Origin of the sequence: Methylocystis rosea SV97, assembly GCF_000372845.1 — a bacterium.
GTDB classification, from domain to species: domain Bacteria; phylum Pseudomonadota; class Alphaproteobacteria; order Rhizobiales; family Beijerinckiaceae; genus Methylocystis; species Methylocystis rosea.
Genome location: NZ_KB889963.1, coordinates 2,377,800 through 2,435,470, shown reverse-complemented (window position 1 = coordinate 2,435,470; position 57,671 = coordinate 2,377,800). Strand labels below are relative to the sequence as shown.

The 57,671-nt window shown below is 62.9% G+C and carries 43 protein-coding genes, 1 tRNA gene and 1 pseudogene (2 of these 45 cut by a window edge); 13 read left to right on the top strand and 32 right to left on the bottom strand.

What is annotated here, in order from left to right:
* From A3OO_RS21675 to A3OO_RS0112700, 12 genes are all read right to left on the bottom strand, one after another.
* A protein-coding gene (locus A3OO_RS21675) for an NAD(P)/FAD-dependent oxidoreductase (RefSeq protein ID WP_018408228.1) crosses the window boundary here: on the bottom strand, positions 1 to 14 show its beginning. 1,123 nt of this gene lie to the left of the window's left edge; 14 of the gene's 1,137 nt are visible here — the first part of the coding sequence; it begins with the start codon at positions 12 to 14; its stop codon lies beyond the left edge, outside the window.
* Positions 15 to 148: 134 nt separating this feature from the next.
* Positions 149 to 802 (bottom strand): class I SAM-dependent methyltransferase, encoded by a 654-nt coding sequence (locus tag A3OO_RS0112750; RefSeq protein WP_018408227.1) that lies wholly within the window; start codon positions 800 to 802, stop codon positions 149 to 151.
* A 170-nt stretch (positions 803 to 972) separates the two neighbouring features.
* A complete protein-coding gene (locus A3OO_RS21670) occupies positions 973 to 2,091 on the bottom strand; it encodes an HlyD family secretion protein (protein ID WP_018408226.1) in 1,119 nt (372 codons plus the stop codon).
* Positions 2,091 to 2,819, bottom strand: coding sequence for an ABC transporter ATP-binding protein (locus A3OO_RS21665; RefSeq protein ID WP_018408225.1), 729 nt, complete (start codon positions 2,817 to 2,819; stop codon positions 2,091 to 2,093). Before A3OO_RS21665 ends, A3OO_RS21670 begins: the two co-directional genes overlap by 1 nt.
* Positions 2,816 to 4,024: an ABC transporter permease gene (locus A3OO_RS0112735; protein WP_018408224.1), complete on the bottom strand. Its 1,209-nt coding sequence runs from the start codon at positions 4,022 to 4,024 to the stop codon at positions 2,816 to 2,818. Before A3OO_RS0112735 ends, A3OO_RS21665 begins: the two co-directional genes overlap by 4 nt.
* A 139-nt stretch (positions 4,025 to 4,163) precedes the next feature.
* Entirely contained in the window at positions 4,164 to 4,688 is a 525-nt protein-coding gene (locus A3OO_RS0112730) for a hypothetical protein (RefSeq protein ID WP_018408223.1), read from the bottom strand.
* A 187-nt stretch (positions 4,689 to 4,875) separates the two neighbouring features.
* Positions 4,876 to 6,090 carry a glycosyltransferase gene (locus tag A3OO_RS0112725; RefSeq protein WP_018408222.1) on the bottom strand — a complete coding sequence of 405 codons (1,215 nt, stop codon included), beginning with the start codon at positions 6,088 to 6,090 and terminating at the stop codon, positions 4,876 to 4,878.
* 64 nt (positions 6,091 to 6,154) lie between these two features.
* Positions 6,155 to 6,958, bottom strand: coding sequence for an FkbM family methyltransferase (locus A3OO_RS0112720; RefSeq protein ID WP_018408221.1), 804 nt, complete (start codon positions 6,956 to 6,958; stop codon positions 6,155 to 6,157).
* Positions 6,959 to 6,995: 37 nt separating this feature from the next.
* On the bottom strand, positions 6,996 to 8,876 hold the full coding sequence (locus A3OO_RS0112715) for a 4'-phosphopantetheinyl transferase superfamily protein (protein WP_018408220.1): 1,881 nt from the start codon (positions 8,874 to 8,876) through the stop codon (positions 6,996 to 6,998).
* Entirely contained in the window at positions 8,873 to 10,081 is a 1,209-nt protein-coding gene (locus A3OO_RS0112710; protein ID WP_018408219.1) for a 3-oxoacyl-[acyl-carrier-protein] synthase III C-terminal domain-containing protein, read from the bottom strand. The genes A3OO_RS0112715 and A3OO_RS0112710 overlap by 4 nt, the downstream gene beginning before the upstream one ends.
* A gap of 51 nt (positions 10,082 to 10,132) precedes the next feature.
* Positions 10,133 to 17,584, bottom strand: a complete 7,452-nt coding sequence (locus A3OO_RS0112705) for a type I polyketide synthase (RefSeq protein ID WP_018408218.1) — start codon at positions 17,582 to 17,584, stop codon at positions 10,133 to 10,135.
* A 150-nt stretch (positions 17,585 to 17,734) separates the two neighbouring features.
* The gene (locus A3OO_RS0112700) at positions 17,735 to 18,550 is read right to left on the bottom strand and encodes a hypothetical protein (RefSeq protein WP_018408217.1); all 816 of its coding nucleotides are present in this window, start codon (positions 18,548 to 18,550) and stop codon (positions 17,735 to 17,737) included.
* Between the two features lie 385 nt (positions 18,551 to 18,935).
* Between A3OO_RS0112700 and A3OO_RS22665 the strand changes: the two genes are divergently transcribed.
* Positions 18,936 to 19,247, top strand: coding sequence for a hypothetical protein (locus A3OO_RS22665; RefSeq protein ID WP_156824819.1), 312 nt, complete (start codon positions 18,936 to 18,938; stop codon positions 19,245 to 19,247).
* A gap of 468 nt (positions 19,248 to 19,715) precedes the next feature.
* Here A3OO_RS22665 and A3OO_RS0112690 read toward each other — a convergent pair whose 3' ends face one another.
* Together A3OO_RS0112690 and A3OO_RS0112680 are read right to left on the bottom strand one after the other, a co-directional pair.
* The gene (locus A3OO_RS0112690; RefSeq protein ID WP_018408215.1) at positions 19,716 to 20,015 is read right to left on the bottom strand and encodes a hypothetical protein; all 300 of its coding nucleotides are present in this window, start codon (positions 20,013 to 20,015) and stop codon (positions 19,716 to 19,718) included.
* Between the two features lie 552 nt (positions 20,016 to 20,567).
* The gene (locus tag A3OO_RS0112680; RefSeq protein ID WP_018408213.1) at positions 20,568 to 21,440 is read right to left on the bottom strand and encodes an FkbM family methyltransferase; all 873 of its coding nucleotides are present in this window, start codon (positions 21,438 to 21,440) and stop codon (positions 20,568 to 20,570) included.
* Positions 21,441 to 21,957: 517 nt separating this feature from the next.
* Here A3OO_RS0112680 and A3OO_RS0112675 point away from each other — a divergent pair.
* From A3OO_RS0112675 to A3OO_RS22660, 3 genes are all read left to right on the top strand, one after another.
* Complete coding sequence (locus A3OO_RS0112675; RefSeq protein WP_018408212.1) at positions 21,958 to 22,908, top strand: class I SAM-dependent methyltransferase; 951 nt, start codon at positions 21,958 to 21,960, stop codon at positions 22,906 to 22,908.
* Entirely contained in the window at positions 22,853 to 23,239 is a 387-nt protein-coding gene (locus tag A3OO_RS0112670) for a Y-family DNA polymerase (RefSeq protein ID WP_083909761.1), read from the top strand. Before A3OO_RS0112675 ends, A3OO_RS0112670 begins: the two co-directional genes overlap by 56 nt.
* A gap of 106 nt (positions 23,240 to 23,345) precedes the next feature.
* Positions 23,346 to 23,726 (top strand): LysR substrate-binding domain-containing protein, encoded by a 381-nt coding sequence (locus tag A3OO_RS22660; RefSeq protein WP_083909760.1) that lies wholly within the window; start codon positions 23,346 to 23,348, stop codon positions 23,724 to 23,726.
* Positions 23,727 to 23,744: 18 nt separating this feature from the next.
* Here A3OO_RS22660 and guaA read toward each other — a convergent pair whose 3' ends face one another.
* Genes guaA through A3OO_RS21650 form a run of 3 tightly spaced genes read right to left on the bottom strand, consistent with a single transcriptional unit; the run spans position 23,745 to position 27,209 of the window.
* Positions 23,745 to 25,349, bottom strand: a complete 1,605-nt coding sequence (guaA, locus tag A3OO_RS0112660; protein WP_018408209.1) for a glutamine-hydrolyzing GMP synthase — start codon at positions 25,347 to 25,349, stop codon at positions 23,745 to 23,747.
* Between the two features lie 55 nt (positions 25,350 to 25,404).
* Positions 25,405 to 25,845 (bottom strand): endonuclease domain-containing protein, encoded by a 441-nt coding sequence (locus tag A3OO_RS0112655; RefSeq protein ID WP_018408208.1) that lies wholly within the window; start codon positions 25,843 to 25,845, stop codon positions 25,405 to 25,407.
* Positions 25,842 to 27,209: an RsmB/NOP family class I SAM-dependent RNA methyltransferase gene (locus A3OO_RS21650; RefSeq protein WP_245257213.1), complete on the bottom strand. Its 1,368-nt coding sequence runs from the start codon at positions 27,207 to 27,209 to the stop codon at positions 25,842 to 25,844. Before A3OO_RS21650 ends, A3OO_RS0112655 begins: the two co-directional genes overlap by 4 nt.
* A gap of 110 nt (positions 27,210 to 27,319) precedes the next feature.
* On the opposite strand from A3OO_RS21650, the gene A3OO_RS24015 reads away from it, so the two are divergent.
* Positions 27,320 to 27,469 carry a hypothetical protein gene (locus tag A3OO_RS24015; protein ID WP_018408206.1) on the top strand — a complete coding sequence of 50 codons (150 nt, stop codon included), beginning with the start codon at positions 27,320 to 27,322 and terminating at the stop codon, positions 27,467 to 27,469.
* An 8-nt stretch (positions 27,470 to 27,477) separates the two neighbouring features.
* Here A3OO_RS24015 and glpX read toward each other — a convergent pair whose 3' ends face one another.
* Both glpX and A3OO_RS0112635 read right to left on the bottom strand, forming a co-directional pair.
* The gene (gene glpX, locus A3OO_RS0112640; RefSeq protein WP_018408205.1) at positions 27,478 to 28,467 is read right to left on the bottom strand and encodes a class II fructose-bisphosphatase; all 990 of its coding nucleotides are present in this window, start codon (positions 28,465 to 28,467) and stop codon (positions 27,478 to 27,480) included.
* Positions 28,468 to 28,473: 6 nt separating this feature from the next.
* The gene (locus tag A3OO_RS0112635; protein WP_018408204.1) at positions 28,474 to 29,772 is read right to left on the bottom strand and encodes a homoserine dehydrogenase; all 1,299 of its coding nucleotides are present in this window, start codon (positions 29,770 to 29,772) and stop codon (positions 28,474 to 28,476) included.
* 183 nt (positions 29,773 to 29,955) lie between these two features.
* Here A3OO_RS0112635 and smbP point away from each other — a divergent pair, with 183 nt between their 5' ends.
* On the top strand, positions 29,956 to 30,318 hold the full coding sequence (gene smbP / locus A3OO_RS0112630) for a small metal-binding protein SmbP (RefSeq protein WP_026222943.1): 363 nt from the start codon (positions 29,956 to 29,958) through the stop codon (positions 30,316 to 30,318).
* Positions 30,319 to 30,445: 127 nt separating this feature from the next.
* Here the strand turns inward: smbP and A3OO_RS0112625 are convergent, their stop codons facing one another.
* From A3OO_RS0112625 to petA, 3 genes are read right to left on the bottom strand one after another with little or no spacing between them, the layout of a single operon-like run.
* Positions 30,446 to 31,402, bottom strand: a complete 957-nt coding sequence (locus A3OO_RS0112625; RefSeq protein WP_156824818.1) for a cytochrome c1 — start codon at positions 31,400 to 31,402, stop codon at positions 30,446 to 30,448.
* A complete protein-coding gene (locus tag A3OO_RS0112620; RefSeq protein ID WP_018408201.1) occupies positions 31,395 to 32,633 on the bottom strand; it encodes a cytochrome b in 1,239 nt (412 codons plus the stop codon). Before A3OO_RS0112620 ends, A3OO_RS0112625 begins: the two co-directional genes overlap by 8 nt.
* Before the next feature lie 55 nt (positions 32,634 to 32,688).
* On the bottom strand, positions 32,689 to 33,219 hold the full coding sequence (gene petA / locus A3OO_RS0112615) for a ubiquinol-cytochrome c reductase iron-sulfur subunit (RefSeq protein ID WP_018408200.1): 531 nt from the start codon (positions 33,217 to 33,219) through the stop codon (positions 32,689 to 32,691).
* A 280-nt stretch (positions 33,220 to 33,499) separates the two neighbouring features.
* Here petA and A3OO_RS0112610 point away from each other — a divergent pair, with 280 nt between their 5' ends.
* The 3 genes from A3OO_RS0112610 (at position 33,500) to hemF (ending at position 35,969) form a co-directional block, all read left to right on the top strand.
* Positions 33,500 to 33,976 carry a tRNA (cytidine(34)-2'-O)-methyltransferase gene (locus A3OO_RS0112610; RefSeq protein WP_026222942.1) on the top strand — a complete coding sequence of 159 codons (477 nt, stop codon included), beginning with the start codon at positions 33,500 to 33,502 and terminating at the stop codon, positions 33,974 to 33,976.
* Positions 33,977 to 34,073: 97 nt separating this feature from the next.
* Positions 34,074 to 34,742, top strand: coding sequence for an rRNA methylase (locus A3OO_RS0112605; RefSeq protein ID WP_018408198.1), 669 nt, complete (start codon positions 34,074 to 34,076; stop codon positions 34,740 to 34,742).
* A gap of 243 nt (positions 34,743 to 34,985) precedes the next feature.
* A complete protein-coding gene (gene hemF / locus A3OO_RS0112600; protein ID WP_026222941.1) occupies positions 34,986 to 35,969 on the top strand; it encodes an oxygen-dependent coproporphyrinogen oxidase in 984 nt (327 codons plus the stop codon).
* Here the strand turns inward: hemF and A3OO_RS21645 are convergent.
* The 3 genes and pseudogenes from A3OO_RS21645 to A3OO_RS0112585 form a co-directional block, all read right to left on the bottom strand.
* Positions 35,966 to 36,385: pseudogene (locus tag A3OO_RS21645) on the bottom strand (DUF2267 domain-containing protein). The gene hemF and the pseudogene A3OO_RS21645 overlap by 4 nt on opposite strands.
* Positions 36,386 to 36,595: 210 nt before the next feature.
* Positions 36,596 to 36,970, bottom strand: a complete 375-nt coding sequence (locus tag A3OO_RS0112590) for a GtrA family protein (protein ID WP_018408194.1) — start codon at positions 36,968 to 36,970, stop codon at positions 36,596 to 36,598.
* A gap of 2 nt (positions 36,971 to 36,972) precedes the next feature.
* Positions 36,973 to 37,275, bottom strand: coding sequence for a c-type cytochrome (locus tag A3OO_RS0112585; RefSeq protein ID WP_026222940.1), 303 nt, complete (start codon positions 37,273 to 37,275; stop codon positions 36,973 to 36,975).
* A 449-nt stretch (positions 37,276 to 37,724) separates the two neighbouring features.
* Here A3OO_RS0112585 and carB point away from each other — a divergent pair, with 449 nt between their 5' ends.
* From carB to A3OO_RS0112565, 4 genes are all read left to right on the top strand, one after another.
* The gene (gene carB, locus A3OO_RS0112580; protein ID WP_018408192.1) at positions 37,725 to 41,063 is read left to right on the top strand and encodes a carbamoyl-phosphate synthase large subunit; all 3,339 of its coding nucleotides are present in this window, start codon (positions 37,725 to 37,727) and stop codon (positions 41,061 to 41,063) included.
* A 157-nt stretch (positions 41,064 to 41,220) separates the two neighbouring features.
* Positions 41,221 to 41,697 (top strand): transcription elongation factor GreA, encoded by a 477-nt coding sequence (greA, locus tag A3OO_RS0112575; protein ID WP_083909759.1) that lies wholly within the window; start codon positions 41,221 to 41,223, stop codon positions 41,695 to 41,697.
* A gap of 91 nt (positions 41,698 to 41,788) precedes the next feature.
* Positions 41,789 to 42,811: a mitochondrial fission ELM1 family protein gene (locus A3OO_RS0112570; RefSeq protein ID WP_018408190.1), complete on the top strand. Its 1,023-nt coding sequence runs from the start codon at positions 41,789 to 41,791 to the stop codon at positions 42,809 to 42,811.
* A gap of 119 nt (positions 42,812 to 42,930) precedes the next feature.
* Positions 42,931 to 43,006: transfer RNA gene (locus tag A3OO_RS0112565), tRNA-Thr, on the top strand.
* 146 nt (positions 43,007 to 43,152) lie between these two features.
* On the opposite strand, the gene A3OO_RS0112560 is transcribed toward A3OO_RS0112565, so the two are convergent.
* The 7 genes from A3OO_RS0112560 to A3OO_RS0112510 form a co-directional block, all read right to left on the bottom strand.
* Entirely contained in the window at positions 43,153 to 43,935 is a 783-nt protein-coding gene (locus A3OO_RS0112560) for a hypothetical protein (RefSeq protein WP_018408189.1), read from the bottom strand.
* Between the two features lie 45 nt (positions 43,936 to 43,980).
* Positions 43,981 to 44,568 carry a hypothetical protein gene (locus A3OO_RS21640; RefSeq protein WP_342446759.1) on the bottom strand — a complete coding sequence of 196 codons (588 nt, stop codon included), beginning with the start codon at positions 44,566 to 44,568 and terminating at the stop codon, positions 43,981 to 43,983.
* A 129-nt stretch (positions 44,569 to 44,697) separates the two neighbouring features.
* Positions 44,698 to 52,497 (bottom strand): hypothetical protein, encoded by a 7,800-nt coding sequence (locus tag A3OO_RS23605; protein ID WP_018408187.1) that lies wholly within the window; start codon positions 52,495 to 52,497, stop codon positions 44,698 to 44,700.
* A gap of 941 nt (positions 52,498 to 53,438) precedes the next feature.
* A complete protein-coding gene (fabG, locus tag A3OO_RS0112530) occupies positions 53,439 to 54,224 on the bottom strand; it encodes a 3-oxoacyl-ACP reductase FabG (protein ID WP_018408185.1) in 786 nt (261 codons plus the stop codon).
* Between the two features lie 38 nt (positions 54,225 to 54,262).
* Positions 54,263 to 55,165: an outer membrane beta-barrel protein gene (locus A3OO_RS0112525; RefSeq protein WP_018408184.1), complete on the bottom strand. Its 903-nt coding sequence runs from the start codon at positions 55,163 to 55,165 to the stop codon at positions 54,263 to 54,265.
* Positions 55,166 to 55,486: 321 nt separating this feature from the next.
* Positions 55,487 to 56,260 carry a CDP-alcohol phosphatidyltransferase family protein gene (locus A3OO_RS21630; protein ID WP_198008804.1) on the bottom strand — a complete coding sequence of 258 codons (774 nt, stop codon included), beginning with the start codon at positions 56,258 to 56,260 and terminating at the stop codon, positions 55,487 to 55,489.
* Between the two features lie 242 nt (positions 56,261 to 56,502).
* Positions 56,503 to 57,671, bottom strand: partial view of an acetate/propionate family kinase gene (locus A3OO_RS0112510; protein ID WP_018408181.1) — the 3' portion only. It continues 19 nt past the right edge of the window; the window shows 1,169 of its 1,188 coding nt (coding positions 20-1,188); the start codon falls outside the window, past its right edge; it ends in the stop codon at positions 56,503 to 56,505.

The window sequence follows — 57,671 nt, the reverse complement described above, 5'->3', positions numbered from 1 at the left end:
CTTGCTTCCGTCACGATACGACTCCTCATTCTACCTCTTCGCGAAGCAATTCCGGAGTGACCGGTTTGTCCTTTGGGGGCTCCTCACCGTCTGTTGAAGCGATTGTTGCGTCGATGGGCCCAAGCCAGCCGCTCGCGAGAGCGACGGCTTACGAAGGCGTGTCGCCTGGGGCGGAATTCGACTGCCGCGCCGCGAAGCAGTGCGTAAATGGCCTTGCGGGGCTCTCGTCGAGAACCCAGTCATCCTGATCTGGCCACAGCTTCGATAGATCGCGGTTGTTGAAGCCGGCGCGCACGCTCGTCTTCGCATCCCATTGCGTGATGTCGTTGCAGCCGATGACCCAGACCAGGCTGCTCGCCATGAGCGAAAAGCGATCGCGACGGGGTTCGCATGCTACGAACAGCGTCGTGCGCGCCGCCGCCAATTCAAGCAAGCGGGCGAGGTCGGGGTTTTCAAAATGATGCAGAAACAGATTTGCTGAGATGATGTCCGTCGTCGCGGCGTCATGCGAAAGGTAATCGAAGACGTCTGCGACGACGCTCTCCACCCGCCATCCGATCGCTTCAAAGGCTTGGCGCGTCTCGTCCGATAGAATGTCCTGTTGGTCGAGCAGGCGCACCGTCACGCCTTGCCACTTCGGCGCCAGGCGATTTGCGACGCCGAGCATCAATGCACCGTCGCCGGAGCCGAGATCGAGAATAGTTTTCGGCGTCCTGTCGAAATGGCGGGAAAGCATCGTCGCCATAATCTTGGTCTGCAACATCCAGCTGTTGACGCGCTGCAGGTCGCGGCGCGACTGCATTGCTCGGGGATCGTCGCATGGAAGAGAATCCAAAAGTTCAGGATATACTGCGCGAGCGAGCTTAGCCATTTTGGCGCTCTCCTTCTGATAGCCCTGTTAGGATAATTCCGGCGCCCGCCTGGGCGTTATCTAGAATTAGCCAATCAATTCGCGCGACTCCTCGCGCTCCGTCAGTCGCGCGCTATGGCGAATCGCCCCGCGGATTTTTGCGCCTTCATTGGTTGGAGCCAACCTGTCTGCGCCGAGAGCGGGTGGACCAAAAAATAAGCGTCAACGCGCAGCCCGACGGGCAATTTCACGCCGGGGTCGAGATCTATAAGCACCTGCAGCGCCTTGGCGTCGACGCGATCGGTCGGCCGACCGGTCTGAACCATCTTGGAGCCCATTCTGGACGACACGCGGAAAACTCGTCCGCCGAATTTCTGATTTGGGAACGCGTCCGCAGTGACCTCGACGCGCTGCCCGGCGACGATTTTTCCGACGTCGGTCTCATCGACGTCCGCGCGCACGCGCAGACCGCGAACATTGCCGACGATGGCGATCGGCGTCGGCGGCACGTGCGTCACGGCTTCGCCGGCGACGCGAGAGCGACGCAGGATCGTACCCGCGATCGGCGACCGCACCAGCGTCTTTTCCAAAAGCGCTTCCGACAGAGCCACATCCGCCTCCGCGAGCCGCACCCGCGCGCGCGCCGCCGCGAGATCTTCCGCGCGCGGCGGAGCCTCGAGCATCGCGAGCCTTTCCGCGATCGCCGCGCGCCGCGCCTTGTTGACGTTCCAGTGGGACGTGGCCTGATCAAGCGCCGCTTGGGGCGAAACGCCGCTCTTAGTGAGCGGCAGCCGTCGCTCATGTTCGCGTCGCGCCAAATCGAGCGCTGCGTCTGCCTCCATCAGAGCATCCTTCGCCTCTCGGCGCTCCTCGGCGCGCGCGCCATTGGTGAGGCGCTCAAGTTCGGCCTGCCGCAGCGCAAGCGCGGCGCGCGCGGACTCCAGTCGAGCGACCTGCTCGGTATTATCGAGCGCCGCGATGATCTGACCGGCCGCCACCTCATCGTTCTCCTCGACCCGCATCTCGCGGATGACGCCTGTCGCTTGCGCGGAGATTTCTCGCTCCTCGCCTTCAGGCTCCACCATTCCCGGCGCGGCGGCGACATGCTGCGCAAGACTGGCGAGCGACGTTGTGGCGCGAGCGGTTGACTGCGTGCTCTCGATCGACTGAAAGAGAAAGAGGCCCAGCGCAGCCAGGCCGAGGAAAGTCAGAATTGCGACGACGCGTGACGACATTTTCATCACAAGGCTCCCATTGCGTGTAGGGGAGATGGACCACGCGGCGTCGCCAAACGCTCGGCGATTTGTCCATCTTCGAGATGTATCACCCGATCCCCGAATTGAAGAATGCGCGGATCATGGGTGACGATGACCACCGCTCGCTCCTGCTGATGCGCAAGCATCTGCAAAAGCTCAATGGCGCGAAGTCCGCTTTCTGCGTCCAGCGCGGCAGTCGGTTCGTCGGCCATCAGGATCTTGGGATCGCCGGCCAGAGCGCGCGCGATCGCGACGCGCTGTCTCTGGCCGCTACTCAATTGAGAGGGAAAGGAATCGAGCCGCTGACCTAAGCCCACCGATTTCAGGAGTTCGCGCGCGCGCTCCCGAGCAATCTGCCGGGACACTCCGAGAAGATCGAGCATCACCATCACGTTTTCCGTGGCGGTCAGCACGGGGAACAGATTGTAGGCTTGAAAAATGAAGCCAAAATATTTCAGCCGCAGCGCTGCGAGCTCCTCTTCGCCGAGCGCCTGCGTGTTTTTTCCATAAAGCATCACCACTCCGCTCGAAGGGCTGAGCAGCCGACCCAGAATATGGAGCAGCGTCGTCTTACCGCTGCCCGACGGTCCCACAAGCATCAGCAACTCGCCGGCGTAAACCTCAACGTCGATGTCCCGAAGCACGGTGACCGGCGTCGGTCCGGTGTCGAAGGAATGACTGACGCCAGAGGCGCTGATGACGGCGCGTTTCATCTGAACACCTTCACTGGATCAATTGATGTGATCTTGCTGATCGACACCAGCGAGGCGCCGACGCACATCAGCACGGTGACGGCGCCGATGCCAACAGCAAGCCAAGCTGGGAAAAGCGGCGGCGAACTCATGTTCCGGCCGAGATACACAAGCACCGCCACGGCGCCGATCCCGACGACGCTTCCGATCAGACCACCGATCACCGCCTGTTCAATGACGATCTTGTAGAGATACCATCGCGGCCCGCCCATAGCACGAATGACTGCGTATTCGGGAAGACGATCCATGGTGCTAGCGTAGAGCGTTTGTGCGACGATCACGACGCCAACAAAAAGCGCAAGCAGCGAAGAGCAGATGATCGAAATGCCCGCACCCGTGGTCAGAAGCCAGTATTTCTGGCTATTGGCCGCAAATTCCCGCGAGGTCATTACGTCGACGTCTGGCATTCGGGCGGACAGTCTCTCGATCACCGTAGCCGGATCCTGACCGGGGGCGAGCCGGATCAACACGTAAGTGATGAGATTGTCTGTTCGACCCAGCAGCGATCGCGCGTTACGTAGCGAGGTAAAGACATAGGGCGATTGCGTGAATGTTCTTATCCCGTCCGTAAAGCCGACGACCCGCGCCCGGCGATCATTAATTTCAACAAGTTGATTGAGTCCGGTGACACCAAGCTTTTCGGCGTAGAGTCGATCGATGATAATCCCATCGGGGCTGGATAGCGCCTCTCGGAAGCTTTGCCCGGCGGGCAAAGTCAGCGGCAAGCCCATCTCGGCGCCCGGTTCGACGCCAATGAGGATGACAATCTGCCGTATCCCGTCGGCGCGCTTCCAAAAGCCGAAATGCAGAAGATAAGGCTCGGCGACGGCGACGCCTTCCACCGCCAGCGACTGGAATCTGCGTCTGCCGTCGATCGGCGTTGCAAGATCGACGCTGGGAACGCCATGCGCGGCGACCCAAAGATCCGCGCCGGCATGGTCCACGACGGTCGACGTCGTGTGAAGAAAATTAAGGAGCATGCCCAACTGAATGCCGACGAGGATTGTCGAGAAGGCGATTCCGACGATCGTCACAGCGAAACGGACACGATCGTGGACGAGGTTTCGCCAAGCGATGAGAAGCGTCAGACTCGGACGCATCCATGCAACGCCGCTGCGTCCGCCAAATTGTCTCGTGGCGAGGCCAATTTCTTTTCCTAGCGACATTTCGAAAGGCTCCCGCAGCTATTCTAGTTCTTCAAGCGCACCTTGCCGGTGACTGCGCGCAGCGCCAGGCGCCATATTCTCTCCGCTCGCAACATCGGATGACGCAGCCGACGGACTGCGTCCTAGCGCCTCAATGAACCTACCGCAGCCGGCTCGCCGCTTCTCTGGTCTCTAAGACTTCAGCGGCGTCCTTCGTCAGCCGTATGGCGTCACGATTGACTTGGATCTTTCTTCGCCTGAAGCCGAATCTCCACGATGGCGCCATTGACGCCAATCTTGTCCATGTCGACATAGCTTGGTCATTCGTACGATCGTCCCAGGCGTCCTCGATCGAGCGCATGATGAAGCGTCCGATAAACTGCATCTCGTCCGAGCGATGTCTGACTTCGCCGCTCGTCAAGCGCTCGATTTCACTGACGGCGTCGGTTGCCGGCGCCACTCTCAGTTCAGACGCCTTGCGCCGTGCAAGCTCGTTGATCAGCGTTTCGCCGGTCATTGAATAGAGAACGTAGACAGGGCAAACGTCTATCGCCGAGTCGCACTCGCTACGATCGATCTCGAAGTAGCAGTATCGACTTCCGTACCAGGAATGGCCCTCGTGCGGACAACTTTCGTCCTTGCGAACCCATTCGATTTTTAGATCTTGATCAGGAAGGAAATACATCACAGTCCCTCCGCTAGAGGAGTAACAACATTCGTCCAAAACCGTTCCCACGATTCCAGCGAATTTCCGCTAAACGCGCATCGTCTTATCGGATGACGCCGCCACACAACGCTCCGGAGAACGAAAACATCAGTACGCTTGCTCTGCAGGCCGGACATCATGATTCCTTTGATACAACGCAGCCGCCCTAAATCGCGCGCGGATCGGGAAGATCGCGTTTCCAGATGACGGTCTGATTAGGACCGAGCAGCTCATAGCCGATCCCGCGCCAAACGATGCGTCGAGAGAAGCACGATACGATCACGTTCCAGAGCGCCAGAGGCGCCACCAGAGGCATTACTCCAAGATAGGCCCATCGAAGGCGTCTCAACTCGTCGCGATGCTGCGGCAGAATGCGCATCGCAAAGGTGGTCTGCAGCCAGCACTGTAAGACCATTGCAAACGCCATGCCCGGCAGCAGCAGACTGACGACGCCATCGGGCAGACCTTGTTGGGCGAAGGCTCTGTAGAGAAGCGACGCGACAAGCACAAAAAGAGCGCAGAAATACAACGTTAGCGCCACGATCTCGCGCCATGCGCGTGGCATATAAACTCGCGTCAGGATGATCTGGCGGTTCGTGAATTCCAGAACGTCACTCAAGCTCGCGTCGCCCCGCGAGGCGACCAGACAGCGGGGCACGAATTGAATGCGCCGCCCATGCGAACGAACCGCGGTCGTCACGCTGCCGTCGTCGCTCACCCCTCCCCGCCAGCGTTGCCGGATTTCCAAGTTTTCGAAATCAACGCGGCGCATCGCCATAGTCCCTCCCCAGGCGAAGCTCGACTCATCGCCAAACAAGAACAGCGATTGCGCGTTCCAGGCGCTCAACAGCAGAGACCCGAGGCCGCTGCCGGCCGGAAGATACCAGCGATAGCCGGTGGCGACGCCCACTTCAGGGTCCGCGAGTCCTGCGGCCAGATTGGTCAGCCAATCCGTTTGCGGCTGTGCGTCAGAATCGCAAAAGGCGATGATCTCAATGTCGGGAAAGAACTCATCGAGAGCGTCGACCGCGGTGGCGAGATTATGAACCTTCTGTCCGCAGGCCGCGGCGGGGCCAGCAGTGATCAATCGCGCCGGAGGTGAAGCGCCCTCGATCAGGCCTTTGATCAACTTATGCGCCGGATCTTCCTCGCTCTCGGTCACAAACAGCAGCCCGTAGTTATTGTAGTCTTGGCGCAGCAACCGCCGAACGGTTTCGACCAGAGCGCCATCTATCCCCTTACACGGCAAGATGACAGCTGCTTTAGGCTGCTCTGTTCGCAAGGACGGCGCGCGGCGGAAACACTTTGCGAAGCGTAGCATCGGCGCGAGCACCACGAGCAGTTGCAGCCCCAGGAAAGCGATAATCAGCGCGTAAAGCATATTCTGCTCCTCGGATTAGCATCAGCCAACCAGGCCTGAGCGGAAATCGACGCCACCATTCTCCTCACTTCGTCGCGTAAACGGTGTGCACGCGAAACTCCCTCATCTGCGGATCCTGCTCATCGTCGATGCGCCGGAAGCCGGCGGCCTGAAGCAGGCTCCGCACCTTGTTCAAGCGGCCTTCAACGTCGTGCACTTCGACGACGATCTTGTTGATCTTTCCCCAGTCGTCGGCTGTGACGCCTTGCAGGATGTCGAGTTCGGCCATTTCAGCATCGATCTTCACGAGATCGATGCGTGTGAGTTCTTGATCGCGGATTGCGTCTGAGAGCGACAACGCCTGACACGAAACGCGTCGGCCGCGTAGCAGGATTTTAAGAAGAATGCGCAGAGCAATTTCCTGGGGCTTGGGCGGCAGTCGCTGTATCCATCGCAGAAATGGCGGGAACTGAGGCAGTATGTCTCGAAAGCCAAGTCGAACCGACGCTGCGTTCGAATCATAGGGATAGGCTGTCGACATGGAGGTCAGCAGCGGATAGTGGGTGAATTCGATCGCGCCGCTCTCTCGTGAGAGGGCGTAGGGCAAGGTGACGAGGCTATCGAGCTTGTACTTCTTGGCGTTGGCCGTGAGGCACTTGAACAGGTCAGGAATTGGCTCAAAGGCGAGAATTTTTACGGCCCGTTTGCCCCAATCGCACGCGGTCAAGGCAAAGAGTCCGATGTTCGCGCCGACGTCGACGATGGTGTCTCCCTCCTCAATTTCGATCCCATGTTTGAAGTAGGGCGCAATCTGTCCAAAAATGATCGGGGCCTCCAAGGGATTCACACAGTACACCCGCTGTTCATTGGGAAGCATCGTCTGCAGCATGATCCCTCCTCGGCGAATGCCGACAAATGGTTTCCGATTACGCGACTGACTGCTCCAAGTCTGCGTAGGCGATAATGAATCCGTCATCTTCAATCGTCGAAATGCGCGCGCGCGCGTTCCTGTCCTTGTGCGAAAGGACGATCTGTCCGTCACCGGTCATTTCGGCAGCCTCCATCGCAAGCGGTTTCCCCTCAAGACCGACGCCCAAGAGCTTGCCGACCGCTTCCTTCGCGCACCACAGCCGGGTCAACCAAGCGTCGCGTTCTTGGACCGGAAAACTACCGATCATCTCGCGTTCCTTCGCTGAGGCGAAGGCTTCGACTACGCCGACGTCGCGCGTGGCGATACGCTCAATATCGACGCCGATGTCATGCTCGTGAGCGACCGCTATCGCTCGTTCATCGCAATGGGAAATGCTCACCGACGGCGCGGATCCCAAGCCCGGCGCGGGCTTGACGAACGGTCGTCCGCGTTCATCCGAAGAGATGGCGAACGCCGCCGGATGCGACATCTCCCCTTGCTGTCGCTTCGCCACCCACAGGCGGACGGCGTCCTTGGCCGCGACGCGGCCATAGAGCCACTGCCGCTGGCGCTGGGGAAAGCGTTCCAGTTCTTTGAAGGTCAGCATTTCGTCGGCGCTCAGACAATAGCGCGCGAGCAAGGCGGGATCGAATTGCTTCAGCTCGGCGCTTGAAAGCATCAATGAAACGGCGCCCTCGAAACGCGGCGCGGGCGCTGGCGTCGTTAACAAGTGTCTGTCGGGCTGACGACGGAAATCCACCAGGCGCTTTTCCCAGCGAAACTTCCATGTCCGCCAGCCTGAGATTCGCATCCAAACGCCGCCTTCGCCATCCTGCACCTCGACATCGGCGACGAGCGTCTTGCCTTCCGACTGCAAGATCTCAACGCGCACAGGCGCGCGCGTTCCGACCGGCGGCGTCGGCCGATAAATTTCAAGTTTCAAGAGACCGATTGGAAAGACGTAGCGCTCTTGCTCCATCGCCCAGAGGCCGACGATTTGACCCACCGCGTCGAGTAAGCAGGGGTCCGTCAAAAGTTGCGGAGAACGCGTCGATCCAAAAAGCTCTTCGGCAGACCGCACACAAAGCTCGCCGACGATTCCTTCGTCTCCGAGAACGGACTCTCCAACGAGACATTGAAAGCTCGGTCCGTGAAACATATGCCGCTCGGCATAGATTTCATCCGCTGTGAGCGAGTGAGCGCGCGCGTTGCTCAAATCGCTAAAGGTCGGCGACAATTCGACCAAGTAGCGATCTCCGAAAAGAACAGTCGCAGTGATCGCGGGAGAGCTTTTACCTTCGACGTAAATGGCGGCGGAAATGCTGAAGGCCCCGCGCTTCGCATCGTGACGAACGATCTGCGTCTCAATGTTTAGCGCGACTTCGTCAACGTCCGCCAGATCGATCCAGGTCACCGAGCGTACGTCTTCAAATCCGATCAGACCGCAGCCCGGCGCGAGACACGCCGCCGCCTCGGCCATGATTTCGAGGCTCATCGTCATCGGCACGACCGGCAGACAGGCCGACGTCGGCTTTATGCCAGGCGCATGAACGAAAGCGTGATCGGCGAGGTAGAGATCTTCGTGAACGCTGAGTTTGCGCTCGATCGTGATGCGCTCGCCGGGAACGTAATCGAGCACGGAACCGATGAACGGCATGCGCGGTTCGCTTGTATCCGCCTCTTGGATCTGAACACAGCTTCCCGCGCCCGCTGTTGCCATCGGGCTGGGCCGCTCGGAAAGATGAGCTTCTTCTTCCGGCTGCTCGACGGCGAGCGCCAGCTCCTTCGCGTCCTGAACCTCGAACATGCGCGCGATGAGAGGCGCTCCGCCCTCGCCCGTCGCTGGCCAGGATGGAGCGTCGCCGCCGTTGACTCTCTTAGCGCGCTCGAAGCTCATATCTTTTCCGCCACCAAGCCGGTGATCGTCAAACCCGGTCCAAAGGCGAGAGAGACGATGCGGACCCCCGCAGGAATCGAGGGCTCCTCCAAAATTTCCTTCAAGATGTGGGGGACTGTCGCCGAGGACATGTTGCCGTTCTCGGTAAACACCGAATTGCTGATCGCCACCTGATCCGGCTCAAGCCCGAGCGCCTCCTGAATATGTTCGACGATCTTCGGGCCGCCAGGATGAATGGCGAAAATCAGCCTGTGCTTGTCATGCTCGAAATCGACGCCGACGCGTTGCAGCAACTGCTCGACGAATGGGCGAACCGATTGCTTGATGACGACGGGCACCATGACGGAGAGCGTCATGTGGAAGCGTGTTGAGCCAGGTACCCAGGTCATGTCGTCGGCCGAGTTCGGCAGCAGATGCTCGTTGAAGGCGAGGATCCTCAAGCCGCGAAGCCCTCGTTCCCGCAGGTAATCTTCCGTCACCATCGAATATTTTATGAAGCCGTCGGCAAACAGCGTCATCGTGATGATGTTCTCGGCCTTGAGCTCTTCGATGCCGCGGTGAACGGAGAGCACCTCGGTGTGCACGATGTCGACGCGATCCTTGGGCTTGGTCATGGCGAATTGCGACGACGAGAGAAAGCCGTGCGCCATCTTGATCGCCGGAAACGCGCCGTAGCAGCCCATGTGGTAACTATGCGTGACGGTGGTGTTGAACCATTCCTTGCCGGCCACCATCCGCTCCACGGGACTGGGCGCCAGATAGCCGGAACAGGTCACATGGATGAGATCGTCCGGCGCCTCCTCGGCGTCGCCGTACATCTCCTTGAGGCAGCCGTCGGCGACTTTCGCATAGCTCGAATGGCGCGTCTTGATGTCCTTCGCCTGGAGGTTCTCGTAGTTGTCGAAGAGCTGCATATACTCGTGTTCGGGCTCTGCGACCGTGAACTCGCCATTGCTGAAGCTGATGTCGCTGAGACGCGGAAAGAACACCAATTGGCGCCGCTTGATCACTGAGGGAGACAGAGCGAACTTTTCAAACTTTTGCCGCGTTTCGTGAATGATCGTTCCAAAGCTCTCCGCATCGGTGATCCCGTGACTGCGGCAATAGGACTTGGCGAATCCATAGGCTGAAAGTTCGAGAGTCAAAGCCTGCGGCACAGGCTCGATCATGCGGACGGGAACAAAGTTTGTCAGGCAAAACGACATCGCCTACTCCTCGATCTGTCGACTTCGGCGTCGGTAATTGGCGAACGCCTGCTATTGTTGCCGCATGCCCTGTCGGGCGATCTGTTCGAGGCTTGCGGCGACGACGATTTCCGGCGCGCCGGTGTTTCCGCGCTCGAGCTCCTCGAGGCAGCGCCGCTTTCCTTGATCAATGGCGATCGGATAGATCTGCTTGGAGGCGTAGAGCTTGCGCAGATCGTCGTTCACCATGCCGCCGTCCCACGGTCCCCAATTGATCGCGACGGCGTGAACATGCGGCCATTTGTGGCTGAGGCCATCGGCCAGCTTGTTGACGACCTCGTTCGCCGCGCTGTAGTCGCTCTGGCCGGCGTTGCCGAAACGACCCGCGATCGACGAGAAGAACACTAGGAATTTGAGAGTTTCCGGCCGCAGTTTCTCGGATAGAACCATGGCCGGGATCACCTTCGTCTCGAACACCATGTCGAAGGACTCGGGCGACTTCTCTCTCATCATCCTGTCGTCGATGACGCCCGCGCCATGCAGCACGCCGTCAATGCGGCCATAGCGATCGTAGATTGAATCTATCAGACGCCCGAAGGCGTCGCCGTCGCGGATGTCGAGCGCGTGGTACTCGACCTGCGCCCCGGCCGAACGCATCGCCGCGATGTTGTTGCGGATCTGACGGTCTTTGAGGATGCGTTTGATCCCGCTTTCGATTTCCGCCGGTTTGACCTTGGCGTTGCGTGCGCGCGCCTCCCCGATGAGAAACTGCCGTAACGCGGCGCGCTCGTTCAGGCTGCGCGTAGCTTCGGGCTCGGCCTCCGGCATCGGACTGCGTCCGACGAGAACGAGCCGCGACCGGAATTTCTCCGCCATCGCCCTCGTGACGTCCGCGGTTATGCCGTAGGCGCCACCCGTGACGAGCAGCACGCCGTCATGCTCCAAGCTCAGGCCCGACAGATCGGCCGTCGGAACGCACTCCTCCGCGAGTTCGAGCTGAAAGCGTCCGCGCTGGGTGAAGCCCACTTCGACCGTCGGATCGTCGTCGTAAAATTCCATCAAAGATTCGTCGACCAGCCGCTTCACGTCGATATCGGGATCGGCGTCGATGCATTTGACTCGCAACTCCGGCCATTCCCGCGCCGCTGACTTGGCGACGCCGAGCGTGCCGGCGGGAGCCGCGGCGAACGGGCGCGCCCGGCGAAGACCGAATTGTCCATCGAAATCGGTCAGATTGAAAAGGACGCCGCCGCCGCACTTGGCGCTTTCCCTCAAATCCTTTTCGAAGGCCTTGAGGAGCAGAAACAATTGCCGTGCGTGGTCCAGACGGGCGTCATGCGCGACGCCGCCGATCGACTGCAAGCCGGACAAATTGAAAATCGCGCCTACCTTGGCGCCCTCGTCGGCGAGCATCTCGCGAAGCGCGGTCACTGCGTCAAGCGAAGACAAGTTGGCTTCGATGCGCTCACTATCGACGAGGCGAGTCTCGCCGCCGGGCGTGACCCGCCAGACCTTATGGCCGTTAGCCCTCAGAGCGTCGCTGATAGCGACGCTCAACTCCCCCGCGCCGCCGACCACGAGGATCAGGCGGTCTGCGGGAAAATCCTTAACTTGCCTTGAAGCGTCCCGCGGCGCGGCCACGGGGGTGACCGCGTAGCGCTGCACGTCCGCGGGATTTGCCTTCGGGGCGTCAGACTCCGCTGTCTCAGGCAAGGAGAGCGACAGCGGAGTCTGAGCTTTTTTTATTGAGTCGGAGCCTCCCGGCTCGGCCTGCGACTTCCGAAACTGATCGTACCAATCGACGATCGCATTCAGGGTCTTGAGGCCCGACAGCTCCTCGAAAACCTTCTCTTCGTCCTGGTTCTCCATGAAGGAGTGATCGTCCTTGAGCTTGCTCAAGATCTCGATCCGCTTGATGGAGTCGATGCCGAGATCCGCCTCCATATGCGCGTCGAGATCGAGCATGTCTTCGGTGTAGCCCGTGCGCTCGACGACCGCCTGCAACAGATCGGCCTTGAACGCCTCGGTCGACGCAAGCTGCTTTGGGCCCTTCTGGTCCGTCGTCTTTGCAGCGCCGGCGCCATTCGCCGCCGGTTTCGCGGCGACCGGAGGCGCGCTCGCGGGGCGCGGCGCCGGTTGCGGAGCCTTGCCGTTCTGCGTGGCGGCAAGCTTCGGCAGCACAGGGGCCGGCGGAACGAAGACGCCGGCCGTCGTCGGAGCCGCCGTCGCCTGTTCGGCGATCAGGAACGGGATCGGCTCAGCGCCAAACCCGGTTCGTTCAGCGGCGCCATTGCCGTTGGCGCCGAGCAGCTGTCCCTGGAACTCGAAGAAACGACGCAATACGTCCTGCTGCTCGCGCTGTAGATCGATGAGTTGCGCCAAACTGTTCTGCACTTGGGCGAACCGCGATTCAGCGCCTAACGCGCTGACCGCGCCAAGCGCTGGCGATGGTACGTGAGTAGACAAGGCTTTGCTCCTCTCGCGTTCGACGCCGAATAATGGCGCCGATGGTGGATAGGCTGCTGCGTTCCCATTGGGTCTGGTTTGGAGGAGCGCGGCGGGCGCTTTCACAGGCGCCGGTTGCGCGGCGGCGCCGGCGGCGCGCTTTGGCGGCTTTGCTTCGCCGCGCCAAGGCTCGGCGCGCCCGCCATTCACCCGCCACGCCATAGGCCCTGGATTGGCCTTGGCGCGAGCCTGTTCGAAGACTTGCGCGAGGCTCATTTCCGCAAGTCCGCGGCGCGCAAACCATGGCGCGAGATCGACCGGAAGGCCGAGCGCAAACGCCCGCGCGAGCAGCTGCGCGAGCTGCAGCCAGCCCGAACGCTCCGGCGCGTCGATTGACAGCGTCGTGTGCGGCCGGTCGCCGAGAATGCGGCCGACGAGCCCGCTCAGCACCTGCCCGGGACCCGCCTCGATGAAGACTCTTGCCCCGGCCGCGTAGAGGCGCTCGATCTCATCGACGAAGCGCAAGGGCTCGACGATGTGGCGCGCCAACACCGCGCGGATTTCAGAGGGCTCCTCGGGATAGCGGTCGCCCGTCGTGTTGCTGAACACTTTGATCTTCGGCGGTCGGAACGTCACCGAGCCGAACTCCGCGGCGAGCGCCGCTTGCGCCCCCGCCATCGCGTTACAGTGGAACGCCGCAGTCACTGGCAGCCGCTTGACTCGCACGTCCTCCCCGCTGAGGGCCTTCACCGCAGCATCGATCGCGGTGATTGGCCCTGCGATGATCGTCTGGTCAGGGGCGTTCAAATTCGCGACGCTCACCGCCAGTTCGAGACGCGCGATCGCCTCTAGCGTCCACGCCTCGTTGGCGTTGACCGCAGCCATCGTCGCCGGCTGTGCGACGGATATCTCCTTGGAGATACGGCCGCGCGCATCGGAGATGCGGATAAGATCCTCCCGCGACAGAACCCCGGCGACGCAGAGCGCGACATATTCGCCGTAGCTGTGGCCGGCGACGAAGTTGGGCTTTAAGCCGAAGGCCGATAGCGCATCATAGGCCGCGAGGCCCGCCAATCCGAGCGCCGGCTGCGCGATGCGCGTGTCGTTCAATGCCGCTTGCTGGCGCTCCCGCTCCTCCTTGCCGAAGACAGGCACGGGATAGACATATTGCGACAGCGGCTTCGGCAGCGTGCTCTTTAGCAGCGCGTCGGCCTTTTCGAACAAGGCGTAAGCGGACGGACGCGCAAGGACAAGATCGCGAAGCATGTTGATCTGCTGCGATCCCTGCCCCGGGAACAGAAAGCAGACGGCGCCACTGTCGGCGCGATGTTGCAGGTTCCGATAGTAGATCCCGCTCGGCGCGCTGAGCGTCGCCTTGCCTTGATGGCTGCGTAGGAAGAATTCAAGCTTGCCCTTTAGGTCGGCGACCGAGTTCGCCACGATGGCGAGCTGCACGATCTGACCGCCGTTCTTCGGCCGCAGCCTGGCGTCGTCAAGGGACGTCGAGTAAGCGAGCTGTGCGAGATCGAGCTCCTGAATCTGCTCGACGCCTTGCAGCAGAGTCCGCGCCGCGTCTTCAACCGCCTCGACGCTCGAACGGCTGAAGGCGAAAATCTCGGCCGCGCGCGGGTTCAGATCCTGCGCGTCGGACGCCCGGAAGTCACCGCGATATTCTTCGAGCACGGTATGAAAGTTGGTGCCGCCAAACCCGAAGGCGCTGACGCCGCAACGGCGCGGCGCGCTGTCGCCGACGCCGAGCCAGGGGCGAATTTCGGTGTTGATGTAGAAAGGCGATTTGGCGAAATCGACGCCTGACACTGGTTTTTCGACGCCGATGGTCGGCGGCAGCACGCGGTGCTTGAGCGCGAGGCTCGCCTTGATGAGCGCCGCGAGTCCAGCCGCCACTTTTGTGTGGCCGATCATCGACTTCACCGAGCCGACGGCGCATTGCTGCGGCGTTCTCGACGCGGGACCGAAGACCATGTTCAGCGCGCCGATCTCGGATTTGTCGCCGACCGACGTGCCAGTGCCATGCGCCTCGATCAGCGTGACGCTCGATGGATCGACGCCGGCGTCGGCATAGGCGCGTTCGAGCGCCAGAACCTGGCCTTCTGGATGCGGCGCCGTCAGGCTGCGATTGTGGCCGTCGCTTGAGCTGCCAATGCCCTTGATGACGGAATAGATCCTGTCGCCATCGCGTTCGGCGTCGGCGAGCCGCTTCAATACAACGGCGCACACGCCTTCGCCAATGGCGATGCCGTCCGCGCTGTCATCGAAGGGGCGACAGCGACCGCGCGGCGACAGCGCATGGGTCTGAGCAAAGGACATGAAGCTGACGGGGCCGTTGGTCCCATCCACCGCGCCAACGAGCGCGATGTCCGCGTCGCCGCTGCGCAACTGTCTGATGCCGACGTCGAGCGCAGCGAGAGAGGAGGCGCAGGCCGCGTCGACGGTGAAATTCGCGCCGCGCAGATCGAGTCGATTGGCGACGCGCCCGGCGACGACATTGCCGAGGAATCCCGGAAAGGAGTCTTCCGTCCACTTCGGCAACTCATCCTGATAGAGGGACTCCAGGATCTGCTTGCGCGCTTCTTCGGAGACGCCTTCGGCTTTTGGCAGATAATGCGCGAGCAACGTCCGGAAGATGTAGATCGTTCCGAGATCATTCATGCCGCCAGAGGCAAAAATTGTCGCGGTGCGCTCGCGCGGGAACGGCCGGCGATCAAGGCCGGCGTCTTCCAGCGCCATGCTCGACACCAGCAGCGCGAGGAGCTGCACGGGTTCGATGGAGCGCAGACTGGCGGGCGGAATCCCGTAACGCGTCGGGTCAAAAGCGACGTCGTCGAGGAAGCCGCCCCACTTCGAATAGACCTTGTCCTTCACGCCGCGTTTTGGCTCGTAGAAGTCGGACGCGCGCCAGCGATCCTCGGTTACTTCGCGAACTGAATCGACGGCCAGCATGATGTTGCGCCAGTAGCTGCGCACGTCGTTCGCGCCCGGCAACAGACAGGCCATGCCGACGACAGCGATTTCTTCGCGCGGTTCTCGCTTTGACGAACTCTTACGGTTGTCGCCGCGGGCGAGCGCCGCCTGGGCGCCGGAGGAGACGGCCTGGTGCAGTTCGGCCATGCTCAACCGCGAGTCGCGCAAGCGCGCGACTTCGCCCATCATATACATGCCTTCACGGCGCTGCGCGTCGGCGTCGAGGCTGACGTATTTCTCGTTGTTACCCTCGGCCGCAGGATTCTCATTGCGTGCGACGCCCTTTGAGGCGATGCGCAGCCGCCCGATGTTGAGCAGCTCGAGCGCCATGAGAATTTCTTCTTCCGACTTGCCCTGCAAAATCAGATCGCGCCGCGTCTTATCGAACTCATCGCAAAAGCTGGTGTTGGCGCAGCGTGTGAATGAGCCGACTCCCGATTGCAGCAGCGCAGTTTCACGGCAGTCAACGGCTTGATCCTGAAATTCCTTGACTATGGCTCCGGTTCGCACCGCTTCTTCGGTGAAGAGATAGGCGGTGCCCATCAACACGCCGACTTTCATTCCTTTGGCCGCGAGCGGCGCCGCCAACACCGAAACAATCGCGGCGGAAAGCCCGTTATGAATGCCGCCGGCGAAGAGGATCTGCACCGTCTCGGGATCATCAATCTTCGCGCTGAGAAGTGTCTCGATGGCCGACTCCCACAGCACGAAACTCGTGCGCGGTCCGGTGTGCCCGCCGCACTCGCTTCCCTCGAAAATGAATTTGCGCGCGCCTTCCTTGATGAAGCCATGCAGCAGACCAGGCGACGGCACATGCAGATAGGTGGAAATGCCCAGCGCTTCGAGTTCCTTGGCCTGGCTCGGCCTGCCCCCGGCGACAATCGCGAACGGCGGCTTGACGTTGCGGATGGCCTCCATCTGCTCCTGTCTCAGGTCGAGCGGCATGAAGCCCAAGATGCCGACGCCCCAGGGCCGCGCGCCCATCAGCTCTTTGGTCTTCGTCAGCAGCGAACGCACTTCCACACCGCGCATCACGGCGAGCGCCAGAAACGGCAAGCCTCCCGCCCGAGACACCGCGTCGGCAAAGGGCGCGACGTCGCTGACGCGCGTCATCGGACCCTGCACAATTGGAAAACGGGCGCCGTGCAGTTTGGCGAGCGCCGAGTCGGGTCGCAGCACATTTTGAGCACGGGCCTCGCCGATCGCGGGCGCTATTGCGTCGCGCAGCGCGGTGATCACGCGTCCTGTTGTGCCGTAGCGACGCCCGAGCGAGGCGGCGAAGGCGATGTCCTGTGCGAGCGGAGTGAGCGCGTCTTCTGGCTCCGCCAACAATCGTCGCAAGAGATCCCGCAGGTCGTCGCCCTTGGCGACGCCGACTTCCAGCTCGCGGAGCTTGCCTCGACCGTGTCGAGCGGAAAGACGAAACAGATCAGCGCCTCGCCCGGCGACGATCGTTTCGCTGCCGTCGAATTGGCTCCAGAGCTTTTTTTGCTCTGCGGACGCGCTCGGCCCCTCTTCCGTCAACCAAAGCTGCTCGGCGAGAACGACTCCACTCGCGCCCGAAAGAACGGCTGCCGCGGCGCTGCGCATGTTGACGCCGCCTTGTATCCAGTAAGGAATCTGGACCTTCCCGCTCAATTCCTGCAGCAGGATGAATGAGGTGGCGGAACCAATCCATCCCCCGGCCTCGTGGCCTTTCACGATCAACCCGTCGAAGCCTTCCGCCTCTGCGAGCAGCGCAGAGTCGAGATCATGGACTTCGAGCAGGACTCGTTGCGCCAACTCTTTCGTAGATTTTAGTAGACCGGTCGCCTCTCGCGCCTTAACGCCCGCAAAAATAAGAAGCGGAACTTTGCCTTGCGTGAGCTGCGAAAGTTCGTTCAGATCCCGGTAAGGACCTGCGGCGGCGTCCCATCTGACACCCCATGTTCCGCGGACGCCCACCGACTTCCGCAGAGCGTTTATCGCGTCAGTGATGACGGAGGCGTCCGCACGCCAACCCAAATCGAGGACGCCAGTCTCGCCCGCCTTGCAGGCGGCAATGGCGATTTGCGGGTCGAGGCAATGGCTCGGAGTGATCGCAATCACCGTTTCCATCTATATCTCCTCGAGTTCAGCTTGTGTCCAAAAAACACGGCTAAAAGCTTATTTCAGCTATGCTTATTTGCGCTTTAATGTTCACTTCGTCAGCTTGTTCGCTTGCGCTGTATCGCGCCTGCGCATGAAAAAATCTGTGCTGCAACACACTCAACAACGCACTTTCGCATCGAGCGTCGCTTCGCTATCGATACTGAGCTGTTGCAAATAGGATGCCCATTGCGCGGTGGCCTCGAAGCAATGCACGCTTCCGCCCACCATCGCATTCTTCGGCGGCGCCCTGAGAAGCTGCGCGGTCGCGCTGCTCATCGGCAGAAATCCACCGTCATGGCGGAGAGCGCCGTATCCCAGAAGAAGACGCCGAAGCGTCGCCGCCCGACTTTCAACGCGCGCCAGTTCAGCCGCGATCGGCTCCATTTCAGCAGCGGCGACAGCGACAGCCGCCTTTATAACTTCGCCCTCGGCTAACTTCAGACTGCTTTCGGCGTTCGCGAGTTCTTGACGAAGGCAATCTGAAGCGCGTCGAAACGAGGCCGATTGATTTTTAAGAGAGAAAATCCTTTCAGCGAGCTTCTTCGTTTTCGGCGATAGCTCGAGCGCGCGGCCCGCCTCTTGTCCTGTCGAACGAAGTATCGATGCCGCGCACTCTTCAGCGATCCGCTTGTCAAGATTGGCGAATCTGGAAAGCCTTCTCTGGATCGCAGCAGAAAAATTGTTGGCGCGTTCGACGGCTTCCTGGATGCGGTCTCTCGTCGCCTTGATTATATCCCGCTCACGCTGCGCCAGTTGCAGCGCCGAACGCGCTTTAGCGCGCAACACATTCACTTCGTGATCGAGAGATTGATCTTCGGCGGCCACGAATTGCCGGTTTAAGACAATTACGCCGACCTCTTCCGAACGGCGTCCACGAATGGATTTATCCGATTCAAAGCATGTATTGAGCGAGACCGCATTGATGGCTTCCATCAATGTCCCTCCAAGAAAATCGCCACCGCGCTCTGGCCAAATTATGTGCATTGCGCCTAATCGTTAGGTGCACTGCAGCAACCGCTATCTGTCAACGTTCCGCTCTAAAATTCGTTGCATCGCGCGCGCAATTTTCTTGAATTTTTTCGTCGCACCCCGAGCAAATGCGTGAATTTATTTCGATGTGTCAGTGACTTCCTTGATGTAGATTTTTTTTTTCAAATCGCGCCGTGATCCAATCGGTCGGCGTCTCATTACTAAACCTACTAATGCGTTTGCATGACGATCCGTTCCTGAAGCGTGTTTAAGAGAAAGCGCAACTGCCGCCGACCATCACTCCGGCTGACTCCCAATCGCAATGACGCAAGGAACATTTTTTGCTTGTTTGACCGGAGAAGTTTTCTCCGATGTCATCGCCGCGCAAGGGGATCTCAAGATGAGCGCGCCGGAGCGCATCCACACCTACTCCGGAGTCGTCTACGATAGCGCGTGCTGGAACAGCCTCATGCTACGCGCGGGCCACATCTTCGTCTGCTCAGCGCCCAACTGCGGAACGACCTGGACGCGGAAGCTGTGCGCGCTCCTCGTGCATCAGGGCGCGACGCTGCCGTATCCGCTGACGCGCCTTTCTCGCTGGCTCGACCGCCTAGCGCAGCCCAATATGGGCTTAACTCGGTGTCGAGATGTTCCGATGTAGCAAGCGCCACAAGTCGCCGAAGGAAATACACATGAGGGCACTTAAAGTCGGGGTAGTTGCCGCCCTTCTCGCTTCGCCAGCTTACGCCGACCGAAAAAAAGCGGACGCATGTGCAGCGGGTCTTTCACCTGACTCTAAAGTCATCTACGCGGCAGCAGTCGGGAAAATGCGTCGAGGAGCCGACAACGAGGCGGTCGTAACAGCAATCACCCTAAGCAAGGTAAGCTCCGGCAGATTAAGCCCTTTAACCGCAAAGACGACCGCCGAGGCTGCCGGTGATTGCCTAAAGAAATTGGCAGATTGAAAGCCATCGGGTGATTGCGGTCTTGCCTGAGTTTTTGTTGTCGCCCCTTAATTCTGCAACATCTCGGCGGCCGCGCCGAGCTTTTAACTCTTACGATCAAAACCGCACGACGGGCGCTCTTATCCTCATCGACCGCTTCACCAATGCGACGGCCGCCGCATGGATCATCGCCTTACCGCTGCGACGCGCGACGAAATATCAATCTTCAGCAACGATCCGTCTGCCTGGCGACCGGCGCGAGGCTGGGGAGAGGTTCCCGCCAGTTCGCTTTCAACGCTTCCAAATTCCGGCATCTCGATAAGCAGCGCGAAAGCAGTGACATTCACGAGGCCGAAAATCGAAGGCAGAATGTCGAGACGCCGCGCAAGCTGGACGCCGTCGTTGATCAGCCTTTTGATCGCAGCGTCGATCTTGTCAATCTTGGTCTCGATCTCGAGGCGTCTCTTGTTTCGCTTCTCGAGCATAGCGCGCGAAATGGCGCGGCCTTTTACGGGTGTGCAATCTCTGATGAGCGCCGCACGGGCAAGATGCAAGCTTCTTCAAATCAATGATGATTTTGGCTGGCACAGGCCGCTCCGGCAAATCGAGAAGCTCGCCCATGCATGCGAGAGTGGCGGCATCAACATGATCGGTTTTGACTAGTCTCCCAACGGCCTCGGCGATGCGTCCGTCGTGGATTGACCTTGGCGACAGGCAGACCTGCCGTATTGAGTGCCTTCGAGGGCGCGGTGGCAAGAACCAGTCGGCTCAAATAACACACGCTTTATCGGCGAGGCCGACAGGCATTTACGCATGGCGCGCCGCCTAGTTTGTCGTGGGCAAAGCGGCGCGCCACCCCGTCCGGTAGGCGGTGCGCACTGAGTTAATCTTGCGAGACGTCGACGTCAGGGCGATCAAACCCTAGCTCGACCTGTCAAAAAAGGTCGGCGGCTCTTCGATGGAGATTTCATGAATCCGAGATCTGCATTTTCGTCAGTCTCCTTCAATAAAGGCGACTGCGCCGCTTTTGCCTATTGCTATCCTGTCATGCGCAAAGCGTAGACTGTGCAAGGCTTTGAGTCTTCGATGTCGACCGTTCCGCCCGCGAAACTCTCGGCCGTCACTTTGCTGAATCCCAAGGCGCCGAGTTTCGCGACAAGTGAAGACAATACGTGCTTGTTTGAAGGTTCTATCTCGAGCACGAGTTGCCGGATTAGAGGCCAGTGTTGTTCTTCCAAACCATGCAGAGCTTCGATCTCGGCACCTTCGATGTCGATCTTCAACAGATCAACGCCTCGCAGCGCCTGTTGACGAATTGTGTCGCTCAAGGTCTGTATCTTGCACTTTATAGTCTGCGTGTCTTTGAGTATCGGCTTCACGATTAGAGCAAACACGCGGCGAGGAAGGAACGCAAACGCGCGATGCAGATTCGAGAGCTCAGACGAGGTTACTTCTGCAGAAAATCTCTCCCAATGGCGCCGCTTTTCTTGCAAATGCAGTGTCGAGTTACTTGGCATTTGCGGAAAAAACGCGATCGTCGCTTCTGCGTTCGTTGATCCAATCGCGTAATCAAGAAGCGTTATGTCGTGCAAACTCCGACGTGGTGATCCTCTCAGGTTCCGTTCGAGGCAGGCATACGTGTTGGGCACCGGCTCCGCGCATACGATTTTGAGATCACGAAAGCGCTCCATCAGTGAAAGCGCAAACATCCCGATATTTGCGCCTATATCGAGAACAACATCGCCGTTATTGACCGAAATTCCATGCTGCTCGTAACAATGCCGTTCGAAAATCTCCTTGTAGAGAAAGCGCGTATCATGGCGAGACTTCGGAGCATTCCAAACACGGAGTCCGTTTGGGCAGCGGAATTGCTTCATCGGCACGGACGCATGAATGACCGCATTCATCATGGGGTTGTCCTTTTGCGCACGCTACTTATCCCATCGCGAGACTGCTCGTGGGCAGGGCTAGAGCATGTTAGTCCATGACCGGCCGCTCCTGCAATGTGAGCGTGGACAGCGGAGCTGATTGAGGTTGCTCAGCCGGCCACGCGATGAATCTCGTAAATTCCTAGCAGTCGAGTCGCTTCATGTCTTTGCTGCGAAGAATCCTTCGAATCCGCATAGCGCGCGCAACGCGACGAAGTCTGGGGGACCTGCAAAGCGCTGCGCCGACGATCGGCGATTCAAAACTTTTTTATAGAATAGTTCTCTGCCTGCTGTGATGGCGTGATTTGGGGTCTTGCATCCCGGACAACCGCCGATCTCCGCTGCGGTGGCCGTAATCGCTCAACGGCTCGCCTCGCGTTCCACGGTCATGACTCTGACACTTGATCCGAGTGTCCATGCTGATTTTGCTTGCATGCGCCTCAATGCCGGCCACAAAATCACCAACCGGTAGCAAGCACGAAATCGGAGGCAGGCCTCAATGACCTTGGATCAGGGACGCGTTCCGGCTTGCCCGATTACCGGCCTTCCAGCAGTCCGCCATATTCAGTGGGTGCCAGCACTTCTCCTCATTCGCTTATGGCGAATCGAGTTCAAGACGGATCCCCGGCCGAGCTTCGACGGGGTCGATCGATTCGGCTTGTGGGAGTCGCCCACAGGTCTCTATTTCTTCGACCCACCTGTTGAAGGCGACGACGCATTTTACGCGGCTTTCTATTCAAGACTTCGCGCTTTAGGTCTCTATTCCAAACAAACCGCCCGCCCGGAGTTTGTGATGGCTGCCCGACACGTCAAGCCCGGCGCGCGCGTGCTCGATATCGGGTGCGGACTTGCGAACTTCCGAACGTGCGTGCCACAGGCGACTTACACTGGGCTTGACCCGCATGTCGCCGAGGGCGACGCCGACGGCTCAGTGTGCAGCGAGACGCTAGCTCAGCACCTCGTAAATCACACGGGTGCTTATGACGTCGTGTGCGCCTTTCAGGTCCTTGAGCATGTCAAGGCGCCCGTCAATCTCTTCGCTGAGATGGTGCAGGCAGTCAAACCGGGGGGGCTCATTATGGTCGGCGTGCCGCATGTCCCTTCCGCAATGACCCGCATACCAAATTTTTTAATGAACGCGCCACCCCACCATCTAACGTGGTGGACGAAGTCTGCGCTGATCCACTTGGCGAAGGGCGTCAACGTCGTCATCGACAGCATAGAGAACGTTCCCTGGGGTAAACACGATGCCCTGATCTATTGGATAGAACATTGTACGCCTATCAAAAGCACCGGCCAGCATTACAGTGAAGCGTGGTCCTGGCATGCTTCAGCTGCAGTGGGGCTAGCCAGCGGCGCCATTGCGCACTGGATCCGTGGCATTCCGTCGACCGATGACGAAGGTTCCGGATTGCTGCTGGTTGCGCGGCGCCCATGCGGATTATCCTAATGAGAATCGGCCGAGCGTCCGCGCCTCGTCACGGTGCGCGACGAAGCCGACCAGGCGCTTCGTGGTAGAGGTAGTGTTGGAGCGCGCAGGTACGCGTGATGAATCCTATCTCGACGTCACCGAGAACCACAACAACATCTCGATCGGCACGACGATCGCCGAATTGATCCGAGCGAGGATCAAGGCTGAGACGGGACTGAATGCGTCCGCCGGCATTTCCTACTGCTGGTTCCTCGCAAAAACGGCGAGCGATCTGAATAGGCATCGTTTCAGGGGCCGGAACGTTCGATCCCGAAACGGCGCAGCGTCCGTTCACCATCGGCGCGCCTGATGCGATCACGGCTGTTTTTCTTTCGCCGCTCATGGATCGTCTGACGCAAGCGGCGACACGCGTCGATATTCGTCTTCTGCAACTCATGCCCTAGCATCACGGCAAGCTGAGGAGCGAACTTTGGCATACCACTTCGACGGAGTTCGATGCGCGGAGACTAGACTTGGCAGTGCTGCCGATTGGCGCGCCACCGCCACCACGTTTCGTCTATCGCTTGCTCCTCGAGGAGGATTTCGTGGTCGCCATGCGCGCGGGTCATCCGTTAGCGCGTAAGCCGAGGCGCGACACCTACCTCAAGGCGTCGCACATGTTGGTCTCAGCCATCGGCGACGCGCATGGGGTCGTCGACGCCAAGCTGGCCGAGATGGGGCTCGCACGCCGCGTCGCGCTTACAGTGCCGAATTTCACATTGGCGCTGGCGCAGTTGGCCGAGAGCAATCTTGTTGCGACATTGCCGCGCCACCTCGTGGTGCGCGGCCGAGTCTAAGCCGCCGAGGGTATCCGGTCACTCCCACTCAATCGTCCCCGGCGGCTTGCTCGTCACATCGTACACCACGCGGTTGACGCCCTTCACTTCATTGATGATCCGCGTCGCGGCGCGGCCAAGAAAGCTCATGTCGAAGGGATAAAAATCCGCGGTCATGCCGTCGCTCGACGTCACGGCGCGCAGCGCGACGACGTAATCGTAAGTGCGCCCGTCGCCCATCACGCCGACGCTGCGCACCGGCAAGAGCGCCGCGAAGGCCTGCCAGATGTCGTCATACAATCCCGCCTTGCGGATCTCGTCGAGATAGACGGCGTCGGCCTTGCGCAGGATCGCCAGCTTCTCGCGGGTGATGAGGCCGGGGCAGCGGATCGCGAGCCCAGGCCCCGGAAATGGATGACGCCCGACAAAGGCTTCCGGCAGTCCGAGTTCGCGCCCGAGCGCCCGCACCTCGTCCTTGAAGAGTTCGCGCAAGGGTTCGACGAGCCGCATGTTCATGCGCTCCGGCAATCCGCCGACATTGTGATGCGATTTGATCGTCACCGACGGGCCGCCAGTGAAGGAGACGCTCTCGATGACATCGGGATAGAGCGTGCCTTGCGCGAGAAACTGCGGCGCGCCGCGCCCGTCCTGAGCAATCTTCTTCGCTTCGGCTTCAAAGGTCTCGATGAACAGTCGTCCAATCGTCTTGCGCTTCACCTCCGGATCGTCGACGCCCTCTAACGCGCCGAGGAACAGGTCCGCCGCTTCGACGTGATGCAGCGGAATGTTGTAGTGATCGCGAAAGAGCCGCACGACCTCTTCCGCCTCGCCCTGCCGCAACAGGCCGTGATCGACGAATACGCAGGTCAAACGCTCGCCGATCGCTTCGTGAATGAGCACCGCCGCGACGGCGCTGTCGACGCCGCCCGACAAGCCGCAGAGCACCCGCCCATCGCCGACCTGGCGCCGGATCGCCGCGATCGCCTCGCCGCGAAACGCCGCCATCGTCCAGTCGGACTTCAGCCCCGCGACCTTATGCACGAAATTCGATAAGAGCCTGGCGCCGTCGGGCGTATGCACGACTTCGAGATGAAACTGCACGCCGTAGTAGCGGCGCGTCTCATCCGCGATCGCGGCGAAGGGCGCGTTTTCGGACGCGGCGATGACGCGAAAGCCTTCCGGCAGCTTCGTCACGCGGTCGCCATGGCTCATCCAAACGGGGAAGCTGCCGCCCTTCTCCCACACGCCGTCGAGCAGCGCGCTGTGCTCCAGCGCCGTCACATCGGCGCGGCCGAATTCGCGATGATGACCGCCCTCGACCTTGCCGCCGAGCTGGGTCGCCATCGTCTGCTCGCCATAGCAGATGCCGAGCACCGGCACGCCGGAGTCGAAAACGCTTTGCGGGGCGCGGGGAGACCCCTCGTCCGTCACCGAGCACGGCCCGCCCGAGAGGATCACCGCCTTGGGGCGGATCTCGGCGAAAGCGCGCTCGGCGGTCTGGAACGGCGCGATCTCGCAATAGACGCCCGCCTCGCGCACGCGCCGGGCGATCAGCTGCGTCACCTGCGAGCCGAAATCAACGATCAGCACCTTGTCATGGCGATCGGCGATGTCGTGATGGAAGACGTCGGGCGCGGTGGTCATGGGTTCTCTTTTTTGTAGGCCCCCACCCTGTCTCTCTTAAAGGGGAGAGGGGACCCTAACGACGCAGAGTGCGCGGTTTGTTGTCAGGACCCGAGTCGGACTCCCTCTCCCGCGAAGCGGGGGAGGGTTGGGGTGAGGGCAATCTTTCCTCGACGCGTAATCGTATCATTTCCAACGCGCCGTCAAATTCTGCGTAAACCGCTGCATTGGTTACGCGCAAGACTGAAAAGCCGTTAGCCTCGAACCAGGTGTCGCGCCGGCTGTCGCGCGCAAGCTCAGCATCGGTGGAATGCGTCGCCCCATCGACCTCGATGACAAGTTGTGCGGCGTGACAGAGAAAATCCGCGATATAGGGGCCGCAAGGCGCTTGGCGGCGGAATTGCAGCCCATGAAACCGGTGGCCGCGCAGCGCCGACCATAATTTTCGCTCGGCATTCGACATGTCGCGGCGAAGATTGCGCGCGAAATCAACTTTCGGAAGCTTCGCGTCTGTCACGCCCCCTCCCTGTCCCTCCCCCGCTTCGCGGGAGAGGGGACGCCAACACTCGACATTTGCGCAAGCTCAGACGAATTCACTTTCGCCAAGACACAAATGTAAAACCCGTCCGTGCCGCTTGTCGCCGGCGACAGGCGGATGCCAGGTCCGTGCGGCGAGGCGAAGCGGGCGAGGTCGGGGAGGCCGGCGGCTTCCGCAGTTTCGGCGGCTGATCGCGACGCGAAATCGGGATTGGCGGCGAGAAAGGCCGCGATCTGGTCCTCGTTTTCCTCGCGCAGCGCCGAACAGGTGACGTAAGCGAGCCGACCGCCGGGCTTCACGAAGCGAACGGCCATCGCCAAGAGTTCGCGCTGCTCCTTCAATCTTCGGTCCAGCGCGCCGGGCGCGAGCCGCCATTTGGCGTCGGGATGGCGCCGCCAGGCGCCGACGCCCGTGCAGGGCGCGTCGATCAGCACGAGGTCGCAGCGCGCCTCGAGATCGGCGAGCACGTCGGCCTTGCCGCGCGGCGCGCGCACCTGAATGTTGCGGGCGCCGGCGCGCTCCAGCCGCTCATGGATCGGCATGAGCCTGCGCCCGTCCGCGTCATAAGCGTAGACTTGCCCGCGGTTATGCATCTGCCCCGCGAGCGCCAGCGCCTTGCCGCCGCCGCCGGCGCAAAGGTCGAGAACCTGCTCGCCCGGCCCGGCGGCGCAGAGCAGCGCCGCGAGCTGCGAGGCCTCGTCCTGCGGCTCGACGAGCCCCTTCACATAAGCGGTCTCGGCGGTCAGCGCCGGACCCCGCCCCTGCCCCGCCTCGATGCGCATGCCGATCGGCGAAAGCGGCGTCGGCGCAGGAGAGAGATGCGCGAGCTTTTCGAGCGCCTGTTCGCGCGAGCATTTCAGAATATTGACGCGCAGATCGACAGGCGCGCGGGCGGCGAGCGCCGCGCCTTCTTCGGCCGCGCGCGCGCCGAACGCCGCCTCAAAATGCGACGCCAGCCATTCCGGATAGTCGCCGCGCACATGATCCGGCGCGTCAGCGAGCGAGCCCGTCTCCAACCGATGGCGCTCCTCGTCCGAAAGCGGGGCCGGCGCATGGCCGGCGCCCGAGCAGAGCGCCGCGATCGCCTCGGCGCCCTGGCCGCGCGCCTCGCGCAGCGCGCCGAGCATGATCGCGCGCGGATCGTCCGCGCCCATGACATAGATGGCCGAAGCGCGCTTCCGCAGCGCGTCGAAGACGAGGCTGGCGATCGCGGCGCGATCCTTCGAGCCGGCGAAGCGATGCGCGATGCCCCAGTCCTTTAGCGCCTCGGCGGCGGGTCGGCGGCGCTTTGCAACATCGTCGAGCACCTCGATCGCAGCGGAGATATGTGCGGCAGGAGTCATCGGCGCGCCGTCCAAGCGGCGCGCGATGGACATAATTCCGTCGCCACAGCCACGCTCTTACGCAAGAGGCGCGAAGATGCGCGCCCTCTTGAGAAATATGGACGAAACTGATGCGACGCCTTCATCTGATCCTTGCTTCGCTTTTCGCTTTGTCGCTCGCCGCCTGTGCGACGCAGCCCCCGCCGCCACCGGATTATCCGCCGCCGCCGATGCGCAAGCTCGACGCCAAAACTCAGCTCGAAACCGGCCGGACGTATTAGGACCGACGTCAATCGAACTTGCCGGCGGCGCGATGTATCGCATGGATGCGGCGGATCGTGCCCGTCGCCGAGCGATAGACGATCGTCTCGGTGTCGATCGTCGTCTTGCCGAGAGACACGCCGCCAACGAGCGGCCCGGCGGTGACGCCCGTCACGCAGACGACGACGTCGCCGGCCGCCATGTCGCCGACCGAATATTTGCGCCGCGCATCGAGAAGGCCCAAACGCTGCGCCTGCGCGATCTGTTCACGCGTTTCGAGCGCCAGCCGTCCCTGCATCTGGCCGCCCGCGCAACGCAGGACGCAGGCGGCGAGCACGCCTTCCGAAGCGCCGCCGCGGCCAAGATACATATCGACGCCGGTTTCAAAAGGATGGGTGGTGAGAATGATCGCCGCGACGTCGCCGTCGGTAATGAGGCGCACGCAGGCGCCGGCGTTGCGGCAATTGCGAATGATTTCGGCGTGGCGCGGCCGATCGAGAATGCTGACCGTGATTTCGCTCGCGCGCACGCCTTTGGCGATAGCGAGCGCTCTGATGTTGTCGCCGGGGTCGCGATCGAGATCGATTGTGCCCTCAGGGTAGCCCGGACCGATGGCGATCTTGTCCATGTAAACGTCGGGCGCATGAAGGAGCGACCCCGCCGGCGCCATGGCGACGACGGCCATCGAGCCCGGCATGTCCTTGGCGCAAAGCGTCGAGCCTTCGAGCGCCGCGACGCCGAGATCGACGCGGGGACCAACGCCCGCGCCGATTTCTTCGCCGATGTAAAGCATCGGCGCGGCGTCCTTGTCGCCCTCGCCGATCACGATGCGCCCGCGGACGGGAAGCAGCGATAGCTCCTCGCGCATCGCCTCCGCCGCCGCGAGGTCGGCGGCCATCTCGTCGCCTCGTCCCCGGAATTTGGCGGCGGCGACCGCGGCGCGCTCTGACGCGCGCGCCAGCTCCAACGTCAGGTAGCGGTCGATCTTCGACGCGTCGGTTTCAGGCTGCTGCGTCATGTCTCGCTACTCGCGCTCGATGCGGATGACCTGCGCGCGCGAAACGATGACGCCATCCTGATAGATCAGGTCCAGCGCCTCGCGCACGAGATGTTCGCTTGTCGCATGGGTGATGAGGATGACATCGACGCAATCGCCCGGCGCGCCCCGCGCGCCGCGTTGCACGATGCTTTCAAGCGATATGCGGCGCTCCGCCATGCGCGTCGCGATCTTGGCGAAGGCGCCGGCGACGTCGCGCACCGACATGCGGATGTAATAGCCGCCTTCGTGGCGCTGCATCGGCGTGCGTTTGAGCTCGGCGAGCTTCGCGGTCGGCAGACCGAACGGCGCCGAACGCACGCCCTTGGCGATGTCGGCGATATCGGCGACGACGGCCGAGGCCGTGGCGTCACCGCCGGCGCCCGGCCCCACGAGCGTCAGTTCATGCACCGCGTCGGCGTCGATGGTGACGGCGTTCAGGACGCCCATCACCTGGGCGATGGCGGAGTTCTTGCTGACCATCGTTGGATGGACGCGTTGCTCGACCCCATCAGCGGTGCGCTGCGCGACGCCAAGCAGCTTGATGCGGTAGCCAAGCTCAGCCGCCGCGTCGATGTCGGCAAGCGTCACGCGCTCAATGCCCTCGATATCGATGGCGCCGGCGGCGATGCGCGTGCCGAAGGCAAGCGAGGTGAGGATCGCAAGCTTGTGAGCGGTGTCGAAACCGCCGATGTCGAAGGTCGGATCAGCCTCGGCATAGCCGAGCCTCTGCGCCTCCTTCAAGCATTCCTCGAAGGAGAGCTGCTCCTGTTCCATGCGCGACAGGATGTAATTGCAGGTGCCGTTGAGAATGCCATAGACGCGCTCGATCGAATTGCCGGCGAGCCCCTCGCGCAGCGTCTTGACGATCGGGATGCCGCCGGCGACGGACGCCTCGAAGGCGAGCGCGGCATGGTTCTCCTCGGCGAGCGCTGCGAGATGCAAGCCATGCGCGGCGAGCAAGGCCTTGTTAGCGGTGACGACCGCCTTGCCATGTGCGAGCGCGGTTTCGACGCTGGCCCTCGCTGGCCCTTCCGAGCCGCCGATCAATTCGACGAAAAGATCGATCGCTGGCGAGGACGCGAGCTTGACCGGATCAGGAAAGAACTCCGCGCCGGAAAGATCGGCGTCCCGATCCTTCGCGGCGTCGCGAGCCGAAACGCCCGCCAGGGCGATCTGCCGTCCGGTGCGGGCCGTGAGCGCCTCGGCCTGGCGGCGGAGCAGGCGCGCCACCGCCGCGCCGACGGTGCCGAGGCCCGCGATGCCGACGCGCAAGATCTCCGACATTGCAACCTTTCCGGGAAAATGAGCGGGCGACGAAAGCCCCAGAGACGCTAGCGCCTTGTGCCCGATTTGGCGCCTTCAATCAAGAAACCGCCGACGTCACGAGGGGATTGAGCCGTTGCAATGGACGCCCTAACTCTTGGACAAGCTGAAGCCAAGCCCACTGGTGGCGATGGGGAGATGACAATGACGCCTCGAATGAGCGTATTCGCGATTCTGACCGCTTTGGCGCTGGGCTTTTCCGGCACTTATGCGCTGGCCGGCATCGGCGTGCATGTGCAGGCGGCGATTGAGCATACTCAAGAAGCGATAGACGACGGCGCGAAGGGCGACTCCAAGGAGATCGTTACGCATATGATGAGCGCGCTCGGCCATGCGCGCGAGGCGCTGCACGAAAAGGCCATCGAACGGGACCGCGCCGCCAACAAGCTGCTGCATCGCGCGATCAGGCATCTGCGCCTGGCCGAAATGCGCGCACGGTTCGGCGACTCGGCGCGTGCCGTCAAGCACGCGACCAGCGCGCTCGCCGAACTGAAGAAGATCGAGTGACGGCGTCGCGCGACGCGGCAAGGACTCATGGCGGCGGCATGGTCGCCGCCAGATAGCTCGGCATTCTGCTCGCCGCTCTCTCTTGGCGCAATTCGCGCTCGCGCGCGGCTCGCGGCGAGCGTCCCGCCTAATGCGGCACGTTCGACCAGATCCTGCGTTTGGTGAAATAGAGCAGTCCGACGAAGACGAGCAGGAAGGCCACGACGCCAAGCCCGACTCGCTTGCGCGACTCAAGATGCGGCTCTGCGACCCACATCATGAAGGCGGCGACATCCTTGGCGTATTGGTCGATCGTTTGCGGCGCGCCATCCTCATAGGTCACCACGCCCTCGGAAAGCGGCGGCGGCATGCCGATGCGCCGGCCCGGCATATAGGGATCGTAAAACTGCCCTTCCGGCAGTTTCACGTCTGGCGGCGGGTCTTCGTAGCCCTCCATCAGCGAGGTGATGTAGTCGACGCCGTGTTCCTGATACGAAAAGCCCGGCAAAGCGTCGAACAGGAAGAGTGGAAAGCCGCGCGAATAGCCTCGCGCCTTGGCCAGAACCGACATGTCCGGCGGATAATTGCCGGCCAGCGCGGCGCGCGCCGCCTGTTCATTGGCGAAAGGCGGGGGGAAGCGATCGCTGGGGCGACCCGGCCGATCGAAATATTCGCCCGCCTGGTTTGGGCCGTCCTTGATCTTGTAGCTCGCGGCGAGCGCTTCGACCTCTTTTTCAGGAAACTCCGGCCCGCCGGGCTGCGAAAGATTGCGGAAGGCGAGCATTTTGATCGAATGGCAGGAGGAGCAGACCTCCTTGTAGACCTTGAAACCTCTGCGCAACTGCGCCTTGTCGTAGCGGCCGAACGCGCCGGCGAAGCTCCAGTCAAAGCGCTTGGGCGTCCGCTCATGTCGTTCGCTCTCGTGCCGCGCTTCCTTTTCCGTGGCCTCGGGCGCAGCGACCTGATCGGTCGCGGATGGCGGCGCTTCCTGCTGGCTCCAGGCCGGGCCGACCATTGTCAACGTCGCGGCCAACGCGAGGGGAACGAGCGAGAGGCGCTTCACATAGAACTGCCGTTTTGTGGATCTTACGCGCGCCTTAGACATGGGAGGTTTCCCCCCGCATGATCGAAGCGTCGATGGATTCAGGCACTGGCTCCGGCTTCTCCACTTTGCCGATGACCGGCAAAATCACCAAGAAGTGGAGGAAATAATAGGCCGAGAGCACCCGCGCGAACCAGAGATATGCGCCTTCAGCGGGCTGCGCCCCCAGATAGCCAAGCCCGATGCACACCGCGACAAAAATCCAGAACTCCTTGCGAAACAGCGGCCGATACACGGCCGATTTCACCTTCGACGTATCGAGCCACGGCAGCGCCGCGGTGATCAAAATCGAGGCGAAGAGAGCAGTGACGCCGAGCAGCTTGTTCGGGATCGCGCGAAGGATCGCATAGAACGGCAGGAAGTACCACTCCGGCACGATATGCGGCGGCGTCACGAGCGGATTGGCTTCGATGTAATTGTCCGGATGGCCGAGGTAATTCGGCACGAAAAACGTCAGCCAGGCGTAGACGACGAGAAACGCCGCGATGCCGACCGCGTCCTTCATGGTCGCATAGGGCGTGAAAGGAACAGTTTCCTTCTTGATGTCCTTCACTTCGACGCCGGACGGATTGTTCTGGCCGGTCACATGCAGCGCCCATACATGCAGAGCGACGATGGCGACGATGATGAACGGCACCAGATAATGCAAAGCGTAGAAGCGATTGAGCGTCGGATTGTCGACGGAATAGCCGCCGAGCAGCCAGGTGGTGATTGCGGTTCCAACGACCGGAATGGCGGAAAAGAGATTGGTGATGACGGTCGCCGCCCAGAAGGACATCTGGCCCCACGGTAAGACATATCCGAGGAATCCCGTGGCCATCATCAGCATGAAGATCACCACGCCGAGAATCCACAAGACCTCGCGAGGGTCCTTGTAGGACCCGTAATACATGCCGCGGAAGATATGGAGGTAGACGGCGAGGAAGAACATCGACGCGCCATTGGCGTGCGCGTAGCGCAGCACGGTGCCCCAATTCACGTCGCGCATGATCTTCTCGACGGAATCGAAAGCGAGCGTCGTTTCCGGGGTGTAATGCATCGCAAGGACGACGCCCGTGACGATCTGCGCGACGAGCATGAAACTCAAGATCGCGCCAAACACCCACATGTAGTTCAGGTTTTTTGGCGTCGGATAGGAGACGAAAGAACCATGCATGAAGCTCAAAATCGGCAGACGGCGCTCCAACCAGCGAGCGAAGCCGCTCTTGGGCGTGTATTGGGAATGTCCTTCCATGGGCCTGGTGCTCTCGGAATCTCGCGCGGGAAAAATGAAAGGCGCTTGGCCTTGGCTAGCCGATCTTAATTTTGCTCTCGGCGATGAAGGCGTAAGGCGGCACCTCCAAATTGGTCGGCGCCGGGCCGCTTCGAATCCTGCCCGAAAGGTCGTAGACCGAGCCGTGGCAGGGGCAGAACCAGCCGTTGTATTCGCCTTCCTTGCCGGTCGGAATGCAGCCGAGATGCGTGCAGACTCCGATGATCACCAGCCATTCGGGTTTTTGAACGCGTTTCGAATCGGCCTCCGGATCCGGCAGAACCGACAGCGGCGTGTCCTCCGCCGCCTTGATTTCGGCCGGCGTCCGATGGCGCACGAAAACCGGCTTGCCGCGCCATTTCACGGTAACAATCTGGCCTTCTGGGACCGAAGAAAGATCGACTTCCGTCGAGGCCAACGCGAGGGTGGACGCGTCCGGGTTCATCTGGGCGATCAGCGGCCAGACCATCCCGGCCGCGGCGCCTGCTGCGGCGGCGCCCGTTGCGATATAGAGAATGTCCCGCCGGCTTGGCTCCGCCGGTTTTGCGGCGGTGTCTTTGCTTGTCACGCTCGAACCTCTCCCAACGCTCTCAAGTCTTCGCGGCCGAGGCTGCGGCTGCGCCCAAGGCGATCGTTCCACGTTTGCCGCTTCCGGCCAATCGCTGCGGCGCCGCACCAAGGCAATGCCAAGGCTGCGGCGGGGCGGAGGTGATATGTGACGCGAATCCCCGCCGCTGTCCACAAGCCGACATAGGGAAATTTGGGTATTCACCCTGCCACACAAGACCGTTGCCGATATTCGCGGCGATATGCCGCAAATTCACCATCTCCTCCCACTCGAACGGACCATGACTTCTCTTAAGCTAGCCTTGTACCAGCCGGACATCCCTCAGAACGCCGGCGCCATGCTGCGCACATGCGCGTGCCTCGGCGTTTCGGCGGCGATCATCGGGCCGGCCGGGTTTCCGACAAGCGATCGCGACTTTCGCCGCGCCGGCATGGACTATCTCGATCACGTGACGATTGACCGACATGCATCCTTCGCGTCCTTTCAAGCATGGCGGGCTGCGTCCGGCCAGGCGGGCGAGAGCCGCCGGCTGCTGCTGCTGTCGACGCGGGCGGCGGCGTCCTATCTCGACTGCGACTATCGCGACGGCGACATCATGCTCGTCGGCCGGGAGTCCGCAGGCGCGCCGGAAGAGGTCCACGCCGCCGCCGATCTGACGCTCCGCATTCCCATGTGCGGCGGCATGCGTTCGCTGAACGTCGCCGTCGCCGCGGCGATCGTCATGAGCGAGGCGCTTCGGCAGCTGCGCGCCCGCTGACGGGGTGCGGCGGCGCACAGCGCATTACGAAAAAGCCCGCTTAATTTGAGACCGTCGCCGTTTTTAAGGCGATGTTAACGAATTTTGGGAGGGCGATATGACCCATCAGGCAATTCGCGTCTCGCTAATACTTTGGCAGCGGCTGCTCAAATCTCTCAATGCGGCCGTGTTCACGGGAATGCTCTGCGTGGGCCTTTACGCCCTCGTGACCAACTTCGCCGAGGCGCGCGGCGCAATCGGCAAGGCCTTCGTCAAACTCACTCAGATCCAAAGCTTCGAAGGGTTCAATGTGAAAGCCGCGTTCGCAGTGGATCAGATCGCCGAGTCGACGCCGATCTATCACTCCCTGCCCGCGGAAATGAGGGGAATGCTGCCCGACGACATTCTGTCGCTCCGCGCGAACTGGGTCGAGCGCATTCTCTACGTCGGCGATCAGGGTAAGCTGTGCGACTTCGCGTCGGCCACGCAGAAAATGAGCGAGGACTATGCCGCGGACCGGCATTTGGCCGCTGACGGGCTGATTACGATGAAGGACTCGCGCGAGGTGAAGGCGCAGGTGCTTGAAGACATGCGCCTGGCGAAAGCCAGAAACGACGCTTGGCCCAATGGCGAGCCGCGCTTTTGCTATGTCACCGAACTCACGGAGCGCGGCAGAAACGTCAAGACGGCGCTGGCGCAGTTTCTGCGCGCCGGCTTCGCGGCGGCGACAGCAACCCCGGCCGCGCCGCGTGACTCCAAGTTGAAAGTTGCAGGCATGGCGCAATAGTCAGGGGAATCGGGAAGGATAGTTTTCCTCACCCTCATCCTGAGGAGCCGCCGCAGGCGGCGTCTCGAAGGACGAGGGTGAGGAAGAATACGCGAAAACGGGTTTCCTCGTCCTTCGAGACGCGTGCTGCGCACGCTCCTCAGGATGAGGAAACCCTTCACCCGATCGCCCTGGCGCAATAGTTCTGCTGAATTGACAAGGCGCGGCGCCGGCGGGATGAAGCGGCGAGAAGAGGAGACGTCGATGAACGCCGCGCCTGATCAACTCGAAGCTCGCAAAGACGCCGCCCGCGCATGGTTCGAGTCTCTGCAGTTGCGCATCATCGCCGCCTTCGAAGCGCTGGAGGACGAAGCGCCGGGGCCATTCGCTCAAGGCGCCGACGCGCCGGGCCGCTTCGTTCTCACGCCATGGAGCCGGACGGACCACAACGGCGCGACTTTAGGAAGCGCCGCGCGAAACATCGGCGGCGCGACTTTAGGAAGCGCCGCTCGAAACATCGGCGCGCCGGGCGGCGGCGGCCGCATGGGGATGATCCATGGCCGGGTGTTCGAAAAGGCGGGCGTGCATTGCTCCACCGTCTTTGGAACCTTCGCGCCTGAATTCGCCAAGCAGATCCCGGGCGCGGCGGAGGACCCCCGCTTTTTTGCAACAGGGATCTCGCTGATCGCGCATCCCTGGAATCCGAATGTTCCCGCCGTGCATATGAACACGCGCTTCGTGGTGACGAGCAAGGCGTGGTTTGGCGGCGGCGCTGACCTGACGCCGGTGCTCGACGCGCGCCGCACGCAGGACGATCCCGACACCATCGCCTTTCACGCCGCCATGCGCGGCGCCTGCGAGCGCCACAAGGTCGCCGACTATGCGCGCTTCAAGCAATGGTGCGATGAATATTTCTTTCTCGCCCACCGCAACGAGCCGCGCGGCATCGGCGGCATTTTCTACGATTATTTCAACAGCGCCGGAGACGCGGGAAATTCCGCCTGGGATGAAGATTTCGCCTTCACCCGCGACGTCGGCGAAAGCTTTGTCGACATCTATCCGGAACTCGTGCGGCGCAATTTCGCCAAGCCCTGGAGCGAGGCGCAGCGCGACGAGCAGTTGGTGCGCCGCGGCCGCTATGTCGAATATAATCTGCTCTACGACCGCGGCACGATCTTCGGACTAAAGACCGGCGGCAACGTCGACTCGATCCTCTCGTCGATGCCGCCTCTGGTGAAGTGGCCCTAAACCCTCCAAAACTCCGCCGCGCCGGCGGGAAGCGCGGCTAACACGCGCTCGAACGCGCGCTCGTCAATATGCGCGCGCAGGGCGACGGCGACGTCATCGATACAGGTCTCCGGCGAGAAATTATGATCGCGCCGCAACGCCTGAACGTCGCGTATCATGGACTCGCGATCGCCAAAGGGCGCCTGCGGCTCCTCGGGATTCCATTAGGCGACGAAGATCGCCCTAAGAACGGGCGGAAGCGCGCCGGCGAAGCGGATGGCGTCGGCGACCGACAGTCGGCGGCGAAACGCCTGCAACACGCCCTGAGTCATCGTATAGGTCTGATTGCGCGTCGCGAGGCCCGAACGATCGCGCGCATCCACGAGGAAGGCGTCGAACTCTTCCGAAGCATGCTGGATGTCCATCGGGATGGGCATGTGAATGCGCTTTCCAAAAAGTCGGGAGCGGGCAGTAACGTCGCCCAAATGTCCATCGCGGTTGAGGCGCGCGTTATTAGCCACAGCAGCGTCATGCCCGCGCTTGTCGCGGGCATCCACGCGGCGCCGCTGCGGCCTCCTTGCAGTATTCGTGGAACGTCACGGCGTGGATGGCCGGGACAAGCCCGGCCATGACGGCCAGACAGCGCCTCACCCAAATGTCCATCGCCGGTTCAGCGCAAAGGTCACGAACATCGCCAGCACAGTGGTGACCATCTGCGCCGGGAGATAAGGCGCGCTCCAGCGATCGACGAAGAGACTCATCAAGACATAGGTGACGCAAAAGCCCGCAAACGCGACCAGCGCAAATCGCCACGTCGCCTCGGCATGCGGCCGATCGCTTGCAAAGGTGTGACGCCGGTTCAGGAGATAGGCCACAACGCCGCCGACCACATAGCCGCACAGCGTCGCCGGCACCGCGCGCCAGCCCGCGCCTTCGACCAATGCGATGAGAATGGCGTAATGCGCGAGCGTCGCGCCGATGCCGACCGACGCGTAAGTCGCAAGCTGACGCGTCGTCGACATGCTCAGCGCGGCATCGTTGCGTAGTGGCGCGCGATGTCCCGCATCTCGGCTTCCGACATTTGGCGGCTCATATAGCGCATCTCCTTATGCGCCCGCCTGCCGGTTTTGAACGCCTTGATTTGATTGAAGAGATAGAGTTCGTGCTGGCCGGCAAGATGCGGAACGTCGGCGCTTTTGGCGATCCCGTCCGCGCCATGACATGCCGCGCATTGCGCAAAGACGGCTGAAAGGTCGTCAGCCTGGGCGCGTCCCGCGCCGGCGAGGAAAAGCAACATCGGAAAAAGCAGTGAGCTCGTAATCCGCATGGCCGCCATCTTGAAGGGACGAGGAACGGGAATGATAGCGCGATTCGCCGGCCTGAGGCTCGGTCCGTCCCCCTTGAGGCCCCTCTCCCACCCTCGCCGCCCCTTCACATGACCGTCATTCTCGTCTAGACAGTCGGCGACTTTCGAGCCGGGCGCGCCCCGCTCGCCGCCCGCATCACCGGTTCGCCGACAAAATGACGGGCAAGTTCGGGACGCGTTCTGGTCCAAGGGCCGGAATCGCGGCCCTTTTTTATGCGCGCTCCCCAGCCGTGCGGGGTGCGTCAGGTTGAAAGACGAAAGGTGTCCTCATCCTGGAGGCGGCGAAGCCGCCGTCTCGAAGGACGAGGGAACCGCTGAACATATCTCGCCTCGTGGTTCCAAGACGCGCCTTACGGCGCGCCTCAGCACGAGGCCAGGTATCGCGCGCTGCGGACGGCCAACGGGATCACATGCCGAAAAGAACCGACATTTCCACCATCATGATCATCGGCGCCGGCCCCATCGTCATCGGCCAGGCGTGCGAATTCGACTATTCAGGCACCCAGGCCTGCAAGGCGCTCAAGGCGGAAGGCTATCGGATCGTTCTCGTCAACTCCAATCCGGCGACGATCATGACCGACCCGGATATGGCGGACCGCACCTATATCGAGCCGATCACGCCCGAAATCGTCGCCAAGATCATCGAGAAGGAGCGCTACGCGGCGCCCGGAGGCTTCGCGCTGCTGCCGACGATGGGCGGACAGACCGCGCTCAATTGCGCGCTCAGTCTCGAAAAAATGGGCGTGCTGAAAGAATTCGACGTCGAGATGATCGGCGCGACCGCCCATGCGATCGACAAAGCCGAAGACCGCGAACTGTTCCGCGAGGCGATGACGAAAATCGGCCTCGACACGCCGCGCTCGCATCACGTCAAGACATTGTCCGCCGCGCTCGAGGCGCTCGACGATATCGGTCTGCCGGCGATCATCCGTCCGTCCTTCACGCTCGGCGGCACGGGCGGCGGCATCGCCTACAACAAGGTGGAGTTCATCGAGATCGTCGAGCGCGGCATCGACGCCTCGCCGACGAATGAAGTGCTGGTCGAAGAGAGCGTTCTCGGCTGGAAGGAATACGAGATGGAAGTCGTCCGCGACAAGGCGGACAATTGCATCATCGTCTGCTCCATCGAAAACATCGATCCGATGGGCGTGCACACAGGCGACAGCATCACCGTCGCGCCGGCGTTGACGCTGACCGACAAGGAATACCAGATCATGCGGGACGCCTCGATCGCGGTGTTGCGCGAGATCGGCGTCGAAACCGGCGGCTCGAACGTGCAATTCGCGGTCGATCCCTCAAACGGCCGCATGATCGTCATCGAGATGAACCCGCGCGTGTCGCGTTCGTCGGCGCTGGCGTCGAAAGCCACCGGCTTCCCGATCGCCAAGGTCGCCGCGCGTTTGGCGGTCGGCTACACGCTCGACGAGATCGCCAACGACATTACCGGCGGGGCGACGCCAGCGTCCTTCGAACCGACGATCGACTACATCGTCACCAAAATTCCGCGCTTCGCCTTCGAAAAATTTCCGGGCGCCGAACCGACATTGACCACGGCCATGAAGTCGGTTGGCGAAGCGATGGCGATCGGCCGCAATTTTGCCGAGTCGCTGCAAAAGGCGTTGCGCTCGCTGGAGACCGGCCTCTGCGGCCTCGACGAGATCGAGATCGAAGGCTTCGGAAAAGGCGACGATATGAATGTGCTGCGCGGCGCGTTGGGCACGCCGACGCCGGACCGGCTGCTCGTCGTCGGCCAGGCGCTGCGGCTCGGCATGAGCGCTGAAGCCATTCACGAGGCCAGCAAGATCGACATGTGGTTCATCGAGCGCATCGCGGAAATCGTCGCGCTCGAAAACAAGGTCAAGAACTACGGCCTGCCGGAGGACGCCGAGAATCTTCGCAAGCTCAAATTCGCCGGCTTCTCCGATTCGCGCCTCGCGACGCTTGCGGGCCTCGAAGAGGAAGATGTGCGCAAAATGCGCCACCGTCTCGACGTGCGACCCGTCTACAAGCGTATCGACACATGCGCGGCCGAATTCGCCTCGCCCACAGCCTATATGTATTCGACCTATGAGACGCCGTTCATCGGGAGCCCCGCGAGTGAGGCGCGGCCCTCGGACAAGAACAAGATCGTCATTCTGGGCGGCGGCCCGAACCGTATCGGGCAAGGCATAGAATTCGACTATTGCTGCTGTCACGCCTGCTTCGCGCTCGCCGAAGCCGGTTTCGAGACGATCATGATCAATTGCAATCCGGAAACGGTTTCGACGGATTACGACACTTCAGACCGGCTGTATTTTGAACCGCTGACGAATGAAGACGTCGCCGAAATTCTCGATGTCGAGAAGTCCAACGGCGTGCTTGTGGGCGTCATCGTGCAATATGGCGGGCAGACGCCGCTGAAGCTTGCGCACGGCCTCGAGCAGGCGGGCGCACCTATTCTGGGCACGCCGGTCGATTCGATCGACCTCGCCGAGGACCGCGATCGCTTCAAGCGGCTTCTTGACAAGCTGGGCTTAAAGCAACCCAAGAACGGCATCGCCTACTCCGTCGAGCAGTCGCGCATCGTCGTGCAGGAGCTTGGGCTGCCGCTCGTCGTCCGCCCAAGCTATGTCCTGGGCGGCCGCGCCATGGCCATCATCCGCGATCAAAGCGATCTCGACGATTATCTTCTCGGCACGCTGCCAAGCCTCGTGCCCTCCGAGATCAAGGCGCGCTACCCGAACGACAAGACCGGGCAGATCAACACGGTGCTCGGCAAGAATCCGCTGCTCTTCGATCGCTATCTGACCGACGCCATCGAAATCGACGTCGATTGTCTCGCCGATGGCGACGAGGCGGTCGTCGCCGGCGTCATGGAACATATCGAAGAGGCGGGCATTCATTCAGGCGATTCGGCCTGTTCGCTGCCCCCGCGCTCGCTCGCGCCAGAGACGATCGCCGCGCTGGAGGCGCAGACCAAAAGCCTCGCCATGTCGCTTGGAGTCGTCGGCTTGATGAATGTGCAATTCGCGCTCAAGGACGGCGAGATCTATGTGCTCGAAGTGAACCCGCGCGCCTCGCGTACCGTGCCTTTCGTCGCCAAGGTGATCGGCAGTCCCATCGCCAAGATCGCGGCTCGGGTGATGGCCGGCGCGAAGCTCGTCGATTTCGATCCGCTCGATACGAAGCCGGCGCATGTCGGCGTGAAAGAGGCTGTCTTCCCCTTCGCGAGGTTCCCGGGCGTGGACACCGTCCTTGGCCCCGAAATGCGCTCGACGGGCGAAGTCATGGGTCTCGACACCTCTTTTGACGCCGCTTTCGTCAAGAGCCAGCTCGGCGGCGGCACCAAGGCCCCGCGCGAGGGCGTCGTTTTTGTTTCGGTCAGGGACGCGGACAAAGGCCGAATCATTCCGGCGGTCCGCCTGCTGAAGGAGGTCGGCTTCTCCATCGTCGCCACGGGCGGCACCGCGCGCTATCTCGTCGAGCGGGGAATTCCCGCACAGAAACTGAACAAGGTGTCGGAGGGACGGCCGCATATCGTCGACGCCATCAAGAACGGCTCGATCGCGCTCGTCTTCAACACCACCGAAGGGGCGCAGGCGCTTGCGGACTCGCGCTCCTTGCGCCGCGCCGCGCTTCTGCATAAGGTTCCCTATTATACGACCCTGGCGGGGGCGGTCGCGGCGGCCCAGGGAATACGCGCCTATGTGTCTGGAGACCTTAGGGTCCGGGCGCTGCAGGACTATTTTCCGCCCAACGCGACCAAGTGAAATTTGGGAGTTCTGCGACGCAAGCGGCGGTGCGGTAACATTTGACCACTGCTTGGCGGCCTATGCTTTAGCGCATGGCCGCAGTTCGGCGGGTGCAACCTCCGCCGATGCGCCGCGTGATTGGCGAAACTCAAGAAAAGACTAGAAAGCGAAAGCAATGGTGGACAAGGTACCCATGACCGCCGGCGGCTACGCCGCGCTCACCGAAGAATTGCGCCGCCGACAGCAGGAGGACCGTCCGCGAATCATTCAGCAGATCTCTGAAGCGCGCGCGCACGGCGATCTTTCGGAGAACGCCGAATATCACGCGGCGAAAGAGGCGCAGTCGCTGAATGAAGGCCGCATCGCCGAGCTCGAGGACAAGCTATCGCGCGCCGAGGTCATCGACGTCTCAAAGCTCAAGGGCTCGACGATCAAATTCGGCGCAACGGTCACGGTCGTCGACGAGGACACCGAAGAGGAGAAGGCCTATCAGATCGTCGGCGAGACCGAGGCCGATGTGAAGAGCGGCCGGGTCTCGATCACGAGCCCCATCGCGCGCGCCTTGATCGGCAAGACGGTCGGAGACACCGTGGAGGTGACGACTCCGGGCGGCGGCAAGAGCTACGAGATCCTGAAGGTTGCGTTTGGGTGAGGCGCGGGACGCCGACCCCCTCCCCAACCCTCCCCCGCTTCGCGGGAGAGGGGGTCAGATTCAGGACGATGCGACGCACCGCGCAACTTTCGTGATTGGGGTTCCTTCTCCCGCTTTAGCGGGGGAGGGACAGGGAGGGGGCGCTTCGAGCAGCCTGCTTCCGCAGGCCACGACGCTTCGCATTCTCTCCGACGGCCGCGCCGGGCATGAGGCGCAGACGCTCGGCCTCGCCGAAGCGTTAGGCGTAGCGCCTGAAATCCGCTGCATTGCCTCCCGCAACATCTACGCCGCGCTCGCGCCCTTTGCGCCAGCCGATCCGCGGGACGCCTTCGCACACGCCCCGCCCTACCCCGATATTGCGATCGGCGCGGGACGCCGGACGATCCCGGCGCTCAAGCGACTGAAGCGCGACTCCGGCGGGCGGACATTCACGGTCTATCTGAACAAGCCTGCGAACGGACTGAGCGCCGCCGACCTCATCATCGCGCCGCGCCATGACGGCCTTCGCGGCGCGAATGTCTTCTCGCCGCTCACCCCGGCCAATCGGCTCACGCCGGAGCGGCTCGCCGCGGCGCGCGCGGCGCCCAATCCCCGCATCGCCGCCCTGCCCCGCCCGCGCGTTGCGCTGATCGTCGGCGGCGACAGTCGGCGCGGCGCCTATGGCGCAAAAGACATCGCGCAGCTCGCTCACATCGCGGCGTCGCTCCGCGCAAGCGGCCGCTCCGTCATGGCGACGGCCTCCCGACGCACGCCGATGGCTTTGCGCGACGCGCTCACTCTGGCGCTGGCCGCGCCGGGCGGTTTCTTCTGGAACAGCGCCGGCGACAATCCCTATCTCTCGATGCTCGCGATCGCCGACGCGATCGTCGTGACCGGCGACAGCGTCAATATGGTGGGAGAGGCGGTCGCGACCGCCGCGCCGGTCTATGTCGTTCCGCCGCCCGGCCGCCGAGGCAAGATCGACGCCTATCTCACGGCGCTCGCCGACGCCGGCGCCATCCGCATCTGGAGCGGCGCGCTCGAGGACTGGCGCCGTGCGCCGGTCAATGCGACGCCCGACATCGCCCGCGCCGTCACGCTGGCCTATTTGGCCTTTGCCGGGGCGCGTCCTTAATTCTGAGCGCCCTCCTCTTTTCTGCGCGTCCCTGCCCTGGCAAGGCGCGAGGCTGCTTGAAAAACCCGCCGCGCGCCGATAAGAGTGACCCGCCGCGCGCCTTCGGGCGTCCGCCAATCGCCGCTTTAGCTCAGCTGGTAGAGCACCTCATTCGTAATGAGGGGGTCGGGGGTTCGAATCCCTCAAGCGGCACCAAACCAATATTTGACACCGCCGGAATAGTCCGCGTTGCGCCTGGCGCGGATCGCGACCATGTGCTGACGCCTTTTGCAGCTGTGGGACGCTTGCCATCGCCAACTGATTAGCCAGTCGAAGCTAAAGATCGAAACGTCCCTGTGCTGTCACCAACGGCCCTGCCTGCGCAAACTTTCGGCCAGGTCTCCAGGATAGTTGTGCTGACCCAGATGCGTCAGCTTGCAGTCGAGATCGACCCATACTTTGCCGCCCATGTCCCGCCACAGACGGCAGAAGGCGAAGTCCTCGGAAAGATAACGGCCGGAGTCGGGATCGACCATGCAATCATAGAAGCGCCAATGCAGATGCGCTTGTGGGTTGTTCGGCGGACCGTCCGGCGTGTAGCGCAGATGCGGATAGTGTTCCATCATGTCATAGAACACATGCCGCTTGACGCACATGAATCCCGTGGGCGCCTCCGCCACCTCCACGAAGCCGTCGCTATCTGCAAATTCGCTTACCCGCTTCGAGCCGTGCCCGATCGGATTGAATGGGTAGTCGGTGTAACGCTTCTCGAACTCTTCGCGCGTCGTGCCGGCGGGCAGACCTTCTTCCGGCCAGTTGAAGCTTTTCATCGGATAGACGCCTGCGGCAATGTCGCGGTCCGCAAGCAGCAAGCGGCAAACGGACTGCGGCGTGAACGCGATATCCGAATCGATCCAGAACAGATGCGTGAGCGACTCGTCGGATAAAAACTTCATCACCATTTTATTGCGGCCGCGCGTGATGAGGCTTTCCGCATGCATGTGCAAAATGCATTTGAGGTCGAAGCGCGCGCAATGCCAGGTCAGATTGAATATGCTTGTGACGTAGTTCATGCTCACCGCCGAAATATAGCAAGGCGTCGCAAACATCACATTCATGGACTGCAATGCTGAATCGGGAAGCATGCTCTTCTCTATCGTCTCGCTTCGACGCGCGCTATCCAGGGATCGTCATTTCTTCGGCGCTTGGCGGTTCTGAGGCAGTTGCGCCGTGGCGGGCGATGGACCGAGGCCCGCCGAAATTCCAAACAATCGCCACTGCCCGTTCACCGGCGCGAAGCTCAGGTCAAAGTTGAGTTGCTGCTGGCCGGCGGGGAAGAAGCCAACCAAGCGCAACATGCCGTTGGGGTCGATCTGTGGCGGCGTGGTCAGCTGCGGGTCAACCGCCGCGACGGCGGACAAATCGAGCTTGTCGCGCCGCTGGGCCGCGAAAATATCCGAAAGACGCGCGGCCGTGTTGGTTTGAAACTGCGGCGAACCGAGATCGCGCAGAACGGTGTATACGCCCGTCTTGTTGGCGTGATCCAAAGCGAGCAGGGTGGAGCGCACCAGGATCAGCACGCCCACGCGTTCGATATTCGCAGGCCTCGCCGCTTGTTCGGCGCGCGCGGAATTCGTAAGAGCGGCGCTCGCCAAGCAGACGCCCGCCACGTAGAGGCTTAAGGCGATCGTAGCGAACCGGCGCTTCCGTGCATCGTCGAAGGCTGGACGGAAAGACCGGAAAATACGCCGACGTCGCAGGTCGATAATTGTGAACAAGAGTGCTCTCTCCTTGCTCCCGGCGATCGGCATTCCCGAGCGCGGGCTGGCGCTGCGCGAGAAACACCCCCGCGCAAACAGGCGGCAGGCGCGCGCCAGATCTCCGAACCCCTCCCCGGCGTGACGCGATCACCACTCGTAGAGTCCGCCGACTCCGCCGCCGACGCCACCATAGCGCAGACCGACGGCGAGGCTCCCGTTGATGACGATATTCGGATTCAGGCGAACTTGCGCCATTGCGCCGAAGGCGTTCTCACCGCGGAAATTACCCCATTTCGCCGAGACGCCGAATCTGGCGTCGCGCGAAATCGTCGGCGCCGTGTTGGCGATCGCGACCGCCGAACCTTCATAGCCGCGCCGAACCGACCTCTGCAAATTGCCGACACTCTGCCAAATGCCCGCGACGTTCATGCCGAGACCGTTCACCGCGCCCGAAAGGCCGGCGATGGCGCTTGGGCCGTAATCGCTCGTCGCGAGATTGCCGTTCCCGTCCGAAGTCACGAAATTCGTGGCGCCGCTCTGCGCGGCGCGGCTCGCGGCGGAGGTAATTCCCGGGGCCGCATAGGTCGTTGTCACGCCGCCAAACATCATCTGATTGGCGGCGGTGTTGGTCGCTCCAGCGCCGATTGCGGTGGCGTTGGCATAGCCTGCGGTATTCGCGCCAGCGCCCACGGCCGTTGAGTTGTTCGCGGTCGCGCTGGCGTTTTGTCCGAGCGCCGTCGCGCCTTCGCCGGCGGCGTTGGCGTTTTGGCCGAAAGCGGACGCCGTCGCCCCCGTCGCAACCGAACCCTGGCCGACAGCGGTCGCGTATTCGCCATAGGCGGCGCTCTGCTGGCCGATGGCGGTAGCGTTCGCGCCGCTCGCCGTGCTGAATTGTCCGCTCGCCGTGGCGTTGCCGCCCAAAGCGCGCGCAAACTGCCCCGTCGCGGTGGCGCGTTTGCCTTCCGCCTGGCTGTTCGCGCCGGTCGCCGTGGCTTCTTCGCCGATGGCGTTGGCGTTCCAGCCCATGGCGGTCGCCTTCTCGCCCGTGGCGTTGGACTTTCTGCCGGTCGCCGTCGATTTGTCGCCGATCGCCTTGCTGCCCTGTCCGGTCGCTGTGGCCTCTTCGCCGCTGGCCATGCTTTCTGCGCCCATCGCGGTTGCGAACGTCCCTGTGGCGTTGCTGGCGCGGCCGGTCGCGGTGGCGCTCTGGCCGGCGGCCAGGCTGCCCACGCCGGTTGCAGTGGCGAATTGGCCGGCGGCGTTGCTATTGGCGCCCGTCGCGGTGGCGCTTGCGCCATTAGCGATGCTGTTCGCGCCCGCGGCCGTCGCGAATTGGCCGATTGCGTTGCTGTTGGAGCCGGCGGCGGTGGCGTTCTCGCCGGTGGCCTTGCTGTTTGCCCCCGTGGCGGTGGCGTTCTCGCCGGCGGCGAAGCTCGCCCAGCCTGACGCCGTCGCGGCGTTACCCGTCGCCTGGCTGAAAACGCCGGTGGCTGTGGCGTAGTCGCCGGTCGCTACGGCGACAGCGCCTGTGGCGGTGGCGCTCTTGCCGTTGGCGACGCTGCCGGCGCCCGTCGCGGTCGATGCGTCGCCCTTGGCCAGAGCGAGATGTCCGGTTGCTGTCGCGTTGTTCCCTTGCGCGACGCTGTCGACGCCCGTGGCGGTCGCCTTCGTTCCATCCGCTAAACTGTTTTGACCGGTCGCGGTGGCGTTCGCGCCATTGGCCGTCGCCTTTTGGCCGGTCGCCGTCGCATGAAGGCCATTGGCGAAACTGTTCTCGCCGGTCGCCGTCGCGTTCTCGCCTTGCGCGATGCTTTCGGCGCCCGTCGCCGTGGCGAATGCGCCTTCCGCCTTGCTGCCCGCGCCGGTCGCCGTCGATTTGGAGCCGTTGGCGTTGGCGTTGCGTCCTGTCGCCGAGGCGAATTCGCCATTGGCGAAGCTCCCCTGGCCTGTCGCGGTGGCGTTCGTTCCGTTGGCGACGCTGTTTTGACCTGTCGAGGTGGCGTTGAGGCCGTTGGCGAAGCTGAACTGCCCCGTCGTCGTGGCGTTGGCGCCATTGGCGAAGCTGCCCTGGCCCGTCGCGGTGGCGTTGGCCCCGACAGCGAATGCGTTCTGACCCATCGATGTGGCGTTGAGGCCGTTGGCGGAGCTGCCTGCGCCTGTCGCGGTGGCCCACTCGCCCGTCGCAATGCTCGCCTGCCCCGTCGCGGTGGCGTTGGAGCCATTCGCGAGGCTCGCCTGTCCCGTCGCAGTCGCGTTAGCGCCATTCGCGGTGCTGGCTTGGCCGGAGGCGGAGGCGTTAGCTCCCTTGGCGTTGCTGTTCTGGCCGGAGGCGGTCGCGTTTGCGCCGTCAGCGATGGCGTTCTGCCCCGCCGCCGTCGCCTGAACTCCATTGGCGGAGCTGTTTTGTCCCGTGGCGGTGGCGTTCGCCCCGTTGGCGAAGCTGAACTGCCCCGTCGTCGTGGCGTTGGCGCCATTCGCGACGCTCGCCTGTCCGGTCGCAGTCGCGTTAGCGCCATTTGCATTGCTGGCTTGGCCGGAGGCGGTGGCGTTCGCTCCCTTGGCGTTGCTGTTCTGGCCGGTCGCGGTGGCGAACTGACCATTCGCGACGCTCGCCTGCCCGGTCGCCGTAGCGGCGGCGCCATTCGCATTACTGGCTTGGCCGGAGGCGGTCGCGTTCGCACCCTTGGCGTTGCTCGCCTGCCCCGCCGCCGTCGCCTGAGCTCCATCGGCGTTGCTGTTCTGGCCGGTCGCGGTGGCGAACTGACCATTTGCGACGCTCGCCTGACCCGTCGCCGTTGCGGCGCCGCCATTAGCGAAGCTGTTTTGTCCCGTGGCTGTCGCAGTCTGACCCTCGGCGCGCGACGCCTGGCCCGAGGCGCTGGCGAACTCGCCGTTTGCGAGGCTATTCTGGCCGGTCGCCGTTGCACCTGCGCCGTTGGCTAAGCTGTTCTGCCCGGTCGCAGTGGCGTTGGCTCCACTAGCGTTGGCGTTCTGCCCCGTCGCGGTGGCGAACTGACCATTTGCGACGCTCGCCTGACCCGTCGCCGTTGCGGCCGCGCCATTGGCGGAGCTGTTTTGTCCCGTGGCGGTGGCGTTCGCCCCATTGGCGGCGCTCAACTGTCCCGTCGCGGTGGCATTGGCGCCATTCGCGGTGCTGGCTTGGCCGGAGGCGGTGGCGTTCGCTCCCTTGGCGTTGCTGTTTTGGCCGGAGGCGGTCGCGTTGGCGCCATCAGCGATGGCGTTCTGCCCCGTCGCCGTTGCGGCGGCGCCATTGGCGGAGCTGTTTTGTCCCGTGGCGGTGGCGTTCGCCCCGTTGGCGAAGCTGAACTGCCCCGTCGTCGTGGCGTTGGCGCCATTCGCGACGCTCGCCTGTCCGGAGGCGGTCGCGTTAGCGCCATTTGCATTGCTGGCTTGGCCGGAGGCGGTCGCGTTGGCGCCGTCAGCGATGGCGTTCTGCCCCGTCGCTGTCGCCTGAGCCCCATTGGCGTTGCTGTTCTGGCCGGTCGCGGTGGCGAACTGACCATTCGCGACGCTCGCCTGACCCGTCGCCGTTGCGGCGGCGCCATTAGCGAAGCTGTTTTGTCCCGTGGCGGTGGCGGTCTGGCCCTCGGCGCGCGACGCCTGGCCCGAGGCGCTGGCGAACTCGCCGTTTGCGACGCTATTCTGACCCGTCGCCGTTGCGGCGGCGCCATTGGCTAAGCTGTTCTGCCCGGTCGCAGTGGCGTTGGCTCCAGTAGCGTTGGCGTTCTGCCCCGTCGCGGTGGCGTTCGCCCCGTTGGCGAGGCTGCTCACGCCCGTCGCGGTGGCGTTGGCGCCGGTGGCGTTGGCGTTCTGCCCGGTCGCCGTGGCGTTGGCGCCGTCGGCAAGGCTGTTCGCACCTATCGCCGTGGCTTTGGCGCCGATCGCGACGCCAGCGGGAACGCCGCCGGCGTTACAAGCCCCGGCTGCGAGATGGCCAAACGAATCGGTCGTGACACACTGTATCGCCCCGATTTGCGACGCCGTGCTCGCGAGGGAAGTGATTCCCGGCGCGACATATGTGGTTAAAGACGTGCCGAACGTCATCTGATTGGCGGCGGTGCTTGTCGCGCCTGCGCCGATCGCCGTCGACCCCAGAAATCCCGCAGTGTTAGCGCCCGCGCCGACCGCCGTGCTGTCGTCGGCCGTCGCTTGCGCGTTTTGGCCGAGCGCCGTCGCCCCCACGCCTGTCGCGTTGGCGCTCTGGCCGAAAGCGGAGGCTGTCGAGCCATTGGCGACCGAGCCTTGGCCAACCGCTGTCGCATTCGCGCCGTTGGCCGTGCTCGCCTGTCCCGTCGCGGTTGCGCTGGCGCCGTTGGCGTTGGCGTTCTGTCCTGTCGCGGTGGCGCTGGCGCCGTTAGCAATGCTGCCTCGGCCCGTGGCCGTGGCGGACTCGCCGTTGGCGCTGGAGAAGGCGCCCGTCGCCGTGGCGAAGGCGCCGTTGGCGTTGGCGAAGGCGCCCGTCGCCGTGGCGTTTTCGCCGTTGGCGTTCGACTTAGCCCCGGTCGCCGTGGCTTCGGCGCCATTGGCCGTGCTGAACTGCCCTGTCGCGGTCGCGGCGTCGCCATTAGCGGTGCTGGCCTGCCCCGTCGCCGTGGCGAAGACGCCGTTGGCGTTGGAGATGGCGCCCGTCGCGGTGGCGAACTGGCCGTTGGCGAGGCTGCCCTGCCCCGTGGCCGTGGCGCTGGCCCCAACGGCGGTGGCGTTCTGTCCCGTCGCGGTGGCGTTCGCGCCAGAGGCGGTGCTGAACTGACCCGTCGCGGTCGCATTGGCGCCGTCGGCGACGGAATTCTGACCAGTCGCCGTAGCGTTCACGCCGTTGGCGAAACTGGTCTCGCCTGTTGCTGTGGCCTTATCGCCGTTGGCCCTGCTGAACTGCCCGGTCGCCGTCGCAGCGGAGCCGTTGGCGTTGCTCAACTGCCCCGTCGCGGTGGCGAACTGGCCGTTGGCGAGGCTGTCCTGCCCCGTGGCCGTGGCGCTGGCCCCATTGGCGTTGGCGTTCTGCCCGGTCGCGGTGGCGTTGGCGCCGGTGGCGTTGGCGTTCTGCCCGGTCGCGGTGGCGCGCGTGCCGTTGGCGAAACTGGCTTGGCCCGTCGCGGTAGCGGAGCCACCGTTGGCCTTGGCGAAGGCCCCGGTCGCGGTGGCTGCATCGCCGTTGGCGAAGCTCTCGACGCCCGTTGCGGTCGTGAGGACGCCGTTCGCGCGACTGCTCACGCCGGTCGCCGTGGCCGAGTCGCCGTTGGCGTTAGAGTTCGCGCCGGTGGCGGTGGCTCTGGAACCATTGGCGCGGCTGCTCTTTCCCGTCGCAGTGGCTTGAGCGCCTTCGGCAAAGCTGCCCTGGCCGGTCGCCGTGGCGCCGGCGCCGTTGGCAAAGCTACTCTGCCCCGTCGCGGTGGCCTCGGAACCGTTGGCGAGGCTGGTCTGTCCCGTCGCGGTAGCGTTGGCGCCGTTAGCAGTGCTGCCGTTGCCCGTGGCCGTGGCGGCTCCGCCGTTGGCGCTGGCGAAGGCGCCGGTCGCGGTGGCGAAGACGCCGTTGGCGTTGGAGAAGGCGCCCGTCGCCGAGGCGTTTTCGCCGTTGGCGTTCGCGTTGGAGCCGGTGGCGGTGGCGCTCAAGCCGTTCGCGTTGGCGTTGGCGCCTGTCGCAGTGGCGTCATCTCCATTGGCTGTGGCGAGTCTGCCGGTCGCGGTGGCGCTGGCGCCATTGGCGAAACTGTTCTGCCCGGTCGCCGTCGCGTTGGCGCCGTTGGCGTTGGCGCTCTGACCCGTCGCGGTTGCCTGAAGGCCATTGGCGAAGCTGTTCTGCCCCGTAGCAGTGGCGCTCGCTCCAAAGGCGTTGCTCGCCTGGCCCGTCGCCGTGGCGCTGGCTCCAATCGCGTTGGCGTTCTGTCCCGTCGCGGTTGCGTTGGCGCCGTTGGCGACGCTGCCTCGGCCCGTGGCCGTGGCGGACGCGCCGTTGGCGCTAGCGAAAGCGCCCGTCGCCGTGGCGGAGGCGCCATTGGCGAAGCTGTTCAGTCCTGTCGCTGTTGCATTCGCGCCGTTGGCGACGCTGCTCCGGCCCGTGGCGGTGGCGCCCGAACCATTGGCGTTCGCGCTGTCGCCCGTCGCCGTGGCGCTCGCGCCGTTGGCGTTGGCGTTCCGTCCCGTCGCGGTTGCGTTGGCGCCGTTGGCGACGCTGCCTCGGCCCGTCGCCGTGGCGTTGGCGCCGTTGGCCGTGCTGCTCGCACCGATCGCGGTGGCGTTGCCGCCGTTGGCGATGCTGAAGGCGCCCAGCGCCGTGGCGTTGGTCCCGACGGCGTTGCTGCTCTGGCCCATCGCCGTCGCATTCAGACCGTCGGCGAGGCTGAGCTGGCCCGTGGCGGTAGCGTTGAGGCCGTTCGCAAAGGCGCTCTCGCCGGTCGCCGTGGCGCTGCCGCCATTAGCGAAGGCGCCGCGTCCCGTCGCAGTGGCCGAGCCGCCGTCGGCCGTGCTGCCCTGGCCCGTCGCCGTGGCGCTCGTGCCGTTGGCGAAGCTCCCGACGCCCGTCGCGGTGGCGAGCGCGCCATTGGCGCGACTGCTTACGCCGGTCGCCGTGGCGGCGTCGCCGCTGGCGTTCGAATTGGCGCCGGTCGCGGTGGCCTCGAACCCGTTGGCGAAACTGTTCTGTCCCGTTGCGGTGGCGAACTCGCCAGTGGCGCGGCTGGCTTGTCCCGTCGCGGTGGCGCTGGCGCCAAATGCGTTGGCGTTCTGGCCCGTCGCCGTCGCGTTGGCGCCGTCGGCGAGACTGGTTTCGCCAGTCGCCGTGGCGCTCGCGCCGATGGCCTTCGCGCTGGAGCCGGTCGCCGTGGCGAACTCGCCGTTGGCGTTAGCGTTGGAGCCCGTCGCGGTGGCGTTGGCGCCGTTCGCGATGGCGTCAAGGCCGGTCGCGGTGGCCGCGACGCCATTGGCGAAGCTGCCCTGGCCGGTCGCGGTGGCCGCGAAGCCATTGGCTTTGGCGTTCGCGCCCGTTGCGGTCGCGAGATCGCCATTGGCGTTGGCGTTGGCGCCGGTCGCGGTCGCGAGGGAGCCGTTGGCGAAGCTGTTCTGTCCCGTCGCGGTGGCGTTCGCCCCATTGGCGTTGGCGTTCATGCCGGTCGCCGTCGCATTGGCGCCGGTGGCGTTGGCGTTCTGGCCCGTTGCGGTGGCGTTGGCGCCGTTGGCGCGACTGCCCTGTCCCGTCGCGGTGGAATTGGCGCCGTTGGCGCGAGCGTCGTCGCCCGTTGCGGTGGCGCTGGCGCCGTTGGCGACCGCCGCCTGCCCCGTCGCCGTCGCGCCAAGGCCGTTGGCGAATGAATTGGAGCCCGTCGCGGTGGCGTTATTGCCCTGCGCCGAGGCGTCCTGGCCCGTCGCGGTAGCGCCAACGCCATTGGCGAAGCTATTTTGTCCCGTCGCGGTCGCGTCGGCGCCGTTGGCGCGGCTGTTCCGCCCGGTCGCGGTCGACTGCGCGCCAGTGGCGTTGGCGTTCTGCCCGGTAGCGGTGGCTTGAGCGCCGTTGGCGATGCTGGCTTGCCCCGTCGCGGTCGCGTTGGCGCCGTTGGCGAAGCTGTTCGCCCCGGTTGCGGTGGCGTTGGCGCCGTTGGCGATGCTCAAACTCCCGGTCGCCGTTGCGTTAGCGCCGGTGGCGCGAGCATTCTGACCCGTCGCCGTGGCATTGGCGCCGTTGGCGGTGCTCAATGCGCCGGTCGCGGTGGCGGCGGTACCGTTCGCGTTGGCCGTGCTGCCTGTAGCGGTGGCGAGGGCTCCGTTGGCGTTGGCGTTCTGGCCGCAAGCAGTCGCAGTGGCGTTGCCGCCATCGGTCGCGCCGGCGTTGCCGCCCGCCGGATTGGTGACGCTGTCGCAGGTAAAGGCTTGAGAGGGGGTCGGCGCGACCAGCCCTGTCGCCAGCACGAAGCCGCCTGCTAAGGCGCCGGACAAGACGCTCGATAAAGCGCTGGACGCGAAGAGCGTATGACGAGAGGATCGGGATGTTTTGGAAGCAGGACAAATACTATGTCGCGCGCGAATAATATCTTTATTAGACATGCGATTCATCCTGCACTGCTGCTTTCGAAAGCATATGGGCAGCCGCCGAAAGTAACTGTGCGTTAACTTCTCGGATCATGTATTTTAATCATCAGATTCTGATTTTTTCTACCGATGCTGGAACTTTTCCTGACTCTCTCGTGTCGATTTTGGTCCTTTGTGGCAAAGGCGCCACAATTGGTTGGATGAGCCGGCTCGCCCTCTGCGGCGCGCCCTGCTGTGACGTTCTCTCGCGGCCGGACAGCGTACTGAAGAGATAGGCGAGCGCTTGGATCCGCGGGCTGACCGCGCGTTCCGCGCCGCCCCTTGCCGCCACTTGCCGCACGAGGCCATTCTTCTGGCCGATGCGCACTTCGTCCTGGAAACAGATTTTCGATAGGCGTTCGCTGCGGCAGATCGAGCGGACGCGCCTTCAAAGGTAGCTCGGCGAAGGCGCGGGCTTCGGCCATCCGTTCAACAAGGCTTCAGGCCGGGGTTGAAGCGATGCACCCAATTGCGCAGCCTCTGGCGATCCATGCCGTCGCCTCGGAACGGTTCGCGCCGTCACGAAATCTCAGCCAGCAACAAAGCGCCCGCTCTGATTGACGTCCTTCTAGCGCCGAGCAAAAGCCCCGAAGCTGTCCAGCCGAGCAGTCCTCGCTGGCGTGGCGCAAATTTCCCTCGCGCCAAATGAGTCAGTCAGCGAAGCCGTTGGCATAAATCAACAGGCAAATTTTCAGCGGGCGCACGCAGTGAATGGGTCTACGGAACGCGTCTGCGGCGAGACTTTCAAACAGGATCGCGACGCCGCAGATCAGCAAGACTGCGCCTCGTCCGCGCGTCCCAACCCAACATCAGCGAACCATTTCCTCAATCGCTGTCAGCGACTCAGGCAACACCTGTCCGCCATCGATCACCAGCGTCTGGCCGGTGATGTAGCCGGCTTCGTCGCTCGCGAAAAACAACGCGGCGTAGGCGATGTCCTCGACGCTCCCGAGCCGGCGTTGGGGGATCGAGGCCGTCATCTGCGCCAAATAGTCTTCGCCAAGCGCGTCGAGTCCTTCGGTGCGCACATTGCCCGGCAGAACGGCGTTGATGGTGATTCCGTACGGCGTCAGTTCCAGCGCCGCCGTGCGCATGAAGCCGAGTTGTCCCGCCTTGCTCGCCGCGTAATGCGTCCAACCGGGATAGCCGGTGATCGGGCCGGTGATGGAGGAGGTGAGCACGATCCGCCCCCGACCGCTGCGCGCCAGCGCAGGCACGCAGGCTCGCACGCTCAGAAAGGCGCCGGCGAGGTTGGTGGAAAACACCTCGTTCCATTGCTCCAGCGTCATGTCCATCATACGCGCGGCCGGAAAGACGCCGGCGTTCGCGCAGAGAATGTCGATGCCGCCGTGCCGCTCGAGCGCCGCGGCCGCCATCCGCTCGACATCGCCCGGATTGCCGACATCGGCGGCGAACCCGCTGGCGCGTCCCCCTTCCGCTCGAATCGCCGCCGCCGTCGCCTCGGCCTGCGCAAGGTCACGGCCAACCACTAGCACCTGCGCGCCCTTGGCTGCGAAAACACGCGCGACGCCACGACCGATGCCCCGGCTGCCGCCGGTGACGATGACCGACCGATCGGCGATGGAGGTGAGCATATGACGCGGCCTCTCTGCTGGCGTCCCCTTCGGGCGAATCAATATTTCGCGACGACGGGCGCGGCGCCCCAGTTGAAGTGATAGTTCAGGCCGACGCGGACGACATGACCGTCAAAGTGCGTGCGCGCTTGAGTGGCGTTGGCGAACAACAGGTTCGTGAGCTGCCAATCGGTGGTGATCGCGACGGGATAGGCGGCGGCGCCGAGATCGTAAAAGAGATATTCGATCTTGGCGCTCCATTGCGGCCAAAACATCCATTCCAGTCCGCCGCCCGCCGTCCAGCCGACCCGCGTCTGCGAAAATCGTCCCTGATTGGCGCCGAGCAACAAAAAGCCGGAGAAATCATTCGGCACGTGTTGGAAAAAACTCGTGGTCGACGTCGCCTGTCCGTAAGCCAGTCCCCCGGTCGCATAAGCGAGCAACGTCGGCGTTATGAGATAGCCAAGCCGACCGCGCACCGTGCCGAGAAAATCAAGCGACTTGTTGCTGGCGATGCTCGTCAGCAGGTTGAGTCCGGGCGCGGGCGTTGGCGCGAGCGTCACGACAGCGGCGGCGCCGTTCGAGCTGGCGACACCCTGGATGTCCGTTTCTATTCCAGCGAGAAACGCGCCGTTGAACTGCAAATCATAACCGAGTTGGCCGCCGCCGATGAAACCGGCGCCATTCGTCGAGACGCTGCCCGTTCCTGAGATGGCTGCAGCCGCCGCCCATGGGACATTGTCGGCGCCATTGATGAGAAAGGGCGCCGAAGCGAAGTTGGTCCCCGTGCTTGCGTTCCATGCGCCGCCCGCATTCAAACCGGCATGGAACCCGCTCCACATCGGCGGTGGAGGCGGAAGATAAGCCGGCGCCTTGAGGGAGGGCAAATCCGCGGCGAGCGCCGATCCCGTTGCGAACGCCAGCGCCAGAACAGCGCCTGTCAAAAATTTATGGGCCATCATTGTCCTCGCCGTGAAGAACTCCACAATGAGGGCAAATGAGCAAGGCGAGAGGCGTTTCGCAATTCGAACCTTTCGCTTCGACCGCGCGTTTACGCCGTTTCACGACGGATGTGCCTTTTCTGCAACAGCAATGCTTTGACGCCGCGCCTTCCCCCACGATGATCGCTCGTGCGACTCAAATATAAACTTGAACGCTTCCGTTGAACTGAAGAGCGAACGTAAAAACCCGGCGACGCCCGGCGCTGTGGGCGCGCCGTCTTCGCCGCATGCGGCGACAAGTCGGCGCAAACACAGTCGAGGTTTCCCGCGTCCGACTAAGCCCTAGCCGGCTGAAATCTTTTTGTCGGCGCGCGCCGTGGAGCGACGACGGACAGGCGCCAATTGCGAGACAAGCGAAATGGCCTGGCGTTCATCCAATGATTCGTCATCGCTATCGTCGCCGGCTCTATTCTCCTGGAGCCGAACCCGCCCCAAATCTCTGCGAACGATGAAGACGAATATCACAAAGGCGCAAATCGACAGAGCGGCGACGATGACGTCGAGCGCTGCGAATGATAGCACGCGTTGCGACGCGAGCTCATGTCCCATCAATGCCGCAGAGAGTGACCAGCCCATCACGAGCAGTCGAAGCCCCTTCGGCTCGAATCCGCCGCCTGGCTGCTTGCCGCCATGGATCACGACAAGCAGATATTTGTATGAGCTCAGCAACAGATAGAGAGAGAGGACGAGCAACGCCGAGGGAATGGTGAAATAAGGCGAGAAGCCAAGCGCCATGATGATCAGCGTTTGAGCGACGAGGTCCGCCGAGTTGTCGATGAAATATCCATAAAGCGGACGCGCGGCGCCACGACGTTCCGGAACAGCGCGCACCAGATTCTCGCTAAGCCAATTGAGGGTCAGCCCCAGCGCGACCACCGCGAGGAACCAGTTCGACCACCGACTGGCGATAAACCCAATGGCGACAAGGACGGCGCCGACAAGTCCAGCGTACGTCAGGTGATCAGGCGATATGGCGTCCGGAATATGCCGCGCGACGAAGGCTGTAAGACCCCCACCATCAGACGACTGGCGTTCGTTATCCCTGAGGATGGGCACTACGACCTCGGTCAATGCGCCAATCAGATATGGCGGCGAATTTACGATTGATTGGTTCCGCGCCGCAGCGGCACAATCACGCTATGTATCGGCAATAATTATAAATATTTTGGACGGTTGCGCCCGGCGGGTCAATCGCTTTTGTTGGCTGTCCCCGCTCGACTGTTGTCAGATTCTGATTTGAATTGGCCGAGCGATTCCATTTGCTCTTGCCGCGGCGGCCGCCGCGCACCGAGCCGCAATCACCTCGCCACAGCCGTCAGTCCTGCCGTTTCAATCGTGTGGCGCGCAATCATCGATTCCTCGTCAGTCGGCGTCACGAACACAGGGATGCGCGACTGGGGCGCCGAAATGACAATGTCATTGCGCGCATTGGCCGCCGCGTCGAGCGTCAGCCCTAGCCAGCCGAGGCCTTCGACCACGCCGCCGCGCACGCGCGGCGAATGCTCTCCAATTCCGGCGGTAAACACCAGCGCGTCGAATCCGCCGAGCGCCGCCGCGAGCGCCGCGATCTCCATTTTGATGCGATGAATAAAATAGGCGATCGCCGCTTGGGCGCGGGGTTCGTCTGACGCCTCGAGCGTACGCATGTCATGCGACACGCCGGAAAGGCCGAGCAGGCCCGAGCGTTCATAAAGGAGATGCGACAGCTCCTCGGGAGTCATGCCCTCGCTCCGGAGCAGATAAAGCAGCAGTCCGGGATCGATCTGGCCGCAGCGGGTGCCCATGGGCAAGCCTTCCAGCGCTGAGAAGCCCATGCTGGCCGCGATTGAACGCCCGCCTTTCATCGCGCAAAGCGATGCGCCATTGCCAAGATGCGCGACGATGACGCCGCCTTCGGCGTGAATCGGATCAATCATGCGCAGGCGCCGGGAAATATATTCGTAGGACAACCCGTGGAAGCCGAAACGGCGCAGGCCGCGCTCGTAGTAGGAATAGGGAAGCGCATAGGCGTCATCGACGAAAGCATGTCCACGATGGAAAGCCGTATCGAAACACGCAACCTGCGGCACATGCGGAAAGGCTTCCTTGGCGCCTTCGATTCCGGCAAGATTATGCGGCTGGTGCAGCGGCGCGAGCGGAATGAGTTGGCGCAACTCCGCGAGCACTTCCGCATCGACAATGACCGGCGCGGCGAAGCGTAGCCCGCCATGCACGACTCGGTGCCCGATCGCGCTTACGGCCGCCGCCGGGTAAGCGTCTTCGATCCATTCGAAGATCGCTGCAATCGCCTGCCTGTGCGTGAGTTTGGCGGCGAGCGGCCTGTCGCTTATCTCTCCATCGACAATGGCGGCGCGAAAACGCGGCTTCGCGCCGAGCCCTTCGACCGCGCCAGAAACGATCAGCCGCGGCCAGTCGGCGTCCGCCGCAAACAGGGCGAATTTCACCGAAGACGACCCGGCGTTAAGCG

Coding starts and splice junctions, on each gene's coding strand:
- A3OO_RS0112750 (WP_018408227.1), bottom strand. CDS start 802: ATGCAGTCGCGCCGCGACCTGCAGCGCGTCAACAGCTGGATGTTGCAG.
- A3OO_RS21670 (WP_018408226.1), bottom strand. CDS start 2,091: ATGAAAATGTCGTCACGCGTCGTCGCAATTCTGACTTTCCTCGGCCTG.
- A3OO_RS21665 (WP_018408225.1), bottom strand. CDS start 2,819: ATGAAACGCGCCGTCATCAGCGCCTCTGGCGTCAGTCATTCCTTCGAC.
- A3OO_RS0112735 (WP_018408224.1), bottom strand. CDS start 4,024: ATGTCGCTAGGAAAAGAAATTGGCCTCGCCACGAGACAATTTGGCGGA.
- A3OO_RS0112730 (WP_018408223.1), bottom strand. CDS start 4,688: ATGTATTTCCTTCCTGATCAAGATCTAAAAATCGAATGGGTTCGCAAG.
- A3OO_RS0112725 (WP_018408222.1), bottom strand. CDS start 6,090: ATGCTTTACGCGCTGATTATCGCTTTCCTGGGGCTGCAACTGCTCGTG.
- A3OO_RS0112720 (WP_018408221.1), bottom strand. CDS start 6,958: ATGCTGCAGACGATGCTTCCCAATGAACAGCGGGTGTACTGTGTGAAT.
- A3OO_RS0112715 (WP_018408220.1), bottom strand. CDS start 8,876: ATGAGCTTCGAGCGCGCTAAGAGAGTCAACGGCGGCGACGCTCCATCC.
- A3OO_RS0112710 (WP_018408219.1), bottom strand. CDS start 10,081: ATGTCGTTTTGCCTGACAAACTTTGTTCCCGTCCGCATGATCGAGCCT.
- A3OO_RS0112705 (WP_018408218.1), bottom strand. CDS start 17,584: ATGGAAACGGTGATTGCGATCACTCCGAGCCATTGCCTCGACCCGCAA.
- A3OO_RS0112700 (WP_018408217.1), bottom strand. CDS start 18,550: ATGGAAGCCATCAATGCGGTCTCGCTCAATACATGCTTTGAATCGGAT.
- A3OO_RS0112690 (WP_018408215.1), bottom strand. CDS start 20,015: ATGCTCGAGAAGCGAAACAAGAGACGCCTCGAGATCGAGACCAAGATT.
- A3OO_RS0112680 (WP_018408213.1), bottom strand. CDS start 21,440: ATGATGAATGCGGTCATTCATGCGTCCGTGCCGATGAAGCAATTCCGC.
- A3OO_RS0112675 (WP_018408212.1), top strand. CDS start 21,958: ATGACCTTGGATCAGGGACGCGTTCCGGCTTGCCCGATTACCGGCCTT.
- A3OO_RS0112670 (WP_083909761.1), top strand. CDS start 22,853: ATGACGAAGGTTCCGGATTGCTGCTGGTTGCGCGGCGCCCATGCGGAT.
- guaA (WP_018408209.1), bottom strand. CDS start 25,349: ATGACCACCGCGCCCGACGTCTTCCATCACGACATCGCCGATCGCCAT.
- A3OO_RS21650 (WP_245257213.1), bottom strand. CDS start 27,209: ATGACTCCTGCCGCACATATCTCCGCTGCGATCGAGGTGCTCGACGAT.
- A3OO_RS24015 (WP_018408206.1), top strand. CDS start 27,320: ATGCGACGCCTTCATCTGATCCTTGCTTCGCTTTTCGCTTTGTCGCTC.
- glpX (WP_018408205.1), bottom strand. CDS start 28,467: ATGACGCAGCAGCCTGAAACCGACGCGTCGAAGATCGACCGCTACCTG.
- A3OO_RS0112635 (WP_018408204.1), bottom strand. CDS start 29,772: ATGTCGGAGATCTTGCGCGTCGGCATCGCGGGCCTCGGCACCGTCGGC.
- smbP (WP_026222943.1), top strand. CDS start 29,956: ATGACGCCTCGAATGAGCGTATTCGCGATTCTGACCGCTTTGGCGCTG.
- A3OO_RS0112625 (WP_156824818.1), bottom strand. CDS start 31,402: ATGTCTAAGGCGCGCGTAAGATCCACAAAACGGCAGTTCTATGTGAAG.
- A3OO_RS0112620 (WP_018408201.1), bottom strand. CDS start 32,633: ATGGAAGGACATTCCCAATACACGCCCAAGAGCGGCTTCGCTCGCTGG.
- A3OO_RS0112610 (WP_026222942.1), top strand. CDS start 33,500: ATGACTTCTCTTAAGCTAGCCTTGTACCAGCCGGACATCCCTCAGAAC.
- A3OO_RS0112605 (WP_018408198.1), top strand. CDS start 34,074: ATGACCCATCAGGCAATTCGCGTCTCGCTAATACTTTGGCAGCGGCTG.
- hemF (WP_026222941.1), top strand. CDS start 34,986: ATGAACGCCGCGCCTGATCAACTCGAAGCTCGCAAAGACGCCGCCCGC.
- A3OO_RS0112590 (WP_018408194.1), bottom strand. CDS start 36,970: ATGTCGACGACGCGTCAGCTTGCGACTTACGCGTCGGTCGGCATCGGC.
- A3OO_RS0112585 (WP_026222940.1), bottom strand. CDS start 37,275: ATGCGGATTACGAGCTCACTGCTTTTTCCGATGTTGCTTTTCCTCGCC.
- carB (WP_018408192.1), top strand. CDS start 37,725: ATGCCGAAAAGAACCGACATTTCCACCATCATGATCATCGGCGCCGGC.
- greA (WP_083909759.1), top strand. CDS start 41,221: ATGGTGGACAAGGTACCCATGACCGCCGGCGGCTACGCCGCGCTCACC.
- A3OO_RS0112560 (WP_018408189.1), bottom strand. CDS start 43,935: ATGCTTCCCGATTCAGCATTGCAGTCCATGAATGTGATGTTTGCGACG.
- fabG (WP_018408185.1), bottom strand. CDS start 54,224: ATGCTCACCTCCATCGCCGATCGGTCGGTCATCGTCACCGGCGGCAGC.
- A3OO_RS0112525 (WP_018408184.1), bottom strand. CDS start 55,165: ATGATGGCCCATAAATTTTTGACAGGCGCTGTTCTGGCGCTGGCGTTC.